This window comes from Bradyrhizobium sp. Kon56 (assembly GCF_055807635.1).
The window spans coordinates 54,975-98,617 of record NZ_JBVVOU010000025.1 but is presented as its reverse complement, the minus strand read 5'-3'; the positions used below and the strand labels follow the sequence as shown (position 1 = coordinate 98,617).

Sequence of the window (43,643 nt, the reverse complement as noted above, 5' to 3'; positions counted from 1 at the left end):
TACGGCAAAATCGTGTGGTCCTGACGCCCGGGGTCTGTGCGTCAAGCGTTGCGGTGATGTGGGTTGCCCAACCGGGCACACGCATCAGCCATCCGCAAGGCGACGGGGGCAATAGTGCATCGCTCCCCGGGGAGAGCACGACATAAGCCGTAAAGCCACTGCGCAGGGAAGGCCGGATGTTGGGCTTCACCTGTATGCCGCTGTGCATTGTTCTTACGACAATCTCGCACAGTGGACCGCGGGTGCCAGCCGGCACCCGGTCTTCCCTGCGCCCTCTTTCATTTTGAGGGTGAGGCGACCAAGCAAAGCTCGGGCGAAATGCGCCGCGAGAGGGCGAAGGTGTGTCTGCCGCTCGGAATGCGAATCGAAGCGCGACGCTGCCAGCCACTCACTCCGTCATTGCGAGCGCAGCGAAGCAATCCAGTCTGCCGCCGGGGAAAGATTCTGGATTGCTTCGCTGCGCTCGCAATAACGATGCTGAAGCAGCGCGTGCCGACACCGCGATCTCGTGCCGCCGGACGCCGCGCAGAGCGGGGCCCCTGTCCTTCTTTACATGGCGCTCCGCTCTTGTAACAAAACCGTCATGCAGCGAAACTAAACGAAGCCGGGGGCCGCGGTTGGCGGCCAAGCCGCCTCGCAGGGAGAGATTTTGATGCGCCGTTCGCTGGTTTTGCTGTCAGCCGGACTGACAGTGTTGTCCGCAGGATTTTCGACCGGACCTGCCTCCGCAGAGAACAACACGCCCCGTAACCTGATCCTGTTCATTCCGGACGGTCTGCGGGCGCTGAAGGTCACGCCTGAGACCGCCCCCGCAATGGCCGAAATCCGCGACAAGGGCGTCAACTTCAAGAATTCGCATTCGCTGTTCCCGACCTTCACCATGGCCAACGGCTCGGCGATGTCGACCGGCCATTATCTCGGCGATACCGGCGTGTTCTCCAATACGATCTGGACCAACTACACCTCGGTACCCGCCGGCGACACCGTGGTCCCCTTCATCGAGAACGACGCCGTGCTTGGCGACATCGACGAGCATTTCAAGGGCGACTACCTCAACGAGGACACGATCCTGAAATTGGCCCGCGACAAGGGCTACAGCACCGCCGCGCTCGGCAAGCATGGTCCGACCTATCAGTTCGACCACACCGACAAGCCCGAAAAGGCCGGCCTGCATTCGGTCGTGTTCGACGATGCGACCGGCGGCAAGAACGGCGTGGCGCTGTCGGACGAGGTCAAGGCCGCTCTCACCAAGGCCGGCCTGCCCCTCGCCACGCCGCCGCGCGGCGACAACTCCAAGGCGGGCGATGCCAAGACGCCCGGCACCACGGCGGCCAACGTCGCGCAGCAGGCCTATTTCGCCGATGTCGCGGCCAAGGTCGTGCTGCCGATGTTCAAGGCGCGCAACAAGCCGTTCGTGCTGGTGTTCTGGTCGCGCGACCCCGATGGCAGTCAGCACAACACCGGCGACAGCCTCAACCAGATCATGCCCGGCATCAACGGGCCGACCTCGATGGCCGGCATCAAGAATGCCGACAACAACCTCGCCCAGCTCCGCAAGGCGCTGGACGAGCTCGGCCTTGCCGCCACCACCAACATCATGGTCCAGGCCGACCACGGCTTCTCGACCATCTCCAAGGAAAGCAAGACCAGCCCCTCGGCCAAGGTCAGTTATGACGACACGCCGAAGGACTTTTTGCCGATGGGTTTTCTGGCGCTCGATCTGGCGAAGGCGCTCGACCTGCCGCTGTTCGATCCCAACGACAAGAACGCCAAGGTCGAGGGCAACAAGCATCCCAAGGCCGGCAACGGCGTGCTCGGCAAGGATCCGGAAAAGCCCGATCTCGTCGTCGCCACCAATGGCGGCTCTGACCTGATCTATTTGCCGACCAAAGACAAGAAGCTGGCGGCCAAGACCGTCAAGCTGCTGCTTGAGCAGGATTACGTCTCCGGCCTGTTCGTCGATGACTCGCTCGGCCGCTTCCCCGGCACGCTGCCGCTGTCGAGCATCAATCTGCGCGGCAAGGCGGCGACGCCGACGCCGGCGATCGTGGTCAACTTCCGCTCCTATGCCAGCGATTGCGGCGAGGCGCCGACCAACTGCTCGGTGCAGGTCGCCGACACCGTGCTGCGCCAGGGCCAGGGCATGCATGGCAGCTTCAGCCGCGGCGACACCATGAACTTCATGGCCGCGGTCGGTCCGGACTTCAAAGCCGGCTATGTCAGCGAGATCCCGGTCAGCAATGCCGACGTCGGCATGACGGCCGCCCAGCTCCTCGGTCTGCGCGCTTCTCAGAACGGCGGTCTCGTCGGCCGCGTGATGTCGGAGGCGTTGCCCAACGGCATCGTGCCGAAGGCCTACAAGGGGGTCGAGAAGTCGAAGAAGTCCGAGAACGGCCTGCAGACCGTGCTGAACTTCCAGCGCGTCGGCAGCCAGCGCTATTTCGACACGGCCGGCTTCCCCGGCCGCACGCTCGGGCTGGAGCCGGACGCCGGCAAACAAAAAACGGCGGGGAAATAACCCCGCCGTTCAAATGCGTCCTTCGTGAAAGGCGCAGAATTTTACATGCCCAAAATCTTACATGCCGATGTCGAACACGTTCGGCAATTGGCCCGCCAGAGGCAGCGCGGTGGCGCCCAGGAAGGTCGCCACCATCGCCATCAGGCGACGGTTGTTCTGGCGCTTGCCGCGCATCTGGCCGGCGATCCACTCGAGCATTTCGCTGTTGACCTTGGAGGCATAGGACGGCGCCCAGCTCTCGATGTCGGACTCGGCCGACAGCGCCACGCTGCGCGGCGGCACCTTCAGGCCGGAGGCGCTCGCGGCATAATGAGCTACCGCCTTGGCGAGCAGGTCGTCGAACCGGCCGCCATCGGTGCGCTCGGTGGCGGCTTCGTTGATCTCGAACAGCACTTCGGCCTCAGTGCGGCTGACCGGCTGGTCGTTGACGGCCGTGGCGGTGAGGATGCGGGCGCACCAGGCGGTGTCATCGGCATCGAGCGAGCGGGAGAAGTGCACCCTTCCCTTGGTGGTCGGGCCTTCGCCCGTGATCACGCCGTCGCGCACGATGGTCAGTGCATGGGTCGAGGTATCGCGGCAGGATGGTTCGAGGGACGGTGACTCAACAGACTTATGCGCAGCGGCAGACATAGTTCACTTCCAGATTTCTTCTGATCGGCCAGCATTTTCATGCCGGCGTAAAGGGGTGGTTAATGATTCGGCACCGGGATCGCGACTCTTTGAGATAGTTGCCAATTGGTCGCTGTCAGGACCATTTTGGTTCTGGCGAGCGCCGGGCGAGCGTGATGGAAGTCATAAAAGGCTTTCTCGGGGCAATCACGCCCGTATAGCCCCGGTGGAGATGTTTCGCCGCGGGCGCGGCTGTAACAAAAAGGTGCTAGGAAATCAGGCCTTCAAAGAAGGAATTCACATTTTACTTGAAGCGGTTCAGTTAGCGTTCACTTGGGATCGCGGAGACCCTATAATGGCCGCGACGGTCAAAGATGAATTCGCAAGTAAATTCAATAACATGAGGTAGAACCATGACACTTCCGATTGGCACCACCGCCCCCGACTTCGAAGCCGAGACCACCGAAGGGAAGATCAAGTTCCACGACTGGATCGGCAATAGCTGGGCGCTGCTGTTCTCGCACCCGAAGGACTTCACACCGGTTTGCACGACCGAGCTCGGCGCGCTGGCCAAGCTGAAGCCGGAATTCGACAAGCGCGGCGTCAAGCTGATGGGCCTCTCGGTTGATCCGGTCGACCGCCATTCCAAATGGTCGGAGGACATCAAGGAGACGCAAGGCGCGGCCCCGAACTATCCGATGATCGGCGACACCGATTACAACGTCTCCAAGCTCTACGGCATGCTGCCGGCCGCGATTTCGGGCGATCCCCTCACCCGCACGGCCGCCGACAACCAGACGGTCCGCAACGTCTTCATCATCGGGCCGGACAAGAAGATCAAGCTGGTGCTGGTCTATCCGATGACGACGGGTCGGAACTTCCAGGAGATCCTCCGCGTGATCGACTCGCTCCAGCTCACCGCCAAGCACCGCGTCGCGACCCCGGCCGACTGGTCGCAGGGTGACGACGTCATCATCGCGGGCTCGGTCTCCAACGACGAGGCCAAGACGATCTACCCGCAAGGCTGGAAGGAGCCGAAGCCCTACATCCGGATCGTGCCGCAGCCGAAATAACGGAACTGTCATTCCGGGCGATGCGTCAGCGCCGCCCGGGACGACGATGTTAGCTCTTACGCCGCGCGCACGCGTTCGAGGAAGCCCTCGACCTCGGCCTTCAGATGCAGGCTCTCGCCCGACAACGCCTGAGCGGAAGCAAACATCCGGCTGGACGTCTCACCGGTCTCGTTCGCACCCTCGGCGGCCTGACGGACGTTGACGGCGACATCGGCCGTGCCCGATACCGCCGCGCGAACGCTGGCGACGATGTTTTGGGTCGCGCTCTTCTGCTGCTCGACCGCCGCCGAGATCGAGCCCGCGATGCCGCTGATGCGCTCGATGGTCTGGCTGATCGCCTTGATGGCGACAACCGATTCCTCGGTCGCAAGCTGCATGCTGGCGATCTGGTTCGAGATCTCGTCGGTTGCCTTGGCAGTCTGGCCGGCGAGCGTCTTGACCTCCTGGGCCACCACCGCAAAACCGCGGCCGGCATCGCCCGCGCGCGCGGCTTCGATGGTCGCGTTCAGCGCCAGCAGGTTGGTCTGCTCGGCGATCGAGGTGATCAGCTTGACGACATCGCCGATGCGCGCGCCCGCCTCGGAGAGCTGCGCGATGCGCTGATCGGTCGCCTCGGCCTGCCGCACGGCCTCAGCGGAAATGACGTTCGATTCCTGCACCCGCCGGGTGATTTCGGAGATCGATTGAGACAGCTCGTCCGAGGCGGACGCCGCCGAACGCACGTGCTCGGAGGCGCTTTCGGAAGCTCCGGCCGACCGCGCCGACAGATCGGCGGTGGAGCGCGCAGTGTCGGTGAGCTGCCGCGCCGTCCGCTCGAATTCGCCTGACGATGTCAGCACCTTGTCGAGAATGCCGCCGACACCGCCCCGGAACTCCTCGACGAAATTGCGCAGCTCGGATTTGCGCTGCTCGGCGGCCGCAGCCGAAGCGGCCGCCTGCTCGCTGCGCATCCGCGCCCGCTCCTGCGAATTGCTCCTGAACACCCCGACCGTGCGGGCGATCTCGCCGATCTCGTCGGCGCGATTCTCGCAATCGATCTCGACGTCGCTCTGGCCTTCGGCGAGCGCGGTCAGCGAGCGCGTCACTGAGGTGAGCGGCTTGGTGACGCGGCGGACGACCAGCAAGGTCAGAACCAGCACCAGCAGCGCCGCGAGCCCGGCGGCGATCGCCATGCTTTCGATGGTGTGGGCCAGCATGCTCTCGAATTGGGCCATCGGGATGCCGACATAGAGGATGCCGGCGACCTTGCCGCTGGCGTCGGCGATCGGGAAATAGGCGGTCATGAAGGACTTGCCGAACAGGGTGGCCGGGCCCTTGTAGGCCTCCCCACGACGCAGCAGCGCCTGCGCCGGATGATCGGCGGCAAGCTGGGTCCCGACGGCGCGGTCGCCATTTTCCTTCTTCACGTTGGTCGACCGCCGCACGAACTGCCCGCTCGCATCGTCGAACACGAACAGGGTCGCGTTGCCGCCGACATAGGACACCGCGCGATCGACGATGGCGTGATCCCTGAAGTCCGGCATCTTGGGAATCTCGGCGCGCGCCACCGCGCCATCCCGCATCGTGATCTTCGCATCGGGAACGATTTCGGCAAAGGCCAGGGCCAGCGTCCGCAGGCTAACCTCGATGTCGCGGAGCGCACGATCGTTGAAAGCGGAGCTGAGCGACCAATAGCCGGCGCCAACCACGAGCGCCGTATTCATGGCGATCAGCAACACCGCGCACAGGAGCGCCTTGGTGCCAAGTTTGAATTGCGGCAGAAACTTCGCCGTTGCTCGTCCGTACATGAATGAAATCACCTCCGTAATTCCTGCATACTCGTGCAATCGGCTTACGGTCGCATTAATGACGGTTCCATCGCAGCACGCGACATGCTTTCCAAATCGTTAACGAGGCCACCCTGACCACGCCCAGAACTACGCTAAGCACTACGCCAAGCGCTCCGCCTATCATCGTCTGGCTTCGCGACGACCTCCGCCTGTCCGACCACCCCGCCCTCCACGCTGCCGCCAAGGCGGCTGCGAAGACCGGCGCGCCGGTGATCTGCCTCTATGTGCTGGACGATTCGGCCGGGCGAGCGCCGGGCGCCGCGGCGCGCTGGTGGCTGGCGCAGTCGCTGCGGGCGCTCGGCGCGGACATTGCCACGCGCGGCGGATCGCTGATCCTGCGCAAGGGGCCGGCAGCCAGGGTGATCGCGGAGGTGGCGCGTGAGAGCGGAGCCCGCACGGTCCACTGGAACGGGATCGCACAGGCGCCGCATCAGGCGATTGAGCGGCAGCTCGAATCCGCGCTGGCAAAGATCGGCGTGGACTCGCAATGTTTCCCCGGCGACCTGCTCGTTCCGCCCGCGGTAATCCGCAACAAGGAAGGCCGCGGCTTGCGCGTGTTCACGCCATTCTGGCGGCGCGTGCTGGCGCTCGGCGATCCGCCAAAGCCCCTGCCGGCGCCGAAGGACCTGCGTCCTGCGCCGACGGTCGCCAGTGACACGCTGGAGACCTGGAAGCTTGAGCCTGGCAAGCCAGATTGGGCCGGCGGCCTGCGCGAGACATGGACCCCGGGCGAAGCTTCCGCCCGCGCTCGCCTGCGCGACTTCCTCAAGCACACCGCACAAGGCTATGTCGGCGATCGCGACCGCCCGGACCGAGAGGGCACCTCACGCCTGTCACCGCATTTGAGGTTCGGCGAGCTCAGCCCGCGCCAGGTCTGGCACGCCGCGCGGTTCGCCGCGGCGGAAAATCCCGCGATCGGACCCGGCGTCGACAAGTTCCTGAGCGAGCTCGGCTGGCGTGAGTTCTGCCGGCACCTGCTGCACGACCACCCCAATCTTGCAACCGAAAACCTGCAAGCGAATTTCGACGGCTTCCCATGGAAGCCCGACGCCAAGGCGCTCTCCGCCTGGCAGCGCGGCCGCACCGGCTATCCCATCGTCGACGCCGGCCTGCGCGAGCTCTGGCACACTGGCGTGATGCACAACCGGGTGCGAATGGTCGTCGCCTCGTTCCTGGTCAAGCACCTCCTGATCGACTGGCGCGACGGCGAAAGCTGGTTCTGGGACACGCTGGTCGATGCGGATGCCGGCAGCAATCCCGCCAACTGGCAGTGGGTCGCCGGCTGCGGCGCCGACGCGGCGCCTTATTTCCGCGTGTTCAATCCGGTGCTCCAGGGCGAGAGGTTCGACCCGGATGGAGCCTATGTGCGACGCTGGGTGCCCGAGTTGAAGGATGTGCCACCCGAGCTGATCCATCAGCCCTGGCAGGCGACACCGATCGAGCTTGCGAGCGCCGGCGTCACGCTCGGCAAGAGCTATCCGCATCCGATCGTCGATCATGCCAAGGGACGAGAGCGCGCGCTCACCGCCTACGCAAAGATCCGCAAAGGTTGAGCGTTGCTTTGACACAATTATGAAACGCGCTATCGTCACCGCTCCATGCAAACCGTGGGGGACGATATGGACGACGACAAGCCGATCACCGAACAGGCGATGGACACGATCACCACCGCCGTGGAAGCGACCAAGGACGCCGCTGTCACTGCGGTGAAGCAGGTCAGGAAAGCCGCCAAGAAGGCTGCGAAGAAGGTAGCGCCGAAGAAGGCGTCCAAGAAGAAAGCCAAGAAGGCTCCGAAGAAAACTTCGAAGGCCACCAAGAAGACTTCGAAGAAAGCTGCAAAGAAGTCGTCGAAGAAGGCGGCCAAGAAAACAGCAAAGAAGGCCACCAAGAAAGCTGCCAAGTCGAAAAAGAAGGCCACGAAGGCCAAGCGCTGATCGCAACGCTCAAGTCTCCGGGCGGACGCGCCCGGAGACGGCTCCAGCGATATCCTACCCTCACCGCTTGGCTGCGCGCCGGCCCGGGTGATGTTTGCCTTGCGGATCGCGAAATTCGCTGCGATGGCCGCGCCGGTCCTCGGCGTTGAAGCGCCGGCGCTTCTCGGGCGAGCCGAACTGCTTGATCAATCTCCTGCCGTTCACCTTTTTGATGACGTAGCCGCCCTCGGTCATCGAGAACGGCTCCTTGAGCAATCCCATGTGGTCGAACTTCGTGCCGCGGGGATGCTTGAAGGGTTCGAACCAGGACGGGTAAACGAAGTTCGACATCGGGAGATCGTTGACGACGAAGGCGTCCTCTTCCACTGCGTCGCAGACCTCGTAGGCGTATTGGGTGTGCCGGGTCTTGTCGGCCCACAGATTGGCCATAGGGTCGAGCACCATCTCGAACAGCTCATGCGAGGCTGCCAGACTGACCGGATCGTCCTTGGACAGCGCCTTGAGGAAGATCTTCGAGATCGGCTGTCCCCGATGCGTCAATTCATGCCGCCCGAGGAAATTCTTGTGGGTCGCATCGTCGAAATAGACCAACTGCCAGTCAGTGGGCTTCGGCTTGCGGGTAACGTCGAGATCGACGGGGTAGCCCCAGACCGGCAGGAAGTGCTCGTCATAGCATTTCTGCAGCGCGGCCGTGAGCCGCGCCATCACCTGCTCGCTCATCATCTCCTCTGCATAATTAATGCAGGCAATCCGGACTGGCTTCAGGGACCTGCCAAGCAATGCGCGTCTCGCCTTCTTCATGGAAAATCACCTGTGAAAGGGGCACTGAAATGCGCCGACCCTAGCACGAACGCGCCGCGCACGTCAGGGATGTATTCGAGCGGCTTGGCCCGCCGGCCCTAGAAGCGTCGGTTGACCACGAACACCGCGGCCGCGCACATCACCATGCCCGCGATCGCCAGCGCATCGAGCTTTTCTCCGAACAGCAGATAAGCCATCAGCGCCGTCACGGCGGGCACCAGATAGAACAGGCTTGCAACAGACGTGGCGGCGGCGTGGCGGATCAGCCAGTACAGCAGCCCGATCGACCCGATCGAGAGCGCCACGGCGAGCCAGGCCAGCGCGAGCATGAACTCGCGCGTCCAGTGCACCACGCGGTCCTCGAACAGGAACGCGCCGATCGCGAAGAAGATCGTGACGGACACGTACTGCGCGAGATTGCCGGCGCGCCAGTCGATGTGGTTGCAGTAGCGGCGCTGATAGAGCGTGCCGAGCGTGATGCTGATCAGCGAGACCACCGAGGCGAGCCAGCCGAGCCCGGCTTCGCCAGTCATGGGACGGCCGTGCAGGATCAGCACCACGCCGCCGAGGCCAAGCACGAGCCCCGCCCATTGCACCGGCGTCACCTTCTCCCCGAGCCAGCGGTTGGCGATGGTCGAGGTCAGGATCGGCTGAAGGCCCGGAATGAGCGCGGAGAGCCCGGCCGGAATCGAGTGCGCGATCGCGATCGCGGTGCCGCCGAGATAGAAGCCATGGACGAGAATGCCCGCGACTGCGCTGTGCGCGATGCCGATACGATCCGGCCATTTCGGTCGCGCGATCGCGACGATGATCGCCATCAGACCGACCACGAACGCCATGCGGATCGCGAGGTAGGTCAAGGGATCGGCATTGTTGACGACGTATTTGGTGCCGATGAAGCCCGTGCTCCAGAGCAGGACGAACAGGATCGGCGCGGCGCGGGCGGCCAGGGCTTCTTGATTGTGGTTCATTGGCGCCCTCATTGCCTCACAGGGGGCCGATGCGGCAATGCGAATTTCGGCCAATTTCGTCCGGGCGATGCTGCGCTGCGACGGACCGGACGGCTCAGCGGCTCACCATTCGTCCGGACAGGGATCGATGATCTTCCAGAGCTCGACGCCGTTCTTGATCTTTTTCATGTCGGTGGTGAGCCCGCCATTGCGGCGAATCCAGTCCTTCACCGTGTCGGGGTAGTAGGCCATCAGGTCGGACGTCCCCTCCGCGCTGGTGACCTTGATGCCGAAAGTGAAGGCCTTGTCGTAGTAAGCCTGGTGGAAGCCGAGGCTGGCGCGCGGCGTCACGCAGATCTTGTTCATCGGCACGATGCCGAGCACCAGGGTGCAGGCCGAGTTGCAGATGCCGTCGATGATGACGCGTTCGCCCTTCTCGCGGACGCGCTTGTACTTGGCCTTGTACTCCTCGACATAGCCGCCGTGGTCGCGGGTAATATGCAGCTCGGCCCGCGCCGGCGTGGCGGCGACGACCGAGAGCAACAGCAGGCTCAGAAGCGTGATGCGCATGGCGAGGTGACGGCGAAAGCCTTCAGGAATGGACCGGTCTATGAACCCCGAGAAGCCGGCAACAGGAGTCTTGAGCTAATTCTCTTTGGTCATACTTGTGTGGGGAATTCGTTAAGCATCTCGAAAAGGCCAAAAATGGGCAAGTCCGGACCACAGAACCGGCAATTCTGTCACACCCACCCCGGAATCTGCGGGATTGGCGTCGATTTCCGGGCTGCAGACGGGTGTTCCGGCCGCCCGAACTGGCTATAAACGGCTGACCTATTCGTGCGGGTTCCGGAGATTCGAGATGAGCAAGTTGAAGCTTGTAGCCGCGGTTGCTGTCCTGTCGGCCGCAATCCTTGCCCCTGGCCTCGCAGAGGCGCGGGGATACCACCGGTACCATCGCCACTACACGAACCCGCTGCCCTACCCGATCAGCTATCTGCACAATTACGGGCCCGGCATTACGCCCGGGACGTTCGCCTTTTACGACGGCCCGTCGACCAACCATTGCTACCAGAGCGCAGCCGCCTATGTCGGCCAGGACCGCCGTCGGCACCCCTGCTTCTGAGGGGTGCAGGCGGGTCCTCTGCGGGGGCCGCTATTTGGCGGCGCGGACAGCAGTAATTGCTTCTCGATCTCGTAGACCGGCAGTTTGACGAGGTCCTTGCCGACCTCGCCCTGGAGTGCCTTGCGCACCACATCCGAACAATCGGCGCGAATCATCCCAAGCGCACGCGGCGAGGCCACCATGGTCAAGGCCGAGGTTCTCGCCTGAGCTGACGGTGGCATCGAGCCGTCCGGCCAGGCCGCGCAGGAAGGCGCGCTCGGCCTCGTCGTGCCAATCAGTCTGCTCCACCGAGCTGCGCGTGCTACCGGCCGCGCCGTGGAGCCTGCCCGGCGCGTCGGTCCCTTGCGCACCGGTCGAGGGATTGGGCTGTTCGTGCACCTCCCTGGTGTGGAGGTTCGGAAACATCTCGTCGCCGAGGTTTTCCGAATAAGCGCCTTGCGCCCGTCGCACACGACCAGCCAGTCACCCTTGTCGATTCTCATTTGGTCCATTGCACAGCTCCAAAGCCACCTCGCTAGCCAGCTCATCGAAATGCTCGAAAGCTGGCCACGACGCCAAGCTTAGGGACGAAGCTGCACCGACGAATTGCGCGGGATCAAGGATGGCGGCGATGTCCTGCGGAGCGCAACGCAAGCGCAGCATTGGTCAAGAGCGCGAACCTGGGATAGTCTGGCGGAGCTAAAGGTCAGGCCTGCGGCGGGCTGGGCTGAAGACCTGTTCATCAGCATTACATTTCGGTCCCGCCACAATTTGATCAGAACAAACTTCGATATCCCTGTATTGCGTAAGCGGAGAAAGACATCATGAAGCTTAGAATTGGCCTCGTCGCCGCGTCCCTGTTCGGTGCGTTGGTCGCATCATCGGCGGCGTCTGCCATGCCCATCGCGCCTGCTCCTGCGACGCCGCAGGTCTCCGACGTCGAGCAGGTCCGCATGGTCTGTGACGCCTGGGGACGCTGCTTCTGGCGCCCGAACTACTATGGATACTACGCCCCGCGGCCCTATTACGGTCCCCGATATGCACCGCGCTTTTACGGTGGCCCTCGCTATTACGGACCACGCTATCGCCGCTGGTGATTCTAAAAGGGGCCCTTCGGGGCCCCTTCGCTTTTGCGAGATCAAGGATGTTGGTCTGGAGTCATTCCAAAACTGATCTAGATCAAAGACGCAATCCGCCACGCCGTCATTCTCCGACGATGGTCGATTTGATCGTTTTTCGATGTCCCCAGACGGGTATGAATGTGCAGACACGTCTGGAGAAGCAACTGAGACAGGAGGCGCAGAGCTTTGCCTCCTTCGCCTGTCCCGCCTGCACGCGGCTGCATTTCATCGACCTCGCATCCGGCCAGCCGATGACTCGGGACCGTTGACGGCGACATCGATCCGCCAAGCTTCAGGCCATGATGTCCGCAATACTACGGCCCGGAATCCGGTTTACTGAAGCGCGATGTTTCGCCATTGATGGCGATGTTCCGACGTTCATTTGATTGTCATATTGCAGCAGACGGTCGCACGCATGTTGTTCGACGCCCTCGCCCCATCCTCGGCGCTTCAATTGATCGGCTTTGCCGACGTCGATGCGTTTCGGCCGATCGAGTCGATGGAGGATGCGAGAAGCATTCCGCTCGACGTCCGGAATTTCGCGGCGGCTCGTGCTGTCGTCTCCCTGCCCGGCTGCCGCATCGTCATGATGCGCTCGTTCGCGCGCATCCTCGACGCCGCCTATCGGATGCCCGGGGGGATGGTGATCCTGCCCATGACGGACGACCTTCAGGTCAATTCCAAGGGCATGGATCTGGACACGCGTTTCTTCATCGCGCTCCGCGGCAGCGATGAATGCCATTTCGTCGAGCGCCGGACCAATCATCATGCGATGATCATCTTCTCACCCGGCATGAGCGACCGGGGCTGGTTCGATCAGGCGGACGACTTGCGGGCCTATGTCGCGAACCGCCCCGCTTTGCTCCACATTCGGCAGCTCCTGCTCGACATTCTGCGAACCGCGTCGGTGCAGCCGGCCCTGTTCGAAACGACCGAGGTCGCCGCCCATCTCCAGGAAGGCCTGCTGCTCGCGCTCGACGATCTGTTTCGCATTGATTCGCTCTCGGACCGGAGTGCCTCCGTCCAGGGCGAGCGGTCGATCAAACTCGTGCAGCGGATCGACGATTACGTCGCAGCACATCCGACTGCTCCGATCTATACCGCCGATCTCGCCGGCGAGTTTGGCGTCTCGATCCGGACGCTCGGCGGCGCCGTCAGCAAGGTGCGTGGCATGAGCCTGCATCAATACATTCGCCTGAAAAAATTGTGGGCGACGCGGTCTCGCCTTCTCAAAGGCGGGGGTGCCAACGTCGCCACATGCGCGCGCGCCCAAGGCTTTCACCATTTGGGGGAGTTTGCCGCAGCTTACCGCGCGACCTTCCACGAAGCGCCGTCCGACACGCTGGCACGGGGCCGGCAAGCCGGTCCGACGGCACGCTGACCAGATAGGCTCCGGCCTTCCGACGCGGCGCGCGCCTCAAGGGAACCAGTTCCTTCGAACCGCATTATCCAAGCAGTGCGCCGGCGGCGCACTGAAGCACCCCGCGCCCCGCACGCGGGTTTTTTCTCGCCGTCAACCAAGTGGTTCAGGAAAAAAATGTCTATCAGCCGCAACGTATTGTTTCTGATCATCGGTGCTCTGGTCGTCACGGCGGCCGTGCTCGGCTACAATCTCTACCAGACGAAGAAGCAGCCCGATGGCCTGCAAATCAATGTCGGTCCCAACGGGCTGAAGATCCAAGGCAAATAGAGGCGGCTCACGGCCTCGCGCCAGATCCGAGAAAACTCTGGCCCTGCAAGTGGCGCGCTCGGAGAGATTCGAACTCCCGACCCTCGGAATCGAAATCCGATGCTCTATCCAGCTGAGCTACGAGCGCCCTGGCCCAGATCTTGGACCGTAACCGAGACGCCCCAGATAGCTGCTGGCGAGCCAGCAGGCCGGGCGACGTTCGGATGGGTTCGAATTAGCAGAGAGGCCGGCCAATAAAAAGCCCTTCCGGCCTCGATTCGGGACGGGTCAGACCCGCCCTCACCAGGTGCTGTTGAAGAAGCCGAAATGCGGCTGCTGCGCCATCACCATCATCGGCCGCCCTTGCTGCGGCACCGGATGCGTTCTGGCGACCTTGCGCTTGGGCTGCTGCGCCGGGGTCTGAGGAGGCTGGGCCTGCGCCTGAACTTGCGGCTGAATTTGCGTCTTGGCCTCGGTCTTCTTGACCGCAGCGGTATCGGCCTTCGCGGCCGGCGTGAATTGGGCGAACGTCTCGCGGACCCGCGCCTTGGCTGATATCTCGGCCAAAGCGGGTGACATGCTCTCCACGGGCGGCTGGGGAGCCGCGACGGCGGCGATCTTCGCCGCAGGGGCGGCAAGCGTCGGCTGACTGGTGTCGAGTACGACACGCTCCGGCAGGTGGCGATCGGACCGGATCCGAATCAACGGCTGTTCGTTGCTTGCGGTTGCGATAGCCTGCGTCACAGGCGAAGTCGGCAGAACGTAGTTCGCCGCGAACAGCAGTGCGAGCAAGGCTCCACCGACGAAGAAGAAATACCGAAAGATGGGCATTGGCCACGCTCCGCCCGCCGCATCCCCGCGTGGGCTCTCCGCCTTAACAGGCGATCATTTAATTAGTTCCTGGCCCAGCCGTTCGGTTCAAATGGCGACGCCAAGTTTTTCGGCCAACCCCCAGGACAGTAACTTTTCCGCTACCCGGCACTGCCGGCCTTAGGTCCGGCGTGCTGCCACAAGCGAACACTTCGCCTGATCGGCATTCACGTTGACGAAGCCGACAGGAATGCGCGCAAAAGTCTTGCGGCTCTTCATGCTGACCGGATCCGCCAGAACGCGGGTGCGGTCGGTGAGATGACTGCCATCACGCCGCGCAAAAGCGCAGACGATCTCGACATCCTTTACGGCATAGTCGTTGTCGTTGCGCAGCGTGAGCGTCACCAGCGCCTTCGATCCAAGGCCGCCGCGGCGCCAGGTCTGAGATGAAATCCTGATCCGGCCGAGTTCTGCCATTGTCGGAATCTGAGCTTCGGAGGCCGGCGACACGGCGACCGCATCGCGCGAAGGCGCCGTCTCGACGGCTGCCACGTCAGACCTCACCGGTTCGGCACTGTTGCCTCTGGAGACGGGGAGCAGCATCCAGATGCCGCAACCGACGATGATGGCCGCCAACAGCCACAGCAGGCCTCGCCCAAATGAAACGCTCGCGATCGTCACCGCCCGCGCCAGTCGTTCGCCGGTCCCGGCGAAACGCCCTAACCCGATGCGGTCAAACCCAGCGCTCATGGTTGCCTCACCGATCGCAGCGGAAGCACGTTTCGACAACGGATTCGGCCACTGCTTACTTAATCCGGAAGGCGAACTAAGGTTCCCGCGCAGCTGCCGAGTCGGCAAGAGCGGTGGCGGTCACGGGCCGAGCCCGCTAACATGCGCTGCAACATCAAGATCCGTCGGGAGAACACGAAATGCCAGTCGTCACTTGGGATCACGTCCATCTGCGCAGCCCCGATCCGGAGGCCACGGCGGCCTGGTTGCGGGACATCCTCGGTGGCGAGATCGTGCAAGCGCCCGGACGGATCGACGTGAATCTCGGCGGCGCAAGGATCTTCATTGCGCCCCTCGAGGGCGACAATGCGGTCAACCCGCCGCCGCCGCACCCGCATCAAGGCCTCGACCATTTCGGTCTCACGGTGAAGGACATCGACGCCGTCGCCGCCGAGCTCAAGGCCAAGGGCGTCACTTTCACGCGCGAACCGACCACGATCCGCCCCGGCGTGCGCATCTGCTTCATCCGCGGCCCCGAAGGCATCTCCATCGAGCTGCTCGAGCGCGACAAGAAATATACCTGACACGGCGCGCGCCGCATCGGCTCACCGGGCGACGTTGCCGCCCGGCGTGCTCAAGTCATGCTGCCGGGCATGAAGCAGCGGACGGCGACGCCCATGTAGCCGTGAATCGGCCAGACCATGGTGCGCCCCACCCGGTTCGGCTCCGAGATCACGGCCTCCTCGGGCACGTCGACCCAGACGAGCTCCTGCGGTCGGCCGTCGATCATGTAGCCATAACGCGGGACGCGGACCCGATAATGCCCGTCCTTGCTGTCCCAGTCGGCGTCCGAGAGCGCCGAGCCGTCGGCATCGGAGCAACAAGGCCCCTTGCCGCTTCGCAGTCCGTCGAACCAGGCCTTCAATTCGGCATTGGCGTTGACGAACTGGCCGCGGTCGCGCGCGTGGCCGAAGGGGGCCGCGAGTGCGATCAGGGCCAGGACGCATGCTAGGCTCGCCACGGTTCGCCAGCGTGCTGCGCCGCCGATCCGCCGTTGTCGTGTTTCGCAAATCGTGGGACGCACACTGTACAGACGCGGCTTCTCGCCGCCGGAATCGATCCAGTTGCTCACGTTTGTCTTGCTCCAGCACCCCGCGGCCAGTGCAACAATGGTTATGCATTTCGCGGGCCAACTTGATTCGCAACGACTGGCCTCGCTTCATGATCAGACCGTCATGGCGGTGTCATAGACAAGCCGGGACAATTACGGCTCACGGGCAGGCTCGCAAGGTCGGCGGCCAAACTGCCGCGTTGCGTGGCCGCATGCCCTTTGGCATAAATGCACCACCGGTTACGCCATTGGGCGATGGCGGCCGGCCTCGGGACGTTATGAAGAACGGCCTCTATTCGATTCACGTGAACCTGCTCGATGGTCGGGTCGGCAAGGGCAGCGGCGTGATTCTTTTTCGCGACGGCAAGATTCTTGGCGGCGACGCCTATCTCTATTACACCGGCAGCTACACGGTGAAGGACAACACCTTCAAGGGCGAGGTGCTGGTCCAGCGTCACACCTCGCCGCGGGGTGACGACAATCCGCTGTTCGGCGGGCCTGCCGCGGTCGGCATCGGCCTCAGCGGCACGTTCACGGAGACGCGCGGGGACATGACGGGCACCGCGCTGGTCGGAAAGGCCAGCCAGATTTTCGGCGCGACGCTGCATAAGCTTGCAGAGGCCGACTAGAGCTTCGGTTCTGATTGAATCAGAACTGAAGCTCTCAATTGTTGTTTCGACGCATTTTCGTCACGCGGACCGGCATCCACTTCGCTCGAAAACGCGTGAGCTATTCCGCGGCCTGCTCGAGCGGCGCCACGCGCGGCAGGATGATCTGGATACGTGTGCCGCTGCCCGGTTCGGAATCCAGATCGAGCCGTCCGCCGAGCCTGTTCGTGACGATGCTGTAGACGATGTGCAGCCCGAGGCCGGTGCCGCCCTGATCGCGCCGCGTCGTGAAGAACGGATCGAAGGCACGGCGGCGGACGTCGAGCGACATGCCGCAGCCATTGTCGGAGAAGATGATCTCGACATTGTCCTTGCCGGACTCGCGCACCTGGATGTCGATGGTCCCCGGCCGGCCGTCCGGGAAGGCGTGCGCCACCGCGTTGAGAAACAGATTGGTCAGCACCTGGCCGTAGGGTCCGGGATAGCTGTTCATGGTCAGATCAGGCTGGCACTCGACATTGAGCGTCAGATTGTGCTTGCGAAGGCCGGGCCGCAGACTCATCACCACCTGCTCGGTGAGGTCACCGAGATCGAAGCTGCGCTGGTCCGAATAGTTGCGGTCGGCGGCGACCTGCTTGAACGACTGGATCAGCTCCGCGGCGCGATTGAGATTGGCGACGAGCTGCGAGGACGCGTCGCGGCTGGTATGGAGAAAGTCGTTGAGCGTGGAGCGGCGCAGCTCGCCGCGTTCGACTTCGGCGGTGAACATCGCGGTCTTGCGCTCCAGCGCGGAGGCGACCGTGAGGCTGATGCCGACGGGATTGTTGACCTCGTGCGCGACGCCGGCGACGAGGCGCCCGAGCGCCGCCAGCTTCTCCGCCTCGATCAGCGAGGCCTGGGTCTCGCGCAGATTGCGCAGCGCGGTCTCGGCGGATTCCTTGGCTTTCCGCATCTCCTGCTCGCCGCGCTTGCGCTCGCCGATGTCGAGCGCCACGGTGACGATCCGCTCGATCTCGCCTTCGGCATCGAGCAACGGCAGCTTGTTGACGAGCCATTGCCGCATGTGGCCGGAAGAATCAATGTACTCCTCTTCGTAGAAGCCGAGGCCCTTTCGCAGCGTCAGCACGCGCTTGTCGCTCTCGTCGGACTTGGCCGCGCCGTAGCGCGACATCAGGTCGGCCGTGGTGCGGCCGAGCGCATCGCCGGGCTCGATTCCGAAGATGCCGGCCATGTAACGGTTCATCAGCACGTAGCGCAGGTCGCGGTCCTTGACGTTGATGACCGCTGGCACGGTGTCGATGACCTGCTGGAGCAGGCGCCGTCCTTCGGCAATGGCGTCTTCCGCGCGCTTCTGGTCGGTAATGTCGCGCAGCGTGCCCTCATAGCGGACGATGTTGCCCGCCTCGTCGCGGACGCCGGTGGCACTGTCGGACAGCCACAGGATGTCGCCGCCGCGCTGGCGCACCTGGTATTCGAACTCGCGCACCATACCGTCGCGTGCCATCAGCCGCTGATATTCGACGCGAGCCTCGGGATTGACGTAGATGGTGTGGGCGATGTCGTTGATGCTGTCGATGAGGTCTTTGGGGCTGTCATAGCCCATCATCCGCGCCAGCGCCGGATTGGCGTTGAGGAGGTCGCCGGCCGGCGTCGTGACATAGATGCCGTCGACCGAGCCCTCGAACAGTTTCCGGTAGCTCTCTTCGGCAAGGCGTTGCTCGGTCAGTGCGCGCACCGCCGCCTCGCGTGCCGTGTCGGCTTCCTCCAGCGCACGGCGGAACACTTCGGCCGCCCGCGCGATGTCGCCGATCTCGTTGTCGAGGTCGGCGGACGGGATCGAGGTGTTCTTCTCGCCGGCTGCGAGCGCGCGGATCGACCGCGCGATCTGGGCGAGCGGACGGACCGTCCGCCGCACCACGAAGCCGGCCGCGAGAATGCCGATCAGCACACCGATGGTACCGAGCACGATGCTCTGCCAGCGCGCCTCCGTCAGCGTGCGGGCAAAGTCGCGCGACAGCACGTGACCGCGCCGGGCGCTGACCTCGCGCAGCAATTCGGTGACGCGGCCGATCAGCCGACCCTCGGTTCCCAGCACCTCGCGGTCGATGTCGGCGATCTGCCGTTCACGGACCGCGACCGCGATGATCGCCTCGGCGTACTCGTTGACCGCCGATCTGAGCTTGGGATCAGTGACGCCCATCGCCCGCATGCTCTGCGCCGCCTGCTCGGCCGCGGACGGGTTGCGCGCAAGCAACCCAAGCGCGATCCGGCTCTGCGCTTCCGACAGGCGGGACGCCAGCTCTCGGTCCGCAGTGCCGGAGACAGCTGCGTCGAACTGGTCGCGGAGCGGCGGCAGCCCGGCAAGCAGCTGGGCGCGGCGGTCGATCAAGGTCGAGATCCGCTCCAGGCCGCTGCGATAAGTCGCAAGCCGCTCGCTGACGCCGTCGATCATATCCTGCTGCTCGGGCACGAGCTCGATGCGGGTCTTCTTCAGGATGTCACTGAGCGTCGAAGCCGCCTCGCCCACCTGCTTGAACTGGATGCCGGCGCCAGGGTCGGTGACGAAGTCGCGCGCGGCGAGCCGCAGCTCGTTCATGCGGCGGTCGATGTCCTCGGCGAGGTCGCCGACGCTCTGCAGCCGCTGCAGCTCGGCGAAGGTCGTGTCGATGTGCCGGATCGCGATCACGCTCGCGGTCGAGGTGACGATGATCACCGCCAGCACCAGAAGGAAGCTGCCGAACGTGAGCTGGCCGATGGAGAGCGAGAATGTTCGCTTTTTCTCAGGGGTCGGCGTCAATTCGGCGGACATTGGTGATGTGTGGACCGGGCCATTGGAGCTCCAATATACGACGTATTGCAGTCCCGGGGGAACATGCGTCTGGCCGCCGAATATCCTTAATGTTGAAGCCCTGCCGGCCTCCTTGGCCCCGGTTTTATGACGTTTTGACCACGGCCGGCCGCCGCGCCGGGATGGTCATGGCGGCGACGCCGAGGACGACGCAGGCAAGGCCGATCCAGGCGGTCCGGCTCAGGCTCTCGCCGAGGAAGGCGACGCTGATGGCAACCCCGATCGGCACGCGGAGATAGGCCTGCGCGGTGGTGCCGACCGAGCCCAGGGTCTGGATCAGGCGGAAATAGATCACGAAGGCCGCGGCCGTCGAGAAGGTCGCCAGCGCGAGCAGCGCCAGCACGGAACTCAGCGAGGGCGACAGCGTCCAGGGCTGCTCGACGATGAGCGAGGCCGGGAGCAGCGCCGCCGCCCCCGCCAGCAACGAGCCGGCCGCGGGCGCCATGGGATCGAGGCCCTTGAAGCCGCGACCGAAGATCGCGGCGCAGGCGTAGCAGATGGTGGCGGCAACGATCGCGGCCTCCGCGACGAGGCCGCTTCCAACATTATGGAAGGCATCGACGCCGACGATCAGCAGGATGCCGGCCATGCCGGCGACCACCCCGACCAGCTTTCGCGGTGTCGTCGCCTCGTGACGCGTCACGACCGCCGTGAGCAGGAAGGTGAAGATCGGGCCGGCCGAGTTGAGGATGGTCGCAAGTGCGGCATCGACGTGGCGCTCGCCCCAGGCGATCAATGTCCAGGGGATCACGCTATTGAGCACGGCCTGGAAGGCGAAGCGTTGCCAGGTCGCGGCATCCGTCGGCAGCCTGATGCCCCGCGCCCACATGATCGCGAGCAGCAGCAGGCCCGCAATCGTGGTGCGCGCCGCGATCAGCGTGATCGGAGGAATGGTGGCGACGCCGAGCTTGATGAAGGTGTAGGAGCCGCCCCAGAGCGTTGCGAGCGCGAGGAGCAGCGCCAGCTCGACGGCGATGTTGTTGTCCTGCCGATTGCCCTGTCGGTTGTCCATGTCGCGCGCTCGATCCCGTTGTCAGGGACGGAACCTAGCGCGTCTGCCCTCGCCGATACTTCGCTTTGTATCGAAGTGTCCTAGCCGATGGCCCCGACCTCGAACACCTCACCGTCATAGCCGGCCTCGCGGGGAATGCGGAGCTGACGGCCGGTTTCGGTCTTGGTCATGACAGGCATCACCGTCACGACGGACATGCCGCGGGCGTGCTCGAGCGCTGCGCTCACGCTGCCCTGCTTGGCGAGCCGGATCAAATTGCGCGTTGTCGGGAACGGCAGCTTGAAGCGGCCGCTCTCGCCGCCCTCCACCGCCTCGCGCGGCGAGACCCAGATCGAGTCGGTCGACTCCCGGCCATCATGCGCGCCGAGCTGGTCGGGCGGTGCTGCCGCAAGGAAGAACCAGGTGTCGAAACGTTTTGGCATCCCCTCGGGCGTGATCCAGTGTGCGTAAGGCACCAGCGTATCGAGCGCGAGCTGGAGGCCGTTGTCGGCCAGAATGCTCAGGAAGCTGATCTTGTGCTCGTTGAGCGCGACGCGATGCGCATCGGCGATTTCGCCGGCGCGCTTGGCATCAACAGGCGTGCCCGAGTCCTTCGAGCGCGCCAGCAGGATGCCGCTTTCCTCAAAGGTCTCGCGGATCGCGGCGATCCGAAAGCCGCGGTCCGCTTCACTCAGCCCCTCGCCGCCCGAATACAGGTCGGAGCGCTTGACGATCTCCTGATCGCCGGCATCGACGCTGCCACCAGGAAACACCAGCGCGCCCGAATTGAACTCGATCTGATGATGGCGAACCATCATGAAGACTTCGATTTCGTCGCGGCTCTTGCCGTCGACCGTCACGCCGTCGCGCAGCAGGAGGATCGTCGACGCAGGGCGTGATGCTGATGCCTCGGCCATTCGACTAACCTGCGGCGCTGGATTGCGGGCCGAGATTGGCGCGCTTGTCGACGCGGGCGACGCGCGACAGCAGGTAATCGACCTCCGCCTTCGCCATCGGGGTGATGGTGGCGCCGGGCTTGCGCTGGGCGCTGGAGGCAATGATGCCGCGCTTCTGCAGCACGTATTTGCGCACGGCAAGGCCCGCGCCGGGCTGCTGCTCGTAGCGGATCAGCGGCAGATGCGCGTCGAACAGATCATGGGCGGCGTCGCGCTTGCCTTCCTTCGAAAGCCGCACGACGTCGATCAGGAGTTCGGGGAAGGCATAGCCGGTCATGGCGCCGTCGGCGCCGCGCTCCATCTCGAAGTCCAGAAAGAGCCCGCCATTGCCGCAGAGGATCGAAAGCGGCCGCAGCGAGCCGTCCTTCTGGAAATTGCGCAGCGTCGAGATCTTTTCCAGCCCCGGCCAGTCCTCGTGCTTGAGCATCACGCAGTTCGGATTGTCGGTGACGATCTTGCGGATCACGGCCGGGGTGAACACCACCGACAAGGTCAGCGGATAGTCCTGGAGCACCCAGGGCACGTCGGGGCCGATGGCCTCGGCCGCCTGCTTGTAATAGCCGACGATCTGGTCGTCGGTCCGCAACGACGGCGGCGGCGCGATCATGACGCCGGCCGCGCCCGCATCCATCGAGGCCTTCGCCAGCGAGCGCATGGTGGCAAAGCCCGGCGCGGAGACGCCGACGATCACCTGCATCTTCTTGGCGCGCTTGACGAAGCGTACCGCCACCTGTTCGGCCTCGGCGGCATCGAGCTTCGGGGCCTCACCGAGGATGCCCAGCACAGTGACGCCGTCGCAGCCGACCTCCTCGTAGAAATCGGTCAGGCGGTCGATCGAGCGCTCGTCGATCCGGCCGTCATCGTGGAACGGCGTCGGCGCGATTGCGAAGGTGCCCTTGGCGTCGGCGGTAAGTTTCATCGTTGTCCTTGTTTCTCTCTGTCGATGGCTAAAACCGCCGCGCCCCCATCTTGATCTGCTCTTCGGAGAAGAAGATCTCCTTGGCATGATCGGCGATGTCCTGGGCCTTCCAGCCCGTGTGCGGCGGCTTCCAGCCGTCCATTTCCATCATCCGCATTTCGCGCACGCCGCGGGGCCCGGACACGCCCAGCACCTTGCCGGTCTGGTCACCGGACAAGTCGCTGACCATGTATAGCACGGCCGGCGCGATGCCGTCCGGACCCAGCGCCGCGCCGGGGTTCTCCTTATAGCGGGGCAGGTCTGCGGTCATGCGGGTCAGCGCGCCCGGCGCAAGCGTCCAGATCCGGATGTTGTATTTGCGGCCCTCGATTGCCAGCACGTTGGACAGGCCCCAGATGCCGCCCTTGGCCGCGCCGTAATTGCTCTGGCCGAAATTGCCGATCAGGCCCGAGGTCGACGAGGTGTTGACGATGACGCCGCCGCCGTTTTCCCGCATCCAGCGAAATACCGGCATGGTGCAACAAAAGGTGCCCTTCAGATGCACCTGGATGACCTTGTCCCAGTCGGACTCAGACGCCTTGGCGAAGGTCTGGTCGCGCAGAATGCCGGCATTGTTGACGAGGATGTCGGCGCGGCCGAAATGCTTGATGGCGTCGTCGAACACCGACTGGCCGCCTTCCATGGTGGAGATGTCGGCGCCGTTGGCGACCGCCTTGCCGCCTTCGGCCTTGATCGCATCCACCACGAGCTGCGCCATCGATGTGTCGGCGCCGGAGCCGTCACGGGGCCCACCGAGGTCGTTGACGACGACGGAGGCCCCTTCCCGCGCGAACAGCTTTGCGTAGGCCTCACCGAGCCCCCCGCCCGCGCCGGTGATCAGCGCAACCTTGCCGTCGAGTAGTCCCATGGTGGCTCTCCCTGTTTTGTTCTTTTGCTCCGTCATGGCCGGGCTTGTCCCGGCCATCCACGAACTTGATCGCCAACCGCGCGAAGAACGTGGATGCCCGGGACAAGCCCGGGCATGACGAAATAACTCAGAGCGCGTCGAGCGGCATCATCACCCCAGCACCGTCTTGCCGTTCTTGATCACAGTGATGCCGCGCGACTTTACCTTGGCTTCGAACGAGATCACGCCGCCGTCCTTCCAGAGGTCCATGGTCACGGTCTCGCCGGGATAGACCGGCGAGGAGAACCGCGCGACGTGCTGGCGGAAGGCGGAAGCGTCGTAATCGGCATAGGTCTGGAGCACGCCGCGGCAGGTGATGCCGTACGTGCACATGCCGTGCAGGATCGGACGTGGGAAGCCGGCCTTCTTCGCGAACTCAGGGTCGGAGTGCAGCGGGTTGCGATCGCCGCAGAGACGATAGACCAGCGCCTGGTCGGGACGCGTCACGATGTCGATGGTCGTGTCGGGTGCGCGGGACGGGCTCTTGTGCGGATCCGGCTGGGTCAGGTTCGGCCCGCCAAAGCCGCCGTCGCCGCGGGCGAAGCGGGAGGCGACCAGAGTTGCCAGCTTCTCGCCCTTCTCGTTCTTGAGCACGGTCTGATGGCTGATGACCACGCCCTTGTCCTTGCCCTTGTCGTAGACTTCGACCACGGAGGAATCGGCGGTGATGTGCGCGGCGACCGGCAGTGGCTGGTGGAAGGTGATGTCGCGCTCGCCGTCCACCACCATCACGCGGTTGAGGTTCATCTCGCCAGGCCCCGCGCCCCACGCGGCGACGGATGCAAAAGTCGGCACCACCTTGAGCGGTCGCGGCGTCAGCGTGCCCTCGTTCACGAAGGCGAGCTCGTTCTCGTCCATCGGATCGGCGCCAAGCCCAATGCCGTAGGCATAGAGCATCACTTCGCGGTCGGTGTAGGCATATTTCTGGCCGAGGTTTTTGAGGCCTTTGAGTTCGTCGTATCTGGCGGACATTTTTGTTGTTTCCTCCCGGCAGTTTCAGCGAATGGCGGCGCCCATTGATGCGCCCTCTCCCCTTGCGGGAGAGGGCTCCAAGGTGCTCGCAACAAACTCGTTTGGGTGAGGGGTTCGCTCCGCATCGAACAATCTCTCGGTGGAGAGAGACCCCTCATCCGGCGCTTCGCGCCACCTTCTCCCGCAAGGGGAGAAGGGAAGAAAGCGACTACGCCGGCGTAAAAAACGGCAGCGGCGCGCCGTCGGTCGGCTTGAACACCACCTTCACCTTCTGGCCGATCTTCAACGTCGTCAGATCGCAATCGACGAAATTGGTCTGGAGCGATGGGCCTTCCTTCAGCGTGACGTAGCCGATCGCGTAAGGGCCGGTCGGCGACTTCCGCATCAAGCTGTAGGTGTAGATCGTACCCTCGCCCGAAGACTGCTCCCACACCGTCTTGTCGGAGTAGCAGAACGGGCAGATCGCACGCGGGAAATAGTGCGCCTCGCCGCACGCGGTGCAGCGCTTGATCATGAACCTGCCCTCTTTGGCCGCATCCCAGAACGCGGCTGTCTCAGGGTTCGTCACCGGGGCCGGATATTTCTTGGCTTCGCTCATCACACGCGCTCCAGAATGGCCGTCGAGGCGGCGTGGCGAACACCCAAAAGTCCGCCGGTGCCGTGGGCGATGGCGAGATCGCAATTCTTGACCTGCACCTTCGGATGCGCCTCGCCGCGCAGTTGCCGCACGGCCTCGAGGATCTTGGTCATGCCGCCGCGATTGACGGGATGGTTGCTGCAGAGGCCACCGCCATCGGTGTTGAACGGCAGCTTGCCGACGCCCGAGATCAGATTGCCGTCGGCGACGAACTTGCCGCCCTCACCTTTCTTGCAGAAGCCGAGGTCTTCGAGCTGCATCAGGACGGTGATGGTGAAGCTGTCGTAGATCGAGGCGTATTTGATGTCCTTCGGCGTGATGCCGGCTTCCTCGAAGGCACGCGGGCCGGACCAGATGCCGGCGGAGTATGTGAGGTCGAGATCCTTGCCGCCGCGCGGGCCCTTCATCGCCTCGCCGTGTCCGATCAGCCTGACCAAAGGCTTCTTCAGGCTCTTGGCGATTTCAGGCGTGGTCACGATCAGCGCGCCGCCGCCGTCGGAGACCACGCAGCAATCCATGCGATGTAAGGGATCAGAGATCATCGGCGAGTTCAGGACGTCCTCGACGGTCACGACGTCCTTGAGCATCGCATGCGGATTGTATTGCGCATGGTGCGAGGCCGCGACCTTGATCCAGGCGAGCTGCTCGCTGGTGGTGCCATAGTCGTGCATGTGGCGCATGGCACACATGCCATAGGCATTGTGCGTGGTCGCGCCGTAAGCCGTCTCGAAATCGGCCTCGGCGCCCGCCGCGCGCGGCGGCATCGCCCCGGTGCGCGGCTTGCCGGCCAGCGTGATCAGCGCGATCGAGCACTTGCCCGCGGCGATCGCTTCAGCGGCATGGCCGAGATGGATGATGTAGGAACAGCCGCCGGTCTCGGTGGAATCGACATGGCGGAGTTTTTTGGTGTTCAGCCCGAGATAATCAACCATCGGCCAGGCGCCGCCCGGGGCGTCGCCCGCGCAGAAATAGCCGTCGACATCGTCCTTGCTGAGCCCGGCATCCTCGATCGCGCCCTTGGCGACCTCGGCATGGAGTTGCGCGGTGGATTTGTCCGGCGCGTGCCGGGTCGGGTGTTCGTAGATCCCGGCAATGTAGGCCTTGCCCTTGATGGTCAAATAAGGTCTCCGCTGGCGTTTCTCACTTCCGGTTTTTTCTGAACCGCTGCCGCCCTGTTGGCAAGCGCGGAAATATTCCGTCGGGCGAGAGGGCAGCGGGCTGGCGCAAATGGCCGCCGCATCATCCGAGGTGCGGTGGAAGGCCCTGCTGCCGCAGTCGTCGTTGCGAGCGCAGCGAAGCAATCCAGGAATCTTTCCGCGGACGCACTCTGGAATTGCTTCGCTGCGCTCGCAATGATGGGAACGACGGGCAGAACCCTAAAGCTGTTTTGCCCGACGGCACAAGTGATTTCGTTTTATCGAAAAATGTTTTTTCGCGGAAACAACCCCATGCACAGTAGAACGGTGGTTGATTTCAAACAGGAATTTGCAGGGCGGATTAGCGAGTCCACCCCACGAAAATTCTACTCCGCCGCGATCTGCCTCGGCGCCGGCGGCGGGTTCGCGAGGTCGGCGGCGAGCTGGGCGTAGCGGGCCTTGGCGTCTGCTACGGCCTTCTCCTTCACCGGGCCGTAGCCGCGGATGCGGTCGGGCAGCGAGAGCAGCTCCACCGCGGTATCGATCGTCAGCGGCGACAGCAGGCCGAGCACGGTGGCGACGTCCTTCTCGTAGCCGGCGATCAGATCGCGCTCGAGCTTGCGGTCGGCACTGCGACCGAAGATGTCGAGCGGCGTGCCGCGCAGGAACTTGAATTTTGCCAGCACGCGGAACACCGGAAGCATCCACGGGCCGAAGGCGCGCTTCTTCGGGCGGCCGAGCGCATCGACGCCCCTGCTCAGAATGGGCGGGGCCAGGTTGAAGTTGAACTTGAAGTCGCCTTCGAACTGGTCGCGGAGCTGCTTTTCGAAGGCGCCATCGGTGTAGAGGCGCGCGACCTCGTATTCGTCCTTGTAGGCCAGCAGCTTGGCGTAGTTGACCGCAACGGCGCGGGTCAGCGCCTCGTCATAGCCGCCCTGCCTGGCGACGTCGCTGACCTGATCGACCAGCTTGCGGTAGCGTTTCGCGAGGCGGCCGTTCTGGTACGCCGTGAGATGCCTGGTGCGATGCTCGATGACCTCGTCGAGCGTCATTGCGTCCAGTGACTTGGGCGCAACGACCTCATCCGTTCCCTTCAGCATGCCGGCAAGCCGTGCGGGATCGGCGACCGCGAGGCGGCCGAGGCGGAAGGCTTCCTTGTTCATCTTGATCGAGACGCCGTTGACCTCGATCGCCTGCTCGATCGACTCCGCTGACAACGGCAAGAGGCCCTTCTGATAGGCGTAGCCCATCATCATCATGTTGGTGGCGATGCTGTCGCCGAGCAGCTGTTCGGCCGGCTTGGTGAAGTCGAAAAATACCGAGTCCTTGTGCAGCGCGGTTTCCAGCAACCCGTTCAGCTTGCGGGTCTGGAAGTTGAAATCGCGGTTGAGGACGAAGTCGGCGGTGGGAATGACGTGGCTGTTGATGATGCCGCGGGTGCGGCTGCTGTCGCAGAGTGAGATGGTGTCCTTGGCAACCGCGACCACCTCATCGGCGGCGAGCACGACATCCGCCGTGCCCGTGACGATGCGCGAGCAGGTCACCTCGGCCGGATGATCGGACAGGCGGACGTGGCTCAGCACCGCCCCACCCTTTTGCGCCAGGCCCGACATATCGAGGATCATCGAGGCCTTGCCCTCGATATGGGCGGCCATGCCGAGCAGCGCGCCGATCGTCAGCACGCCGGTCCCGCCGACGCCGCCGACAGCGATGTTGTAGGGCTTGTCCAGGTTGGGGCGCGATGCCGGCTCAGGCAGATCGCCGATATCGCCGACGCCCGCCGGCGCGCGCTTGCGCATCTTGCCGCCATCGACGGTGACGAAGGACGGGCAAAAGCCTTTGACGCAGGAATAATCCTTGTTGCAGGTCGACTGGTTGATGGCGCGCTTGCGGCCGAACTCGGTCTCGAGCGGCTCGACCGAAATGCAGTTCGATTGCACCGAGCAATCGCCGCAGCCTTCACACACTGCAGGATTGATCAGCACACGGCGCGCCGGATCCTCCATCGTGCCGCGCTTGCGGCGGCGCCGCTTCTCGGCGGCGCAAGTCTGCACGAACACGATCGCGGACGCGCCCTTGACCTTCCGCAGGGTCTTCTGGACCGCGTCGAGTTCGTCACGATGCGCGGTCTTGACGCCGGGCGCGATCTCGTTCGCCGGATAGGCGTCGGGATTTTCTGAGACCAGATAGATCTCGCGGATGCCTTCGCTGTGTAGCTGGAAGGTGATCTGCTGCGGCGACAATTCCCCGTCGACATGCTGGCCGCCGGTCATCGCGGTCGCGTCGTTGTAGAGGATCTTATAGGTGATGTTGGCGCCGGAGGCGATCGCCTGGCGGATCGCGAGGCTGCCGGAGTGGAAATACGTGCCGTCGCCGAGATTGGCGAAGACGTGCTCTTCCTTTGTGAAGGGGGCAACGCCGACCCACGGCACACCCTCGCCGCCCATGTGGGTGAAGGTCTCGGTGGAGCGATCCATCCACAGTGCCATGAAGTGGCACCCGATGCCGGCAAAGGCGCGACTGCCTTCGGGCACCTTGGTCGAGGTGTTGTGCGGGCAGCCGGAGCAGAAATACGGGGTGCGGGCGACAGGCGCGGTCGCCTGCATTTGCGACGCCTGGCGGCCGTTGAACCAATCGGCCTTGGCGCGCAGCATCGTTGCAATTTCGGGATTGAGATCAAGTCGAAGCAGCCGCTCGGTCAGCGAGCTCGCCAGCGAGGCGACGCTGAGTTCTTCGGCAAAGGGAAGGAAGCGCTTGTCGTGATCGTCCATCTTGCCGATAATGCGGGGACGGACATCGTCGCGCCAGTTGAACAGCTCCTGCTTCACTTGGTTCTCGACGATCTCGCGGCGCTCTTCGATGATGAAGATTTCCTCGAGTCCTACAGCGAATTGCCTGACGCCTTCCGGCTCCAGAGGCCACGGCATGCCGATCTTGTACAATCGAAGTCCGATCTTGGCGGCGACCTCGGGCGTGATCCCGAACTCGCGCAGCGCCTGACGGATATCCTCGTAGCTCTTGCCGGACGCCATGATGCCGTAGCGGGCGTTGGGCGAGTCCATGGTGACGCGATTGACCTTGTTGGCGCGTGCAAAGGCGATCGCGGCAAAGCCCTTGTAGTCCTGCAGGCGGCGGTCCTGGGCGAAGCGGTCGTCGGGCCAGCGCAGATTGAGGCCGCCTTCGGGCATCTCGAAATCGGTCGGGATCACGAACGGCGTCATCTCGTCGGTGAGGTCGATCTCGGCGGTGGTCTCCACCGTCTCCGTGATCACCTTCATGCCGACCCAGCAGCCCGAGTAGCGCGACATCGCGATACCCAGAAGACCCATCTCGATCATCTCGTGTACGCTCGACGGGTAGAGATAGGGCATCAGCGCCGACATGAAGGCGTGGTCGGATTGATGCGGGACCGTCGAGGATTTTGCGCCGTGGTCGTCGCCGGCGAGACACAAGACGCCGCCGTTCTTGGCGGAGCCCGCGGCATTGCCGTGGCGGAAGACGTCGCCGCACCGATCGACGCCGGGGCCCTTGCCGTACCAGATGCCGACCACGCCGTCATACTTGGCGCCGGGCGAGAGGTTGAGCTGCTGCGAGCCCCAGACCGCGGTCGCGGCCAGATCCTCGTTCACGCCGGGCTGGAACTTGATGTTGTACTGCTCGAGATGCTTGCGCGCGGCGAAGAGCTGCTGGTCATAGCCGCCGAGCGGCGAGCCGCGATAGCCGGAGATGAAGCCGGCGGTGTTCAATCCCGCGGCACGGTCGCGCCGGATCTGGGCCATCGGCAGCCGGACCAGGGCCTGAATGCCCGTCGTGAAAATATGTCCGGTGTCCTGGGTGTATTTCTGATCGAGACTGATCGGACCCTGGTTGATGCCCATTATGTCCTCTTCCGCCCTTTTGAGCGCTTGGCTGCTTAAGCCGTTGCCTGCCCGTTGTTTTTAGCTAGGGCGCGCCGACCATTTCCGCCACTCTATGTCGGATATTTCACGCTCCGCATCACAATTCTGGACCAAAGGGAGCGCCGGGTAAAAATCGCAATTTCGTGGCTGCATTGGCATCCGCGATTTTCATTTTGTGTCACCATACCCCCGCCGTCGCGCAACGAATTGACGCCCCGTCATCCGGGACGGCGTCGATGGGTCGCAGGAGAGGCTTTCGATGCGGACGATTCTCACTGGCCTGGCTCTCGTGGGCCTGGCGTTGTGCAGTGCGGTTGCGAGCGCGGCCGGCGCCGCCGAGCCGTCACCGGAGCTGATCGCCTACGGCAAGTCGCTGGTGGAGGCCGGCGACTGTGCCGGCTGCCACACCGCCGATCCCGCCAAACCGTTCGCGGGCGGAAAGCGCATCGACACACCATTCGGCGCGATCTATGCCCCGAACCTGACGCCGGACCGCGACACCGGCATCGGCGCCTGGACCGACACCGATTTCACTCGCGCCGTGCGCACCGGTGTCGCCCCAGACGGCTCCAACTATTACCCGGCGTTCCCCTACCCCTATTTCACGCGGATGACGAAGGACGACACGCTGGCGATCCGGGCCTATCTCGGAACGCTCGCGGCCGTCACCAGCCGCAACAAGCCGCCGGAACTACGCTGGCCGTTTGGCTATCGCGGCCTGATGCGGATCTGGAACATGGTCTATTTCAAACCCGGCCTGTTCGAACCGGACCAGAGCCAGAGCGCGGCGTGGAATCGGGGCGGCTATCTCGTCACCGGGCTCGGTCATTGCGGCGCCTGCCATACGCCGAAGAACTATTTTGGCGCGGACAAGCAGGCGCAGGCCCTCGCGGGCAACGAGGTGGGCGGCTGGTACGCGCCACGGCTCGATGGCGCCGCCCGCACCGGGCTGAAATCGTGGAGTGTCGAAGACATCACGGAATATCTTCAGAGCGGGCGCAACGCCAGGAGCCATGCCAGCGGGCTGATGGCGGAGGTGGTCGTCAATTCGACTTCGAAGATGAGCGATGCCGACGTGCGCGCGATCGCGGTTTACCTGAAGAACCTGCCGCCGGCACGGCGTGAGACGATCGTGACGCCGCCTGACGATGCCGAGATGAAGGCCGGCCAGGCCATCTACGCCAAGTTCTGCATCGCCTGCCACGAGGCCGACGGATCCGGCGCACCGCGCATCTATCCGCCGCTGCCTGCCAACGCGCTGCTGCAATCGGTCAATCCGTCCTCGACCTTGCGCATCATCCTCGACGGCGCCCACACCGTGACGACCCCGCGCGCGCCCAACACCGGGGAGATGCCGGCCTATTCCAACCAGCTGTCCGACGCAGAGATCGCGGCGGTGACGAACTACATCCGCAATTCCTGGGGCAACGCCGCGCCGCTGGTGACGCCGGCGCAGGTGGCGAGGGCGCGGAAGCAGGAGCCGTAGCTCAAGGCTCCCGCTCCTCCTCTTCCGTGAAGACGAATTTCGGCATCTCCCATTTGTAGCGCACCGCCAGCAGGCGGAAGCTGATGCCGAGGACGAATGTCAAAATGGTCCAGAGCTCGGCGTTCAGCTTAAGACCGAACGCGGTGGCATAGAACAATCCCGTCACCACCGAGACGCTGGCGTAGAGCTCGGAGCGGAACAGCAGCGGCACGTCGTTGCAGAGCACGTCGCGCAACACGCCGCCGGCGCAACCGGTCACCATGCCGGAGACGATGACGATCGGCAGCGTGGCATCCATCTGCCAGGCGATGTCGCAGCCGGTCATGGTGAAGACGACGAGGCCGATGGCATCGAGCACGATGAAGGCCAGTTTCAGCCGGTGCACCAGGCGCGCCATCAGGATGGTGAGGAAGGCGGCGCCTCCGGCCAGTGCGAGGTAGATGGGGTTCTGCACCCAGGCCAACGGATAATGCCCCAGGAAGAGATCGCGCAAGGTGCCGCCGCCGAGCGCCGTGATGCAGCCGAGGAAGCAGACGCCGAGCCAATCCATGCTGCGGCGGCCGGCAGCGAGCGCGGCGGTCATGCCTTGCGCCGCGACCGCAACCAGCGACAACAGATGCAGCACGCTATAATCGCTCGGCGGCAAGCTCCACATCGCTTTGTTCCCTTCCGTCAGCGGAGCTTACGCGTCAGGTTCCCTAGCGAACAGGTTCCCGATTCCCGCCGCGGGCGCAACATGCGACGAAAGCATTAAGGAGGGCGGAACAGAATCTCGCATCCACGGGTTGTCCCGCCGCAATGATCGAGGAGAACCAATCGATGGCTGACGACCGTTTTATCAACGATCCGTACCGCCCGAATCTCGCCGATGATGAGTATCGCAATGCGGCGCGACGGGATGCCCAGCTTCAGGTCGACCCGGAGCTTGGCGAAGGCCCCGCCTCCAGCGGCAAAGTAGCCCTGTTCGCAGTGGCAATCGCCTTGGTGCTGGGTGCCGTATTCTACGGCCTGAACAACACCGGCACCAGCAACCAGGCCAGCACCACGCCGGCGACGCAGACAGCGCAGCAGGCACCGGCCACCAATCCGGCCGCACCTCCCGGCATGCGCGACGTGACGCCGCGCACCAATACCGGGCCGGGCGTGACCACGGGCGCCGCGCCGAGCAAGGCGGCCCCGGATACGCCGGCACCCGCTGACGGCGCGAAGTAACGAATTGCAACAATATGCAACAGCGGCGGGATTCAGATCCCGCCGCTTTCGTTTGTCTTAGCTGAACATCTTGTTGAGCTCGCCGCCGGGATAGCCGCTCGCCAGCTCCGCGAAGGTCCCCTTCTCCGCCATTTCCTTCGCGGCCCGCATGAAGCCGCCCCAGGCGGCGCGAGCGAGTGAACCGCCGACGCTGATCCGGCGCACGCCAAGATCGGCAGCTTCCTGCAATGACAGCCCGGAGCCGCCGATCAACAGGTTGAACGGTTTGGGTGCGACAGCCTTCACCACCGCGGCGATGTCCTCGCGGCTCTTCAGGCCCGGCGCGTAAAGGCAATCGGCGCCAGCATCTGCGTAGGCCGTCAGCCGGTCGATGACCAACTTGAGGTCGGTCACGCCCCACAGATAGGCCTCGCAGCGGCCGACCAGCAGCACGCCGCTATCGCCGATCGCCTTGCGCGATGCCTTGATGCGCTCGACTGCGAGCGCGCGCTCGTAGATCGGCTTGTCCTTGTCGCCGGTGGAATCCTCGATCGACAGGCCGGCAACGCCGGTGCGCACACAGCGCTCGACATTCTCCGCGACCTTGTCCGGCTCGACCGCAAAGCCGCCCTCGAAATCAGCGTTCACGGGGATGTCGACCGACGTGCTCAATGCCGCCAGATGCTGACAGACGTCCTCGACGGTGACGTGGTTGTCGGCTTTGCCGATGGTCCAGGCAAAGCCCGCACTCGACGACGCGAGTGCCTTGAAACCGAGATGCTGCAACGCTTTCGCGCTGCCGACGTCGACCGGATTGGGCAGGATGAAGCAGCCGCTCTCGTGCAGCTTCCTGAAGGCCGCGCGCTTGTCAGCAGTTGTCACGTGCATGTTTCTCTCCCTTGTTGGCCGCGCAGAGATGGGGACGTGCCGCCACGAGCGCTAGTGCGCGTCGTGCACCGCGCGGCTGTCCTTCGGCGCCTGCTCGCGATCATTCATGCTGTAGTCACGGATGACGCTGGCGATACGCAAGTGATAATCGGCGAAGATTTTCGCGCGGCCCTTGGCCTGGGTGCGGCGATGCTCCATCGTGTTGCGCCAGGCTTGCACGGCCGCCTCGTCCCGCCAGAACGACACCGATAAGATCTTGCCCTTCTCGGTCAGGCTTTCGAAACGCTCGACCGAGATGAAGCCGTCGATGGTTTGCAGGATCGGCTTGAGGTCGGCCGCGAGGTCGAAATAATCCTGGCGGTGTTCCGGCTTCGGCCAGACCTCGAAGATCACGGCGATCATGGGCGTCTCTCCTGTCGTTGATGGCCTACGATACCACTTACAGAACCACTTGGCGCAGAAACGTGCGCTCTTCCGCGAGGATGAATTTGTGCTCCTCGGCGAAGTGGAAGTTGGCCATGCCTTCCGTATCCTGACGCAGCCGGGCGCGATAGGCCTCATACGCAGCCAGACTCTCGAAGGTAATCAGCGCAAACGCGATATTGTTGGTGCCCTCGTGCGGCATGAAATAGCCGATCAGATCGCCGCCGCATTTCGGGATGATGGTGAGCCAGCGCTTCGAATACTCCTCGAACTGCGCGCGCTTGAAGGGATCGAGCTGGTAGCGGATGAAGACGGTGACGGACATGATGGGCTCCTCTGGTTCCACACCGCCATTGCGAGCGCAGCGAAGCAATCCAGGAATCCCTCTGCGGAGGCAGCCTGGATTGCGTCGTCGCTTCGCGCCTCGCAATGACGAACAACCCCACGCTACGCGCTTGCCCGACCGCAATGCTTCGGCTACCATCGAAGCATGAAATCAGGTCCCGACATCGCCATGATCGCCTCGCTCGTCGGCGATCCCGCACGCGCCAACATGCTCACGGCGCTGATGAACGGCCGCGCGCTCACCGCGAGCGAGCTGGCGCAGGAGGCCGGCATCACGCCGCAGACTGCGAGCTCGCATCTTTCCAAGCTCGAGGCCGGTGGCCTGATCGAGCCGGAGAAGCAGGGCCGCCACCGCTACTACCGCCTCACCGACGACGATGTCGCCGGGGTGCTGGAGGGGCTTGCGGGCCTCGCCGCGCGGACCGGCCATATGCGCGTGCGCACCGGGCCGAAGGATCCGGCGCTGCGGCGTGCCCGGATCTGCTACGACCATCTCGCCGGCGATCTCGGCGTGCAGATGCTCGACACCCTCCGCGCGCAAAACCTGGTCAGGCAGAAGAAGCAAGAGATCGAGCTGACGGCCGAGGGCGAGCGCTTCCTGGCGAAGCATTTGCAGATCTCGCCCGACATGCTCGCCCATCCCCGCCGGCCGGTCTGCAAGGCCTGCCTCGACTGGAGCGAGCGGCGTCACCATCTCGCGGGCACGCTGGGCGCCGCCATGATGCAGCGTTTCGCCGAGCTGAAATGGGCTGCCCGCGACGCCACGCCCGGCAGCCGCGTGGTGAATTTTACGCGCACCGGCGAGAAGCAGTTTGCCGCGTTGTTCGGGACTGCGAAGGACTGAACACAAGCGCGTGTAAGCGTCTCTCGTCGTCATGGCCGGGCTTGACCCGGCCATCCACGTCTTTAGTGCAGTTTGCGTGGCACCACGTGGATGCCCGGGCCTTCGCCTCGCCGAAGCGGCTTCGGCCGCGCAGGCGGGCCAAGCCCGGGCATGACGGAGAATGTGTCTCCTAGCGCCAACATGACTCAGAGCCTTCAATGATCCGCCTCCTCCCGGCCGTGCTTTGCACGGCTCTTCTCGCCGCTCCTCTTACATCCCACGCCGCCGACACCGCCCCGCGCGAACCCTACGGCATCGCGCTCGAAGGCTTTGCCTATCCCTATCCCGTGCACCTGCTGCCTCTGATCAATGACAGCGAGCAGCTCAGCATGGCCTATATGGACGTGCCGCCTGCGCAGCCGAACGGCCGCACCGTCGTGCTGCTGCACGGGCGCAATTTCCCGTCGAGCTACTGGGCGCCTGTTATCAAGATGCTGAGCGAGGCCGGCTTCCGCGTTGTGGTGCCGGACCAGATCGGCTTCGGCAAATCTTCCAAGCCGATCGGCGAATTGCATTTCGACAATCTGGCGCGCAACACCATCGCGCTGCTCGATCACCTCAACATCGACAAGGCCGAGATCGTCGCCCATTCGCTCGGCGGCATGCTGGGCGTCCGCATCGCCCGCGCCTTTCCCGACCGCGTCGCCCACCTTGTTCTGACGGCCCCGATCGGGCTGGAAGATTACCGCCTCTATGTACCGCCGACGCCGACCGAGAAGATCATCGAGACCGAGGACAAGCTCACGGCCGATGGCTATCGCAAGCAGCTTCAGACCAATTATGCGATCAAGCTGCCGCCGGACGCGATCACGCCGTTCATCGACGCCCGCTTCAACATCAAGGGCAGCCCGGATTATCCGCGCTGGCTGCGTGCCTTCGTCAGTTCCGGCCAGATGATCTATCGTGAGCCGGTGGCGCACGAGCTCGCACTGATCACCGAGCCGACGCTATTCATCATGGGCGCCGACGACCACAACGCTCCGGGCCGGCCGAACGCGCCGGAGGCGCTGCGCGCGAAAATGGGAGAGAACGCCGAGCTGGCGAAGGCACTCGCGGCGAAGATGCCGAATGCGCGGGCCGAGGTGATCCCGGATACCGGCCATCTCGTCTTCCTCGAGGCGCCTGAGAAGTACAGGGAGCTAGTCCTGGGCTTTCTCGGCCGCTAGCGTCATTGCTGTCGTCCGGAGCCGCGTGCGGGGAATGTTCATGCCGCATTCAGGTCATGATTGGCAGATTTGGCTGGCGTCGTGTCGGCATGTTGCGATTTTAACGTGTCGAATCGTGTCTTTTGATTCATGGTGCGCCGAAAAGCGCCAAGCCCTCCTACCTGCCCCCAAAACCTACACCCAAGGACGAGAAGGAAGATCAAATGAAATACCTGTTTGCCGCCGTGATGCTCGCCAGCGCGGTCGTTGGTTTCAGCGAGGCGGCGAGCGCCGCCGGCGGTTGCGGCCCCGGCTGGTACCGCGGCGCCTATGGCGGCTGCCGCCCGATGCGCGGTCCGGTCGTTGTCCGCCCGGGTCCGATCGTGGTTGCGCCGGCCCCTGTCGTGGTCGTGCCGCGCGCCCGCGTGTGCCCCTACGGCTTCCGCTGGTACGCCGGCCGCTGCCGCCCGTTCTGATCTCGTTTTTTTCGCATTGCGAAATGGCCCCGCGGCGAAAGCCTGCGCGGCCATTTTCTTTTTGAGCGCCTGACGTCGCACCGGGATGTTTCGAATCAGAACGGGGACCGCGATCGCGGTCCCCGTTCAAGCCTGGTGCGCGAAGCTTACCAATGGCGGCGGTGCCATCGCCGGCGATGCCAGCCCCAGTGACGGCGGCGCCAACCCCAATGGCGATGGCGGCCGTGCCAGTGCACCTGCTCCGGCTTCAACTGCGCGGCTTCTTCGCTGCTGGTGACTGCGGGATGAGCGTCGGGATTGCCTTGCGGCATGCGGGGGTCACCGAGCGGCTGCGGCGCCAGCGGCGCAGCCTTTGCGGCGGTCGTGAACGCGGCAGCTCCGGCCGCGACACCGATTGCAAATTTTAAAAAGTTCCGGCGCTCCATGACTTCTTTCCTCTTGGATGGTCGTGCCAGTGATGCAGAGGCGAGTGTCGTGGTGACGACATGAACCGAAGCTGAATCGCGCGTTCAGCTTCGCTGCGACTCCGACGGTGACAGCCCGCCGCCGGGCGCTACTTGCCAAACTCCTGCGCCAGCACCAGCAACTCGCGCGTGCGCGTCACGTCGGGCCAATCGCGGTTGAAATCGGCCACCAGTTGCGTCAGCGCTTCGCCCTTCAGCATGGCGTGCAGCGCAGCCTCGCTCGCGAACTGATACATCGCCTGATGCAGTGAGGGATCGTCGAGGCTCCAGAACCGCCAGGCCTTGCTCACGCCGAAGGCCTTCATCGCGTCGGGCAGATGTTCGGTCTCGTACCACCTGTCGAAGGCGGCGCGCTTGCCGGCATCGGCGACGACGGCGCGGACGACGAAGAAGGCTGACGGCATCGGATTTTCCTCCTGTTGTTTGGGGTGAGACTAGCCGATGACGTCGGCGACGACAAAAAAGGACGGCACCGGTGTCGGAACGCGCATCTCTCACCCGTCCTATGCCTGAACAGCAGACGGAGACACCACATGCCCGACCTCACGCTCACCACCTTCGACTGGGTTCCCCCGCCCCCGCGCGGTTTCGTGCGCGACCTTCGGGTGCGCTGGGCGCTCGAAGAGGCCGCATTGCCCTATCGCGTCGCGAGCGCGCCGTTCGACGGGCGCGGCGCCGAGCATCTTGCGCACCAGCCGTTCGGGCAGGTGCCGTGGCTGACCGACGGCGATCTCTCGATATTCGAGAGCGGCGCGATCCTGCTGCATCTCGGCGGCCTCAGCGCGAAGCTGATTCCATCAGATCCGCGCGGCCGCAACCAAGCCACGGAATGGCTGTTCGCCGCGCTCAATTCGGTGGAGATGGCGAGCCTGCCCTGGACGATGTCGAAGTTCATGGGTCATCCGAGCGATACGGCCGCGTGGAAATTTGTCGACGACTTCCTAAAACTCCGCCTCAAGCACATGGAGGCGGTGCTGGCCAGCCGCGAATGGCTGGCAGGCAAGTTCTCCGTCGCCGACATCCTGATGTCAGACGTGCTGCGCATCATCGATCAGTTCGATGGGCTCGCGGACAGTCCCGCCTGCCGCGCCTACGTCGCGCGCGCCACCGCCCGCCCGGCCTTCGCCAAGGCCCACGCCGACCAGATGGCGCATTTCGCTGCGGCGGACGCGACCCGCTGACGCGGCGCCCGCGTCAGATGTGACGTGCCTCACATAATGAATCCGGCGATGGCCGTAGGGTCACGGCCATCAAATCATCCCTGCGGAAGGTGACACATGGCCCGCATCGCATATCTCAGAGACCAGCTTGCCCGCGCTGAAAGACTGGCTAAGGCGATCCTCGACCGGCAAACCGCGGAGCAGCTTCAGGCGTTCGCAGCCGAATGCCGCGAGGAGCTGCAGGTGCTGTCGCGCAGGGCTGCGGCGTGACATTGGCCTGCGAGCGCCGCGTCACACCAGCTTCATCGGCGCATCGGCGACCACGCGAAGGTCAATGCGGCTGATCAGTTGAGACCGAAGCGCCTCCGCATCCCCGATCGCGCTCTCCGTCTGCCGCAGCGTGCTGACGTTCGAACCGAGCGAGACGATCCCGCCGAGCACCAGAGCGATCGATCCGAGCGCGGCGGTCTGACCCATCCCAAGCAAACCGAAGATCGTGATCAACAACAGCGCGCCGCCGCCCCCGATCGCGAGCTTGGACGCCAGGATGTACTTGCGGCATCGCTCGGCGATCTCGGCCAAAGCCTCGATCCGCGCTTCGATGTCTGAAATCTCGTCGGTCGGATCGTCTTCGGTCATTGGATTTGGATCGAGGATGCCAACTCAGAAACAGAATCGGTAGCCCGCATGAGCAAAGCGACATGCGGGACTTGGATAGACAAACCCGGATGTCGCTACGCTCATCCGGGCTACAAGTTCGCCCTCACAACGGCAAATTGTCGTGCTTCTTCGCCGGCGTTTCCACCTTCTTGTCCTTCAGCATCGACAGCGCCCGCGCGATCCGCTTGCGGGTCGAGTGCGGCATGATGACGTCGTCGATGTAGCCGCGCTCGGCGGCGATGAAGGGGGAGAGGAAGCGGTCTTCGTATTCCTTGGTACGCGCGGCGATCTTGTCGGGGTCGCCGATGTCGGCGCGGAAGATGATCTCGACCGCGCCCTTGGCACCCATCACCGCGATCTGGGCGGTCGGCCAGGCGTAGTTCATGTCGGCGCCGATCTCCTTGGAGGCCATGACATCGAAGGCGCCGCCATAGGCCTTGCGGGTGATGATGGTGACCAGCGGCACGGTGCACTGCGAGTACGCAAACAGCAGTTTGGCGCCGTGCTTGATCAGGCCGCCATATTCCTGCGCGGTACCCGGCAGGAAGCCCGGCACGTCGACGAAGGTGACGATCGGGATGTTGAAGGCATCGCAGAAACGCACGAAGCGCGCCGCCTTGCGCGAAGCGTCGGAGTCGAGCACGCCGGCCAGCACCATGGGCTGGTTGGCGACGAAGCCCACCGTGCGGCCCGCGATGCGGCCGAAGCCGGTGACGATGTTCTTGGCGAAAGCATCCGCGATCTCGAAGAAGTCGCCCTCGTCCACGACCTTCAGGATCAGCTCCTTCATGTCGTAGGGCTTGTTCGGATTGTCGGGGATCAGAGTGTCGAGCGACATGTCGAGGCGGCCGATGTCGTCGAAGCTCGGCCATTCCGGCACGCCGTCCGTGTTGTTGGACGGCAGGAAGTCGATCAGGCGCCGCATCTGCAACAGCGTTTCGACGTCGTTCTCGAAGGCGCCGTCGGCGATCGAGGAGCGCGTGGCGTGCACCGAGGCGCCGCCGAGCTCTTCGGCCGTGACGACCTCGTTGGTGACGGTCTTCACCACGTCGGGGCCGGTGACGAACATGTAGCTGGTGTTCTTCACCATGAAGATGAAGTCGGTCATCGCAGGCGAATAGACGTCGCCGCCGGCGCAGGGGCCCATGATGACGGAGATCTGCGGGATCACGCCGGAGGCGAGCACGTTGCGGCGGAACACGTAGGAATAGCCGGCGAGTGCTGCGACGCCTTCCTGGATGCGGGCGCCGCCCGCATCATAGAGGCCGATGATGGGCGCACGCGCTTTCATCGCCATGTCCTGAAGCTTTGTAATTTTCAGCGCGTGCGTTTCCGACAGCGAGCCGCCGAACACGGTGAAGTCCTTGGCAAAGACAAAGGTCTTGCGGCCATTGACGGTGCCCCAGCCGGTGACGACGCCGTCGCCGGGCACCTTGTTCTTCTCCATGCCGAATTCGGTGGAGCGGTGCTCGACGAACATGTCGAATTCCTCGAACGATCCCTTGTCGAGCAAGAGCTCGATGCGCTCACGCGCGGTCAGCTTGCCGCGGGCGTGCTGCGCCTCGATGCGCTTCTCCCCACCGCCGAGCTTTGCGCCGGCGCGACGGTCTTCAAGGGCGTCCAGGATGTTCTTCATTTGCTCCCGCCAGTTCTTAGCCTAAATGCGATTGCCGGGGGTTCTAACACGGCATTTTGCGGGCCGGGAAGCGGCTTTCGGCCCCGCAGGGCTGCCTTGCCGCAGCGGGAAAGCGCAAGGAATTACAAAGTTTTGCCTGGGAGACGAGCATGACCGAAGGAACGGCTGAGACCGGCGCGGCGACGGGCGGCGTCAACATCCTGCTGCGGCTGGAAGGCCTGACGCTGTTTGTGGGGATGGTGATGCTCTACTGGACCTGGGACGGCTCTTGGGCAGTCTTTGCCCTGCTCTTCCTTGTCCCCGATCTGAGCTTCCTCGCCTATCTTGCCGACGCCAAACTCGGCGCGATGGTCTACAACGCCGCCCACAGCTACATGGCGCCGGTCGCGCTGCTGACGCTCGGCTTCGGCCTCGCCTCGCCACTCACCCTGTCCATCGCCTTGATCTGGCTCGCCCATATCGGCATCGATCGGGCACTGGGCTACGGCCTGAAATATTCGGCCGGGTTCGGCTTCACCCATCTCGGCCGGATCGGCTGGCAGAAGGATACGTGACGCAGTTGCAAATCTGGTCCCGCCCGGTTGACCGGGCGCGGCGATTCAGGCTTGCGATCAGGCGCCGAATGTTGCGTGAGCTCAGTCGGTACGGCGGCGGTCATCATTTCCGGCTGCAAGCATCACCTCATGCCCGCGACGGTCGTTCCACTGCCGCCGAACCCATCGTCCGAAACCACCGACTTCCTGCGGCGCATGGCCAGCATGGTGTCGGGGCGGAACGGCGAGATGTTGCTGCGCGCGGCCGCGCTGATCGAGTCGCTGACGCAACGGGCGATGTCGGCGGAACGGCTCTATCACCGGGAGCACGAAGAGAACACGCGCAACAGCGACCTGCGCGAGGCCGGTGAGATGGCGTCCGACGCCATGGTCAAGCAAATCGACGCGCTGCGCAGCCAGCTTGCCGAGGTCACCGCGGCCGCGGCGGCCGAGCGCGCGGCATTCGATGCCAAGCGCGGCAGCCTGCTCGGCCTGATGCAGCACGCCGAGAGCCATATCGGCAAGCTCACAAGCGAGCTGGAGACGCTGCACGCCTCGGTCGACAGCTTCAACGAGACCGCCATCTCCGTGCCAATCGAGGTGCTGCGGCTGGCGCGCACCCAGTTCGATGTCCTCTCTGCCGGCTTTGCCCGCAAGGGCGACGTGATCTCGCAGGCGATGAGCGAGATTGGCGGTTTTGCGATCGACCAGGCGCTGACGGTGAAGAAGCCTGACACCGCCTGAGGCGAACCGCCGGCTTGCGTCAATTTGACAGCGCGCGGGCCTGTTGTTCTACTCACTGAAAATCACGGGGAGGATCCGATGCCGACGGCATTCCGCGTCGCCATGGCGCTCTGCATTTCAACGCTGTTCGTCGGCATGGGCGCCAACGCACAATCGCTTCCCCGGGAAGTCGCCACCCGCGCCGAGATCTACCCGATCCCCTCGCTCACCCTCTCCGACCAGCAATTCCTCAGCGGCGACGCCGCGGCCGGCAAGCCGGTGACGGTCGCCGGCGAGCTGCGCGTGGCGCAAGGCAGCGGAAAACTCCCCGTCGTGGTGCTGATGCACGGCTCGAGCGGCGTCGGCGCAACGACCAAAGCCTGGGTGCACGCGTTCAACGCCATGGGCATCTCGACTTTCGTGATCGACGGCTTTACCGGCCGCGGGCTGACGGTGGTGGGGCCGAACCAGGCCCTGCTCGGTCGGCTCAACCTCGTCATCGACATCTACCGCTCGTTGGAGATCCTTGCAAAGCATCCCCGCGTCGATCCGGATCGCATCGTGCTGATGGGCTTTTCACGCGGCGGACAGGCGACGCTTTATGCGAGCCTCGAGCGCTTCCACAAGCTCTGGAACAAGTCCGGCATCCAGTTCGCCGCCTACATTCCCTTCTACCCCGACTGTTCGACGACCTATCAGAACGACACGGACATCGCCGCGCGCCCGATCCGCATCTTCCACGCACGCCCGACGACTACAATCCCGTCAAGAGCTGCAAGGCTTTCATCGAGCGGCTCAAGACGGCCGGCCGCGACGTGGTGCTGACCGAATACCCCGACAGCGCGCATGGTTTTGACAGTGGGCTGCTCGGCGTCAATACGGTTGCCGTGTCCACGGGTGCGCAGACCGTGCGCAACTGCCAGATCCGCGAAGGCGACGGCGGCGTGCTGATGAACGCCGATACGAAAGCGCCGTTCACCTACCAGGACGCTTGCGTCGAGCTCAATCCGCATGTCGGCGGCAATCCAACGACTGCCGCCGAGTCGCGCAAGGCCGTTGAGGAGTTTTTGCAGGCGCTGTTCAAGCTGGGTTAGGCCAGCGCGACATGTTCCGTCATTGCGAGCGCAGCGAAGCAATCCAGAATCTTTCCGCCGAGGCAGTCTGGATTGCTTCGTCGCTTCGCTCCTCGCAATGACGAAGGCTACGGCTCGCCCGGCTTGAACGGCTCCTGCTTGTCCGGCGGCACGGTCTCTTCGGCCATTGCGAGCAACATCGCGACCATCACGTAATTGCCGGCGACCGCGGTGAGGTCGACGATCTGCTGGTCGTTGAAGACCTTCTTCGCGCGCGCGAAGGTTTCGTCGCCGACCTTCTTCGTCGCGGTGAGCTCGGTGACGAAGTCGTAGACGACGGCCTCGTCCTCGGCCATGTTCGCAGGCCGCTTATTGGCCTTCAGCTCCGC

General features: G+C 64.1%; 45 protein-coding genes, 1 tRNA gene and 2 pseudogenes (1 of these 48 only partly in view). 20 read left to right on the top strand and 28 right to left on the bottom strand.

Features of this window, described 5'->3' with window-relative positions:
- Positions 1-652: 652 nt before the first annotated feature.
- On the top strand, positions 653-2,518 hold the full coding sequence (locus AC0L3B_RS30115) for an alkaline phosphatase family protein (RefSeq protein WP_204511441.1): 1,866 nt from the start codon (positions 653-655) through the stop codon (positions 2,516-2,518).
- A 57-nt stretch (positions 2,519-2,575) separates the two neighbouring features.
- Here AC0L3B_RS30115 and AC0L3B_RS30110 read toward each other — a convergent pair whose 3' ends face one another.
- On the bottom strand, positions 2,576-3,148 hold the full coding sequence (locus AC0L3B_RS30110; RefSeq protein WP_085360898.1) for a hypothetical protein: 573 nt from the start codon (positions 3,146-3,148) through the stop codon (positions 2,576-2,578).
- 392 nt (positions 3,149-3,540) lie between these two features.
- On the opposite strand from AC0L3B_RS30110, the gene AC0L3B_RS30105 reads away from it, so the two are divergent.
- Entirely contained in the window at positions 3,541-4,200 is a 660-nt protein-coding gene (locus AC0L3B_RS30105) for a peroxiredoxin (RefSeq protein WP_018455274.1), read from the top strand.
- Between the two features lie 56 nt (positions 4,201-4,256).
- Here AC0L3B_RS30105 and AC0L3B_RS30100 read toward each other — a convergent pair whose 3' ends face one another.
- Positions 4,257-5,987, bottom strand: a complete 1,731-nt coding sequence (locus AC0L3B_RS30100) for a methyl-accepting chemotaxis protein (protein ID WP_247336117.1) — start codon at positions 5,985-5,987, stop codon at positions 4,257-4,259.
- 191 nt (positions 5,988-6,178) lie between these two features.
- On the opposite strand from AC0L3B_RS30100, the gene AC0L3B_RS30095 reads away from it, so the two are divergent.
- Both AC0L3B_RS30095 and AC0L3B_RS30090 read left to right on the top strand, forming a co-directional pair.
- Complete coding sequence (locus AC0L3B_RS30095; RefSeq protein WP_247336224.1) at positions 6,179-7,582, top strand: cryptochrome/photolyase family protein; 1,404 nt, start codon at positions 6,179-6,181, stop codon at positions 7,580-7,582.
- Between the two features lie 66 nt (positions 7,583-7,648).
- Complete coding sequence (locus AC0L3B_RS30090) at positions 7,649-7,963, top strand: hypothetical protein (RefSeq protein WP_018455277.1); 315 nt, start codon at positions 7,649-7,651, stop codon at positions 7,961-7,963.
- 60 nt (positions 7,964-8,023) lie between these two features.
- Here the strand turns inward: AC0L3B_RS30090 and AC0L3B_RS30085 are convergent, their stop codons facing one another.
- The 3 genes from AC0L3B_RS30085 to AC0L3B_RS30075 all read right to left on the bottom strand — a co-directional run bounded on the left by AC0L3B_RS30085 (position 8,024) and on the right by AC0L3B_RS30075 (position 10,284).
- Positions 8,024-8,764: a hypothetical protein gene (locus tag AC0L3B_RS30085; RefSeq protein WP_085360890.1), complete on the bottom strand. Its 741-nt coding sequence runs from the start codon at positions 8,762-8,764 to the stop codon at positions 8,024-8,026.
- Between the two features lie 98 nt (positions 8,765-8,862).
- The gene (locus AC0L3B_RS30080) at positions 8,863-9,735 is read right to left on the bottom strand and encodes a DMT family transporter (protein WP_473381513.1); all 873 of its coding nucleotides are present in this window, start codon (positions 9,733-9,735) and stop codon (positions 8,863-8,865) included.
- Positions 9,736-9,837: 102 nt separating this feature from the next.
- Complete coding sequence (locus tag AC0L3B_RS30075; RefSeq protein WP_007603109.1) at positions 9,838-10,284, bottom strand: hypothetical protein; 447 nt, start codon at positions 10,282-10,284, stop codon at positions 9,838-9,840.
- Positions 10,285-10,573: 289 nt separating this feature from the next.
- On the opposite strand from AC0L3B_RS30075, the gene AC0L3B_RS30070 reads away from it, so the two are divergent.
- Complete coding sequence (locus AC0L3B_RS30070) at positions 10,574-10,837, top strand: hypothetical protein (protein ID WP_018455280.1); 264 nt, start codon at positions 10,574-10,576, stop codon at positions 10,835-10,837.
- 50 nt (positions 10,838-10,887) lie between these two features.
- Here the strand turns inward: AC0L3B_RS30070 and AC0L3B_RS30065 are convergent.
- Positions 10,888-11,328, bottom strand: a pseudogene (locus AC0L3B_RS30065) (host attachment protein); the annotation flags it as partial.
- Positions 11,329-11,640: 312 nt separating this feature from the next.
- Between AC0L3B_RS30065 and AC0L3B_RS30060 the strand changes: the two are divergent.
- From AC0L3B_RS30060 to AC0L3B_RS30050, 3 genes are all read left to right on the top strand, one after another.
- Positions 11,641-11,913: a hypothetical protein gene (locus tag AC0L3B_RS30060; protein ID WP_018455281.1), complete on the top strand. Its 273-nt coding sequence runs from the start codon at positions 11,641-11,643 to the stop codon at positions 11,911-11,913.
- Positions 11,914-12,352: 439 nt separating this feature from the next.
- Positions 12,353-13,318, top strand: a complete 966-nt coding sequence (locus tag AC0L3B_RS30055; protein WP_247336114.1) for an AraC family transcriptional regulator — start codon at positions 12,353-12,355, stop codon at positions 13,316-13,318.
- Positions 13,319-13,474: 156 nt separating this feature from the next.
- A complete protein-coding gene (locus tag AC0L3B_RS30050; RefSeq protein ID WP_018455284.1) occupies positions 13,475-13,627 on the top strand; it encodes a hypothetical protein in 153 nt (50 codons plus the stop codon).
- Between the two features lie 50 nt (positions 13,628-13,677).
- Here the strand turns inward: AC0L3B_RS30050 and AC0L3B_RS30045 are convergent.
- From AC0L3B_RS30045 to AC0L3B_RS30035, 3 genes are all read right to left on the bottom strand, one after another.
- Positions 13,678-13,754, bottom strand: a tRNA-Arg gene (locus AC0L3B_RS30045).
- Positions 13,755-13,906: 152 nt separating this feature from the next.
- Positions 13,907-14,437 carry a hypothetical protein gene (locus AC0L3B_RS30040; RefSeq protein WP_085384250.1) on the bottom strand — a complete coding sequence of 177 codons (531 nt, stop codon included), beginning with the start codon at positions 14,435-14,437 and terminating at the stop codon, positions 13,907-13,909.
- Between the two features lie 159 nt (positions 14,438-14,596).
- Positions 14,597-15,166, bottom strand: a complete 570-nt coding sequence (locus tag AC0L3B_RS30035; protein WP_018455286.1) for a hypothetical protein — start codon at positions 15,164-15,166, stop codon at positions 14,597-14,599.
- A gap of 179 nt (positions 15,167-15,345) precedes the next feature.
- On the opposite strand from AC0L3B_RS30035, the gene AC0L3B_RS30030 reads away from it, so the two are divergent.
- On the top strand, positions 15,346-15,729 hold the full coding sequence (locus tag AC0L3B_RS30030) for a VOC family protein (protein WP_018455287.1): 384 nt from the start codon (positions 15,346-15,348) through the stop codon (positions 15,727-15,729).
- Positions 15,730-15,779: 50 nt separating this feature from the next.
- Here AC0L3B_RS30030 and AC0L3B_RS30025 read toward each other — a convergent pair whose 3' ends face one another.
- Entirely contained in the window at positions 15,780-16,277 is a 498-nt protein-coding gene (locus tag AC0L3B_RS30025; protein ID WP_473381512.1) for a hypothetical protein, read from the bottom strand.
- A gap of 257 nt (positions 16,278-16,534) precedes the next feature.
- Between AC0L3B_RS30025 and AC0L3B_RS30020 the strand changes: the two genes are divergently transcribed.
- On the top strand, positions 16,535-16,885 hold the full coding sequence (locus AC0L3B_RS30020; protein WP_085395594.1) for a GrlR family regulatory protein: 351 nt from the start codon (positions 16,535-16,537) through the stop codon (positions 16,883-16,885).
- A 100-nt stretch (positions 16,886-16,985) separates the two neighbouring features.
- Here AC0L3B_RS30020 and AC0L3B_RS30015 read toward each other — a convergent pair whose 3' ends face one another.
- The 9 genes from AC0L3B_RS30015 to AC0L3B_RS29975 form a co-directional block, all read right to left on the bottom strand.
- The gene (locus tag AC0L3B_RS30015) at positions 16,986-19,673 is read right to left on the bottom strand and encodes a PAS domain S-box protein (protein WP_018455290.1); all 2,688 of its coding nucleotides are present in this window, start codon (positions 19,671-19,673) and stop codon (positions 16,986-16,988) included.
- A 124-nt stretch (positions 19,674-19,797) separates the two neighbouring features.
- Positions 19,798-20,724 carry a DMT family transporter gene (locus AC0L3B_RS30010; protein ID WP_473381511.1) on the bottom strand — a complete coding sequence of 309 codons (927 nt, stop codon included), beginning with the start codon at positions 20,722-20,724 and terminating at the stop codon, positions 19,798-19,800.
- 80 nt (positions 20,725-20,804) lie between these two features.
- Positions 20,805-21,620, bottom strand: a complete 816-nt coding sequence (locus tag AC0L3B_RS30005) for an NUDIX hydrolase (RefSeq protein WP_204511498.1) — start codon at positions 21,618-21,620, stop codon at positions 20,805-20,807.
- 4 nt (positions 21,621-21,624) lie between these two features.
- Positions 21,625-22,578 (bottom strand): dihydrodipicolinate synthase family protein, encoded by a 954-nt coding sequence (locus AC0L3B_RS30000; protein ID WP_018455293.1) that lies wholly within the window; start codon positions 22,576-22,578, stop codon positions 21,625-21,627.
- 28 nt (positions 22,579-22,606) lie between these two features.
- The gene (locus tag AC0L3B_RS29995; RefSeq protein ID WP_473381510.1) at positions 22,607-23,485 is read right to left on the bottom strand and encodes an SDR family oxidoreductase; all 879 of its coding nucleotides are present in this window, start codon (positions 23,483-23,485) and stop codon (positions 22,607-22,609) included.
- A 150-nt stretch (positions 23,486-23,635) separates the two neighbouring features.
- Complete coding sequence (locus tag AC0L3B_RS29990) at positions 23,636-24,496, bottom strand: MaoC family dehydratase (protein WP_473381509.1); 861 nt, start codon at positions 24,494-24,496, stop codon at positions 23,636-23,638.
- 208 nt (positions 24,497-24,704) lie between these two features.
- Positions 24,705-25,094 carry a Zn-ribbon domain-containing OB-fold protein gene (locus AC0L3B_RS29985; RefSeq protein WP_018456495.1) on the bottom strand — a complete coding sequence of 130 codons (390 nt, stop codon included), beginning with the start codon at positions 25,092-25,094 and terminating at the stop codon, positions 24,705-24,707.
- Positions 25,094-26,251: a thiolase domain-containing protein gene (locus AC0L3B_RS29980; protein WP_007611536.1), complete on the bottom strand. Its 1,158-nt coding sequence runs from the start codon at positions 26,249-26,251 to the stop codon at positions 25,094-25,096. The genes AC0L3B_RS29985 and AC0L3B_RS29980 overlap by 1 nt, the downstream gene beginning before the upstream one ends.
- 404 nt (positions 26,252-26,655) lie before the next feature.
- Positions 26,656-30,147 (bottom strand): indolepyruvate ferredoxin oxidoreductase family protein, encoded by a 3,492-nt coding sequence (locus AC0L3B_RS29975; RefSeq protein ID WP_473381508.1) that lies wholly within the window; start codon positions 30,145-30,147, stop codon positions 26,656-26,658.
- A gap of 280 nt (positions 30,148-30,427) precedes the next feature.
- On the opposite strand from AC0L3B_RS29975, the gene AC0L3B_RS29970 reads away from it, so the two are divergent.
- Positions 30,428-31,654 carry a c-type cytochrome gene (locus tag AC0L3B_RS29970; RefSeq protein WP_018456493.1) on the top strand — a complete coding sequence of 409 codons (1,227 nt, stop codon included), beginning with the start codon at positions 30,428-30,430 and terminating at the stop codon, positions 31,652-31,654.
- Position 31,655: 1 nt separating this feature from the next.
- On the opposite strand, the gene AC0L3B_RS29965 is transcribed toward AC0L3B_RS29970, so the two are convergent.
- Positions 31,656-32,309, bottom strand: coding sequence for a trimeric intracellular cation channel family protein (locus tag AC0L3B_RS29965; protein ID WP_085351305.1), 654 nt, complete (start codon positions 32,307-32,309; stop codon positions 31,656-31,658).
- A 164-nt stretch (positions 32,310-32,473) separates the two neighbouring features.
- On the opposite strand from AC0L3B_RS29965, the gene AC0L3B_RS29960 reads away from it, so the two are divergent.
- Positions 32,474-32,866, top strand: a complete 393-nt coding sequence (locus AC0L3B_RS29960) for a hypothetical protein (RefSeq protein WP_018456491.1) — start codon at positions 32,474-32,476, stop codon at positions 32,864-32,866.
- 57 nt (positions 32,867-32,923) lie between these two features.
- On the opposite strand, the gene AC0L3B_RS29955 is transcribed toward AC0L3B_RS29960, so the two are convergent.
- From AC0L3B_RS29955 to AC0L3B_RS29945, 3 genes are read right to left on the bottom strand one after another with little or no spacing between them, the layout of a single operon-like run.
- Positions 32,924-33,733 carry an isocitrate lyase/PEP mutase family protein gene (locus tag AC0L3B_RS29955; protein ID WP_085384241.1) on the bottom strand — a complete coding sequence of 270 codons (810 nt, stop codon included), beginning with the start codon at positions 33,731-33,733 and terminating at the stop codon, positions 32,924-32,926.
- A 51-nt stretch (positions 33,734-33,784) separates the two neighbouring features.
- Positions 33,785-34,135, bottom strand: coding sequence for an antibiotic biosynthesis monooxygenase family protein (locus tag AC0L3B_RS29950; protein ID WP_018456489.1), 351 nt, complete (start codon positions 34,133-34,135; stop codon positions 33,785-33,787).
- A gap of 37 nt (positions 34,136-34,172) precedes the next feature.
- Complete coding sequence (locus AC0L3B_RS29945; RefSeq protein ID WP_007603076.1) at positions 34,173-34,481, bottom strand: NIPSNAP family protein; 309 nt, start codon at positions 34,479-34,481, stop codon at positions 34,173-34,175.
- 165 nt (positions 34,482-34,646) lie between these two features.
- On the opposite strand from AC0L3B_RS29945, the gene AC0L3B_RS29940 reads away from it, so the two are divergent.
- The 3 genes from AC0L3B_RS29940 (at position 34,647) to AC0L3B_RS29930 (ending at position 37,005) form a co-directional block, all read left to right on the top strand.
- Positions 34,647-35,345 (top strand): winged helix-turn-helix domain-containing protein, encoded by a 699-nt coding sequence (locus AC0L3B_RS29940; protein WP_018456488.1) that lies wholly within the window; start codon positions 34,647-34,649, stop codon positions 35,343-35,345.
- A 197-nt stretch (positions 35,346-35,542) separates the two neighbouring features.
- Entirely contained in the window at positions 35,543-36,550 is a 1,008-nt protein-coding gene (locus tag AC0L3B_RS29935; protein WP_473381507.1) for an alpha/beta fold hydrolase, read from the top strand.
- A gap of 203 nt (positions 36,551-36,753) precedes the next feature.
- Entirely contained in the window at positions 36,754-37,005 is a 252-nt protein-coding gene (locus tag AC0L3B_RS29930; RefSeq protein WP_007603074.1) for a GCG_CRPN prefix-to-repeats domain-containing protein, read from the top strand.
- 146 nt (positions 37,006-37,151) lie between these two features.
- On the opposite strand, the gene AC0L3B_RS29925 is transcribed toward AC0L3B_RS29930, so the two are convergent.
- Complete coding sequence (locus AC0L3B_RS29925; protein ID WP_018456486.1) at positions 37,152-37,430, bottom strand: twin-arginine translocation signal domain-containing protein; 279 nt, start codon at positions 37,428-37,430, stop codon at positions 37,152-37,154.
- A 128-nt stretch (positions 37,431-37,558) separates the two neighbouring features.
- Positions 37,559-37,873: a hypothetical protein gene (locus tag AC0L3B_RS29920; RefSeq protein ID WP_085384239.1), complete on the bottom strand. Its 315-nt coding sequence runs from the start codon at positions 37,871-37,873 to the stop codon at positions 37,559-37,561.
- A 129-nt stretch (positions 37,874-38,002) separates the two neighbouring features.
- On the opposite strand from AC0L3B_RS29920, the gene AC0L3B_RS29915 reads away from it, so the two are divergent.
- Positions 38,003-38,650 (top strand): glutathione S-transferase family protein, encoded by a 648-nt coding sequence (locus AC0L3B_RS29915; protein ID WP_085395584.1) that lies wholly within the window; start codon positions 38,003-38,005, stop codon positions 38,648-38,650.
- Between the two features lie 96 nt (positions 38,651-38,746).
- A complete protein-coding gene (locus AC0L3B_RS29910) occupies positions 38,747-38,899 on the top strand; it encodes a hypothetical protein (RefSeq protein ID WP_018456483.1) in 153 nt (50 codons plus the stop codon).
- Positions 38,900-38,920: 21 nt separating this feature from the next.
- Here AC0L3B_RS29910 and AC0L3B_RS29905 read toward each other — a convergent pair whose 3' ends face one another.
- The gene (locus AC0L3B_RS29905; protein WP_473381506.1) at positions 38,921-39,268 is read right to left on the bottom strand and encodes a hypothetical protein; all 348 of its coding nucleotides are present in this window, start codon (positions 39,266-39,268) and stop codon (positions 38,921-38,923) included.
- Positions 39,269-39,392: 124 nt separating this feature from the next.
- A complete protein-coding gene (locus tag AC0L3B_RS29900; protein WP_018456481.1) occupies positions 39,393-40,925 on the bottom strand; it encodes an acyl-CoA carboxylase subunit beta in 1,533 nt (510 codons plus the stop codon).
- Positions 40,926-41,074: 149 nt separating this feature from the next.
- On the opposite strand from AC0L3B_RS29900, the gene AC0L3B_RS29895 reads away from it, so the two are divergent.
- The 3 genes and pseudogenes from AC0L3B_RS29895 to AC0L3B_RS29885 all read left to right on the top strand — a co-directional run bounded on the left by AC0L3B_RS29895 (position 41,075) and on the right by AC0L3B_RS29885 (position 43,275).
- On the top strand, positions 41,075-41,479 hold the full coding sequence (locus tag AC0L3B_RS29895) for a DUF4260 domain-containing protein (RefSeq protein ID WP_085360828.1): 405 nt from the start codon (positions 41,075-41,077) through the stop codon (positions 41,477-41,479).
- A 129-nt stretch (positions 41,480-41,608) separates the two neighbouring features.
- Positions 41,609-42,202 carry a hypothetical protein gene (locus AC0L3B_RS29890; protein ID WP_473381514.1) on the top strand — a complete coding sequence of 198 codons (594 nt, stop codon included), beginning with the start codon at positions 41,609-41,611 and terminating at the stop codon, positions 42,200-42,202.
- A gap of 78 nt (positions 42,203-42,280) precedes the next feature.
- Positions 42,281-43,275: pseudogene (locus AC0L3B_RS29885) on the top strand (dienelactone hydrolase family protein).
- Between the two features lie 107 nt (positions 43,276-43,382).
- Here AC0L3B_RS29885 and AC0L3B_RS29880 read toward each other — a convergent pair.
- On the bottom strand, positions 43,383-43,643 hold the 3' portion of the coding sequence (locus AC0L3B_RS29880) for a carboxymuconolactone decarboxylase family protein (protein ID WP_473381505.1). It continues 396 nt past the right edge of the window; only the last 261 of its 657 coding nucleotides appear in the window; its start codon lies off the right edge, out of view — the gene reads right to left on this strand; the stop codon is at positions 43,383-43,385.

What these genes read in the sequence shown, in the direction of transcription:
- AC0L3B_RS30115 (WP_204511441.1), top strand. Translation starts at nt 653, where the DNA reads ATGCGCCGTTCGCTGGTTTTGCTGTCAGCCGGACTGACAGTGTTGTCC.
- AC0L3B_RS30110 (WP_085360898.1), bottom strand. Translation starts at nt 3,148, where the DNA reads ATGTCTGCCGCTGCGCATAAGTCTGTTGAGTCACCGTCCCTCGAACCA.
- AC0L3B_RS30105 (WP_018455274.1), top strand. Translation starts at nt 3,541, where the DNA reads ATGACACTTCCGATTGGCACCACCGCCCCCGACTTCGAAGCCGAGACC.
- AC0L3B_RS30100 (WP_247336117.1), bottom strand. Translation starts at nt 5,987, where the DNA reads ATGTACGGACGAGCAACGGCGAAGTTTCTGCCGCAATTCAAACTTGGC.
- AC0L3B_RS30090 (WP_018455277.1), top strand. Translation starts at nt 7,649, where the DNA reads ATGGACGACGACAAGCCGATCACCGAACAGGCGATGGACACGATCACC.
- AC0L3B_RS30085 (WP_085360890.1), bottom strand. Translation starts at nt 8,764, where the DNA reads ATGAAGAAGGCGAGACGCGCATTGCTTGGCAGGTCCCTGAAGCCAGTC.
- AC0L3B_RS30080 (WP_473381513.1), bottom strand. Translation starts at nt 9,735, where the DNA reads ATGAACCACAATCAAGAAGCCCTGGCCGCCCGCGCCGCGCCGATCCTG.
- AC0L3B_RS30075 (WP_007603109.1), bottom strand. Translation starts at nt 10,284, where the DNA reads ATGCGCATCACGCTTCTGAGCCTGCTGTTGCTCTCGGTCGTCGCCGCC.
- AC0L3B_RS30070 (WP_018455280.1), top strand. Translation starts at nt 10,574, where the DNA reads ATGAGCAAGTTGAAGCTTGTAGCCGCGGTTGCTGTCCTGTCGGCCGCA.
- AC0L3B_RS30060 (WP_018455281.1), top strand. Translation starts at nt 11,641, where the DNA reads ATGAAGCTTAGAATTGGCCTCGTCGCCGCGTCCCTGTTCGGTGCGTTG.
- AC0L3B_RS30055 (WP_247336114.1), top strand. Translation starts at nt 12,353, where the DNA reads ATGTTGTTCGACGCCCTCGCCCCATCCTCGGCGCTTCAATTGATCGGC.
- AC0L3B_RS30050 (WP_018455284.1), top strand. Translation starts at nt 13,475, where the DNA reads ATGTCTATCAGCCGCAACGTATTGTTTCTGATCATCGGTGCTCTGGTC.
- AC0L3B_RS30040 (WP_085384250.1), bottom strand. Translation starts at nt 14,437, where the DNA reads ATGCCCATCTTTCGGTATTTCTTCTTCGTCGGTGGAGCCTTGCTCGCA.
- AC0L3B_RS30035 (WP_018455286.1), bottom strand. Translation starts at nt 15,166, where the DNA reads ATGAGCGCTGGGTTTGACCGCATCGGGTTAGGGCGTTTCGCCGGGACC.
- AC0L3B_RS30030 (WP_018455287.1), top strand. Translation starts at nt 15,346, where the DNA reads ATGCCAGTCGTCACTTGGGATCACGTCCATCTGCGCAGCCCCGATCCG.
- AC0L3B_RS30020 (WP_085395594.1), top strand. Translation starts at nt 16,535, where the DNA reads ATGAAGAACGGCCTCTATTCGATTCACGTGAACCTGCTCGATGGTCGG.
- AC0L3B_RS30015 (WP_018455290.1), bottom strand. Translation starts at nt 19,673, where the DNA reads ATGTCCGCCGAATTGACGCCGACCCCTGAGAAAAAGCGAACATTCTCG.
- AC0L3B_RS30010 (WP_473381511.1), bottom strand. Translation starts at nt 20,724, where the DNA reads ATGGACAACCGACAGGGCAATCGGCAGGACAACAACATCGCCGTCGAG.
- AC0L3B_RS30005 (WP_204511498.1), bottom strand. Translation starts at nt 21,620, where the DNA reads ATGGCCGAGGCATCAGCATCACGCCCTGCGTCGACGATCCTCCTGCTG.
- AC0L3B_RS30000 (WP_018455293.1), bottom strand. Translation starts at nt 22,578, where the DNA reads ATGAAACTTACCGCCGACGCCAAGGGCACCTTCGCAATCGCGCCGACG.
- AC0L3B_RS29995 (WP_473381510.1), bottom strand. Translation starts at nt 23,485, where the DNA reads ATGGGACTACTCGACGGCAAGGTTGCGCTGATCACCGGCGCGGGCGGG.
- AC0L3B_RS29990 (WP_473381509.1), bottom strand. Translation starts at nt 24,496, where the DNA reads ATGTCCGCCAGATACGACGAACTCAAAGGCCTCAAAAACCTCGGCCAG.
- AC0L3B_RS29985 (WP_018456495.1), bottom strand. Translation starts at nt 25,094, where the DNA reads ATGAGCGAAGCCAAGAAATATCCGGCCCCGGTGACGAACCCTGAGACA.
- AC0L3B_RS29975 (WP_473381508.1), bottom strand. Translation starts at nt 30,147, where the DNA reads ATGGGCATCAACCAGGGTCCGATCAGTCTCGATCAGAAATACACCCAG.
- AC0L3B_RS29970 (WP_018456493.1), top strand. Translation starts at nt 30,428, where the DNA reads ATGCGGACGATTCTCACTGGCCTGGCTCTCGTGGGCCTGGCGTTGTGC.
- AC0L3B_RS29965 (WP_085351305.1), bottom strand. Translation starts at nt 32,309, where the DNA reads ATGTGGAGCTTGCCGCCGAGCGATTATAGCGTGCTGCATCTGTTGTCG.
- AC0L3B_RS29960 (WP_018456491.1), top strand. Translation starts at nt 32,474, where the DNA reads ATGGCTGACGACCGTTTTATCAACGATCCGTACCGCCCGAATCTCGCC.
- AC0L3B_RS29955 (WP_085384241.1), bottom strand. Translation starts at nt 33,733, where the DNA reads ATGCACGTGACAACTGCTGACAAGCGCGCGGCCTTCAGGAAGCTGCAC.
- AC0L3B_RS29950 (WP_018456489.1), bottom strand. Translation starts at nt 34,135, where the DNA reads ATGATCGCCGTGATCTTCGAGGTCTGGCCGAAGCCGGAACACCGCCAG.
- AC0L3B_RS29945 (WP_007603076.1), bottom strand. Translation starts at nt 34,481, where the DNA reads ATGTCCGTCACCGTCTTCATCCGCTACCAGCTCGATCCCTTCAAGCGC.
- AC0L3B_RS29940 (WP_018456488.1), top strand. Translation starts at nt 34,647, where the DNA reads ATGAAATCAGGTCCCGACATCGCCATGATCGCCTCGCTCGTCGGCGAT.
- AC0L3B_RS29935 (WP_473381507.1), top strand. Translation starts at nt 35,543, where the DNA reads ATGATCCGCCTCCTCCCGGCCGTGCTTTGCACGGCTCTTCTCGCCGCT.
- AC0L3B_RS29930 (WP_007603074.1), top strand. Translation starts at nt 36,754, where the DNA reads ATGAAATACCTGTTTGCCGCCGTGATGCTCGCCAGCGCGGTCGTTGGT.
- AC0L3B_RS29925 (WP_018456486.1), bottom strand. Translation starts at nt 37,430, where the DNA reads ATGGAGCGCCGGAACTTTTTAAAATTTGCAATCGGTGTCGCGGCCGGA.
- AC0L3B_RS29920 (WP_085384239.1), bottom strand. Translation starts at nt 37,873, where the DNA reads ATGCCGTCAGCCTTCTTCGTCGTCCGCGCCGTCGTCGCCGATGCCGGC.
- AC0L3B_RS29915 (WP_085395584.1), top strand. Translation starts at nt 38,003, where the DNA reads ATGCCCGACCTCACGCTCACCACCTTCGACTGGGTTCCCCCGCCCCCG.
- AC0L3B_RS29910 (WP_018456483.1), top strand. Translation starts at nt 38,747, where the DNA reads ATGGCCCGCATCGCATATCTCAGAGACCAGCTTGCCCGCGCTGAAAGA.
- AC0L3B_RS29905 (WP_473381506.1), bottom strand. Translation starts at nt 39,268, where the DNA reads ATGACCGAAGACGATCCGACCGACGAGATTTCAGACATCGAAGCGCGG.
- AC0L3B_RS29900 (WP_018456481.1), bottom strand. Translation starts at nt 40,925, where the DNA reads ATGAAGAACATCCTGGACGCCCTTGAAGACCGTCGCGCCGGCGCAAAG.
- AC0L3B_RS29895 (WP_085360828.1), top strand. Translation starts at nt 41,075, where the DNA reads ATGACCGAAGGAACGGCTGAGACCGGCGCGGCGACGGGCGGCGTCAAC.
- AC0L3B_RS29890 (WP_473381514.1), top strand. Translation starts at nt 41,609, where the DNA reads ATGCCCGCGACGGTCGTTCCACTGCCGCCGAACCCATCGTCCGAAACC.